The sequence below is a fragment of the Corynebacterium breve genome (assembly GCF_030252165.1).
GTDB classification, from domain to species: domain Bacteria; phylum Actinomycetota; class Actinomycetes; order Mycobacteriales; family Mycobacteriaceae; genus Corynebacterium; species Corynebacterium breve.
In genome coordinates this window covers 2,410,601-2,468,271 of the sequence record NZ_CP126969.1, presented here as the reverse complement: position 1 = coordinate 2,468,271, position 57,671 = coordinate 2,410,601, and the positions used below count along the sequence as shown (strand labels likewise).

51 protein-coding genes, 4 tRNA genes, 1 pseudogene and 1 CRISPR repeat array (2 of these 57 running past the window's edge) are annotated in these 57,671 nt (G+C 57.9%); of the genes and pseudogenes, 22 read left to right on the top strand and 34 right to left on the bottom strand.

The features are described from left to right. The 5 genes and pseudogenes from QP027_RS11795 to QP027_RS12380 form a co-directional block, all read left to right on the top strand. A protein-coding gene (locus QP027_RS11795) for an NAD(P)-dependent oxidoreductase (RefSeq protein ID WP_284825058.1) crosses the window boundary here: on the top strand, positions 1–429 show its 3' portion. The gene continues 240 nt to the left of window position 1, outside the view; only the last 429 of its 669 coding nucleotides appear in the window; its start codon lies beyond the left edge, outside the window; its stop codon occupies positions 427–429. Then, the gene (locus QP027_RS11790; RefSeq protein WP_284825056.1) at positions 426–578 is read left to right on the top strand and encodes a hypothetical protein; all 153 of its coding nucleotides are present in this window, start codon (positions 426–428) and stop codon (positions 576–578) included. Before QP027_RS11795 ends, QP027_RS11790 begins: the two co-directional genes overlap by 4 nt. Before the next feature lie 12 nt (positions 579–590). Beyond that, positions 591–1,817, top strand: a pseudogene (locus QP027_RS11785) (MFS transporter); the annotation flags it as partial. A gap of 18 nt (positions 1,818–1,835) precedes the next feature. Continuing rightward, positions 1,836–2,021, top strand: a complete 186-nt coding sequence (locus QP027_RS11780) for a hypothetical protein (RefSeq protein ID WP_284825054.1) — start codon at positions 1,836–1,838, stop codon at positions 2,019–2,021. Next, positions 1,991–2,428, top strand: coding sequence for a helix-turn-helix domain-containing protein (locus QP027_RS12380; RefSeq protein WP_432418635.1), 438 nt, complete (start codon positions 1,991–1,993; stop codon positions 2,426–2,428). Before QP027_RS11780 ends, QP027_RS12380 begins: the two co-directional genes overlap by 31 nt. 206 nt (positions 2,429–2,634) lie before the next feature. Here QP027_RS12380 and QP027_RS11775 read toward each other — a convergent pair whose 3' ends face one another. Beyond that, positions 2,635–3,243, bottom strand: a complete 609-nt coding sequence (locus tag QP027_RS11775) for a TetR/AcrR family transcriptional regulator (RefSeq protein WP_284825052.1) — start codon at positions 3,241–3,243, stop codon at positions 2,635–2,637. 104 nt (positions 3,244–3,347) lie between these two features. Between QP027_RS11775 and QP027_RS11770 the strand changes: the two genes are divergently transcribed. Next, positions 3,348–3,887: a GNAT family N-acetyltransferase gene (locus QP027_RS11770; RefSeq protein ID WP_284825051.1), complete on the top strand. Its 540-nt coding sequence runs from the start codon at positions 3,348–3,350 to the stop codon at positions 3,885–3,887. A 108-nt stretch (positions 3,888–3,995) separates the two neighbouring features. Beyond that, on the top strand, positions 3,996–5,414 hold the full coding sequence (locus QP027_RS11765; RefSeq protein ID WP_284825050.1) for an MFS transporter: 1,419 nt from the start codon (positions 3,996–3,998) through the stop codon (positions 5,412–5,414). A gap of 610 nt (positions 5,415–6,024) precedes the next feature. Here QP027_RS11765 and QP027_RS11760 read toward each other — a convergent pair. Further along, a tRNA-Leu gene (locus tag QP027_RS11760) sits at positions 6,025–6,111 on the bottom strand. Positions 6,112–6,342: 231 nt separating this feature from the next. Here QP027_RS11760 and QP027_RS11755 point away from each other — a divergent pair. The 8 genes from QP027_RS11755 to crgA all read left to right on the top strand — a co-directional run bounded on the left by QP027_RS11755 (position 6,343) and on the right by crgA (position 15,782). Beyond that, positions 6,343–7,152: an FHA domain-containing protein gene (locus QP027_RS11755; protein WP_284825049.1), complete on the top strand. Its 810-nt coding sequence runs from the start codon at positions 6,343–6,345 to the stop codon at positions 7,150–7,152. 19 nt (positions 7,153–7,171) lie between these two features. Beyond that, on the top strand, positions 7,172–7,618 hold the full coding sequence (locus QP027_RS11750) for an FHA domain-containing protein FhaB/FipA (protein WP_284825048.1): 447 nt from the start codon (positions 7,172–7,174) through the stop codon (positions 7,616–7,618). Continuing rightward, the gene (locus tag QP027_RS11745; protein ID WP_284825046.1) at positions 7,615–8,997 is read left to right on the top strand and encodes a PP2C family protein-serine/threonine phosphatase; all 1,383 of its coding nucleotides are present in this window, start codon (positions 7,615–7,617) and stop codon (positions 8,995–8,997) included. The genes QP027_RS11750 and QP027_RS11745 overlap by 4 nt, the downstream gene beginning before the upstream one ends. After that, positions 8,998–10,356: an FtsW/RodA/SpoVE family cell cycle protein gene (locus QP027_RS11740; RefSeq protein WP_284825044.1), complete on the top strand. Its 1,359-nt coding sequence runs from the start codon at positions 8,998–9,000 to the stop codon at positions 10,354–10,356. After that, complete coding sequence (locus QP027_RS11735; RefSeq protein WP_284825042.1) at positions 10,356–11,792, top strand: penicillin-binding transpeptidase domain-containing protein; 1,437 nt, start codon at positions 10,356–10,358, stop codon at positions 11,790–11,792. Before QP027_RS11740 ends, QP027_RS11735 begins: the two co-directional genes overlap by 1 nt. Further along, entirely contained in the window at positions 11,792–13,336 is a 1,545-nt protein-coding gene (locus QP027_RS11730) for a serine/threonine-protein kinase (RefSeq protein WP_284825040.1), read from the top strand. The genes QP027_RS11735 and QP027_RS11730 overlap by 1 nt, the downstream gene beginning before the upstream one ends. Beyond that, entirely contained in the window at positions 13,336–15,411 is a 2,076-nt protein-coding gene (gene pknB / locus QP027_RS11725) for a Stk1 family PASTA domain-containing Ser/Thr kinase (protein WP_284825038.1), read from the top strand. Before QP027_RS11730 ends, pknB begins: the two co-directional genes overlap by 1 nt. A 101-nt stretch (positions 15,412–15,512) precedes the next feature. Then, the gene (crgA, locus tag QP027_RS11720) at positions 15,513–15,782 is read left to right on the top strand and encodes a cell division protein CrgA (RefSeq protein ID WP_284825037.1); all 270 of its coding nucleotides are present in this window, start codon (positions 15,513–15,515) and stop codon (positions 15,780–15,782) included. Between the two features lie 471 nt (positions 15,783–16,253). On the opposite strand, the gene QP027_RS11715 is transcribed toward crgA, so the two are convergent. The 5 genes from QP027_RS11715 to QP027_RS11695 form a co-directional block, all read right to left on the bottom strand. Then, the gene (locus QP027_RS11715; protein ID WP_284825035.1) at positions 16,254–16,916 is read right to left on the bottom strand and encodes a rhomboid family intramembrane serine protease; all 663 of its coding nucleotides are present in this window, start codon (positions 16,914–16,916) and stop codon (positions 16,254–16,256) included. Positions 16,917–16,971: 55 nt separating this feature from the next. Further along, complete coding sequence (locus QP027_RS11710) at positions 16,972–17,496, bottom strand: peptidylprolyl isomerase (RefSeq protein WP_284825034.1); 525 nt, start codon at positions 17,494–17,496, stop codon at positions 16,972–16,974. A 166-nt stretch (positions 17,497–17,662) separates the two neighbouring features. Then, entirely contained in the window at positions 17,663–18,598 is a 936-nt protein-coding gene (locus QP027_RS11705) for a DUF559 domain-containing protein (RefSeq protein ID WP_284825032.1), read from the bottom strand. A 205-nt stretch (positions 18,599–18,803) separates the two neighbouring features. Continuing rightward, complete coding sequence (gene metE / locus QP027_RS11700; RefSeq protein WP_284825030.1) at positions 18,804–21,038, bottom strand: 5-methyltetrahydropteroyltriglutamate--homocysteine S-methyltransferase; 2,235 nt, start codon at positions 21,036–21,038, stop codon at positions 18,804–18,806. 65 nt (positions 21,039–21,103) lie between these two features. Further along, positions 21,104–22,060, bottom strand: a complete 957-nt coding sequence (locus QP027_RS11695; RefSeq protein WP_284825028.1) for a methylenetetrahydrofolate reductase — start codon at positions 22,058–22,060, stop codon at positions 21,104–21,106. Positions 22,061–22,352: 292 nt separating this feature from the next. Between QP027_RS11695 and QP027_RS11690 the strand changes: the two genes are divergently transcribed. Together QP027_RS11690 and QP027_RS11685 are read left to right on the top strand one after the other, a co-directional pair. Beyond that, the gene (locus QP027_RS11690; protein ID WP_284825027.1) at positions 22,353–23,096 is read left to right on the top strand and encodes a prolipoprotein diacylglyceryl transferase; all 744 of its coding nucleotides are present in this window, start codon (positions 22,353–22,355) and stop codon (positions 23,094–23,096) included. Between the two features lie 200 nt (positions 23,097–23,296). Continuing rightward, the gene (locus tag QP027_RS11685) at positions 23,297–24,283 is read left to right on the top strand and encodes a C39 family peptidase (RefSeq protein ID WP_284825025.1); all 987 of its coding nucleotides are present in this window, start codon (positions 23,297–23,299) and stop codon (positions 24,281–24,283) included. A gap of 79 nt (positions 24,284–24,362) precedes the next feature. Continuing rightward, a CRISPR array of direct repeats spans positions 24,363–28,845; the repeat unit is 28 nt; unit sequence GGATCATCCCCGCTCGCGCGGGGAACAC. Positions 28,846–28,889: 44 nt separating this feature from the next. On the opposite strand, the gene cas2e is transcribed toward QP027_RS11685, so the two are convergent. From cas2e to QP027_RS11645, 9 genes are all read right to left on the bottom strand, one after another. Beyond that, positions 28,890–29,234, bottom strand: coding sequence for a type I-E CRISPR-associated endoribonuclease Cas2e (gene cas2e / locus QP027_RS11680; protein WP_284825024.1), 345 nt, complete (start codon positions 29,232–29,234; stop codon positions 28,890–28,892). A gap of 21 nt (positions 29,235–29,255) precedes the next feature. After that, a complete protein-coding gene (gene cas1e, locus QP027_RS11675) occupies positions 29,256–30,194 on the bottom strand; it encodes a type I-E CRISPR-associated endonuclease Cas1e (RefSeq protein ID WP_349293194.1) in 939 nt (312 codons plus the stop codon). A 13-nt stretch (positions 30,195–30,207) separates the two neighbouring features. Continuing rightward, positions 30,208–30,861, bottom strand: a complete 654-nt coding sequence (gene cas6e / locus QP027_RS11670) for a type I-E CRISPR-associated protein Cas6/Cse3/CasE (RefSeq protein WP_284825019.1) — start codon at positions 30,859–30,861, stop codon at positions 30,208–30,210. Beyond that, the gene (gene cas5e / locus QP027_RS11665; protein WP_284825017.1) at positions 30,861–31,565 is read right to left on the bottom strand and encodes a type I-E CRISPR-associated protein Cas5/CasD; all 705 of its coding nucleotides are present in this window, start codon (positions 31,563–31,565) and stop codon (positions 30,861–30,863) included. Before cas5e ends, cas6e begins: the two co-directional genes overlap by 1 nt. After that, positions 31,565–32,695 (bottom strand): type I-E CRISPR-associated protein Cas7/Cse4/CasC, encoded by a 1,131-nt coding sequence (gene cas7e / locus QP027_RS11660; RefSeq protein WP_284825014.1) that lies wholly within the window; start codon positions 32,693–32,695, stop codon positions 31,565–31,567. The genes cas5e and cas7e overlap by 1 nt, the downstream gene beginning before the upstream one ends. Before the next feature lie 14 nt (positions 32,696–32,709). Next, complete coding sequence (gene casB / locus QP027_RS12375) at positions 32,710–33,324, bottom strand: type I-E CRISPR-associated protein Cse2/CasB (RefSeq protein ID WP_432418595.1); 615 nt, start codon at positions 33,322–33,324, stop codon at positions 32,710–32,712. Next, on the bottom strand, positions 33,317–35,008 hold the full coding sequence (casA, locus tag QP027_RS11655) for a type I-E CRISPR-associated protein Cse1/CasA (RefSeq protein ID WP_284825012.1): 1,692 nt from the start codon (positions 35,006–35,008) through the stop codon (positions 33,317–33,319). Before casA ends, casB begins: the two co-directional genes overlap by 8 nt. A 42-nt stretch (positions 35,009–35,050) precedes the next feature. Next, on the bottom strand, positions 35,051–37,837 hold the full coding sequence (cas3, locus tag QP027_RS11650) for a CRISPR-associated helicase Cas3' (protein ID WP_284825010.1): 2,787 nt from the start codon (positions 37,835–37,837) through the stop codon (positions 35,051–35,053). A gap of 466 nt (positions 37,838–38,303) precedes the next feature. Beyond that, the gene (locus QP027_RS11645) at positions 38,304–39,239 is read right to left on the bottom strand and encodes an ABC transporter substrate-binding protein (protein ID WP_284825008.1); all 936 of its coding nucleotides are present in this window, start codon (positions 39,237–39,239) and stop codon (positions 38,304–38,306) included. A gap of 436 nt (positions 39,240–39,675) precedes the next feature. Here QP027_RS11645 and QP027_RS11640 point away from each other — a divergent pair, with 436 nt between their 5' ends. Next, entirely contained in the window at positions 39,676–39,987 is a 312-nt protein-coding gene (locus tag QP027_RS11640; RefSeq protein ID WP_284825006.1) for an ArsR/SmtB family transcription factor, read from the top strand. Here QP027_RS11640 and QP027_RS11635 read toward each other — a convergent pair. The 12 genes from QP027_RS11635 to QP027_RS11580 form a co-directional block, all read right to left on the bottom strand. Beyond that, a complete protein-coding gene (locus tag QP027_RS11635) occupies positions 39,984–40,862 on the bottom strand; it encodes an urease accessory protein UreD (protein ID WP_284825004.1) in 879 nt (292 codons plus the stop codon). The two genes, QP027_RS11640 and QP027_RS11635, sit on opposite strands and share 4 nt — an antisense overlap. Then, positions 40,862–41,476, bottom strand: a complete 615-nt coding sequence (ureG, locus tag QP027_RS11630) for an urease accessory protein UreG (protein ID WP_284825002.1) — start codon at positions 41,474–41,476, stop codon at positions 40,862–40,864. Before ureG ends, QP027_RS11635 begins: the two co-directional genes overlap by 1 nt. A gap of 28 nt (positions 41,477–41,504) precedes the next feature. Further along, positions 41,505–42,224, bottom strand: a complete 720-nt coding sequence (locus tag QP027_RS11625) for an urease accessory protein UreF (protein WP_284825001.1) — start codon at positions 42,222–42,224, stop codon at positions 41,505–41,507. Beyond that, on the bottom strand, positions 42,205–42,681 hold the full coding sequence (ureE, locus tag QP027_RS11620; RefSeq protein WP_284824999.1) for an urease accessory protein UreE: 477 nt from the start codon (positions 42,679–42,681) through the stop codon (positions 42,205–42,207). The genes QP027_RS11625 and ureE overlap by 20 nt, the downstream gene beginning before the upstream one ends. Positions 42,682–42,853: 172 nt before the next feature. Next, positions 42,854–44,566, bottom strand: a complete 1,713-nt coding sequence (gene ureC, locus QP027_RS11615; protein ID WP_284824998.1) for an urease subunit alpha — start codon at positions 44,564–44,566, stop codon at positions 42,854–42,856. 84 nt (positions 44,567–44,650) lie between these two features. Beyond that, positions 44,651–44,962, bottom strand: coding sequence for an urease subunit beta (locus QP027_RS11610; protein WP_284824996.1), 312 nt, complete (start codon positions 44,960–44,962; stop codon positions 44,651–44,653). 27 nt (positions 44,963–44,989) lie between these two features. Further along, positions 44,990–45,292 carry an urease subunit gamma gene (locus QP027_RS11605; RefSeq protein ID WP_284824994.1) on the bottom strand — a complete coding sequence of 101 codons (303 nt, stop codon included), beginning with the start codon at positions 45,290–45,292 and terminating at the stop codon, positions 44,990–44,992. Positions 45,293–45,429: 137 nt separating this feature from the next. Continuing rightward, positions 45,430–46,524, bottom strand: coding sequence for a DMT family transporter (locus QP027_RS11600; RefSeq protein ID WP_284824992.1), 1,095 nt, complete (start codon positions 46,522–46,524; stop codon positions 45,430–45,432). A 280-nt stretch (positions 46,525–46,804) separates the two neighbouring features. After that, a tRNA-Ala gene (locus QP027_RS11595) sits at positions 46,805–46,877 on the bottom strand. Positions 46,878–47,048: 171 nt separating this feature from the next. Beyond that, positions 47,049–47,121 (bottom strand) — tRNA-Ala (locus tag QP027_RS11590). A 10-nt stretch (positions 47,122–47,131) separates the two neighbouring features. Next, positions 47,132–47,208, bottom strand: a tRNA-Ile gene (locus QP027_RS11585). Between the two features lie 227 nt (positions 47,209–47,435). Next, positions 47,436–47,579: a hypothetical protein gene (locus QP027_RS11580; protein ID WP_284824990.1), complete on the bottom strand. Its 144-nt coding sequence runs from the start codon at positions 47,577–47,579 to the stop codon at positions 47,436–47,438. Between QP027_RS11580 and QP027_RS11575 the strand changes: the two genes are divergently transcribed. Continuing rightward, positions 47,580–48,470, top strand: coding sequence for a zinc-dependent alcohol dehydrogenase (locus tag QP027_RS11575; RefSeq protein ID WP_284824988.1), 891 nt, complete (start codon positions 47,580–47,582; stop codon positions 48,468–48,470). It abuts the gene before it with no gap. Positions 48,471–48,540: 70 nt separating this feature from the next. On the opposite strand, the gene QP027_RS11570 is transcribed toward QP027_RS11575, so the two are convergent. Together QP027_RS11570 and gyrA are read right to left on the bottom strand one after the other, a co-directional pair. Then, a complete protein-coding gene (locus tag QP027_RS11570) occupies positions 48,541–48,903 on the bottom strand; it encodes a DUF3566 domain-containing protein (RefSeq protein WP_284824986.1) in 363 nt (120 codons plus the stop codon). Between the two features lie 2 nt (positions 48,904–48,905). Then, complete coding sequence (gyrA, locus tag QP027_RS11565; RefSeq protein ID WP_284824985.1) at positions 48,906–51,497, bottom strand: DNA gyrase subunit A; 2,592 nt, start codon at positions 51,495–51,497, stop codon at positions 48,906–48,908. A 98-nt stretch (positions 51,498–51,595) separates the two neighbouring features. Between gyrA and QP027_RS11560 the strand changes: the two genes are divergently transcribed. From QP027_RS11560 to QP027_RS11550, 3 genes are all read left to right on the top strand, one after another. Further along, positions 51,596–51,826 carry a CopG family transcriptional regulator gene (locus QP027_RS11560; RefSeq protein ID WP_284824983.1) on the top strand — a complete coding sequence of 77 codons (231 nt, stop codon included), beginning with the start codon at positions 51,596–51,598 and terminating at the stop codon, positions 51,824–51,826. Beyond that, positions 51,807–52,079, top strand: coding sequence for a TetR family transcriptional regulator (locus QP027_RS11555; protein ID WP_284824981.1), 273 nt, complete (start codon positions 51,807–51,809; stop codon positions 52,077–52,079). The genes QP027_RS11560 and QP027_RS11555 overlap by 20 nt, the downstream gene beginning before the upstream one ends. Positions 52,080–52,479: 400 nt before the next feature. Then, complete coding sequence (locus tag QP027_RS11550) at positions 52,480–52,917, top strand: DUF6918 family protein (RefSeq protein ID WP_284824980.1); 438 nt, start codon at positions 52,480–52,482, stop codon at positions 52,915–52,917. On the opposite strand, the gene QP027_RS11545 is transcribed toward QP027_RS11550, so the two are convergent. The 4 genes from QP027_RS11545 to recF all read right to left on the bottom strand — a co-directional run. After that, positions 52,914–53,528 (bottom strand): metallophosphoesterase family protein, encoded by a 615-nt coding sequence (locus QP027_RS11545; protein ID WP_284824978.1) that lies wholly within the window; start codon positions 53,526–53,528, stop codon positions 52,914–52,916. The two genes, QP027_RS11550 and QP027_RS11545, sit on opposite strands and share 4 nt — an antisense overlap. Positions 53,529–53,658: 130 nt before the next feature. Further along, on the bottom strand, positions 53,659–55,734 hold the full coding sequence (gene gyrB, locus QP027_RS11540; protein ID WP_284824976.1) for a DNA topoisomerase (ATP-hydrolyzing) subunit B: 2,076 nt from the start codon (positions 55,732–55,734) through the stop codon (positions 53,659–53,661). 138 nt (positions 55,735–55,872) lie between these two features. Then, a complete protein-coding gene (locus QP027_RS11535; RefSeq protein ID WP_284824975.1) occupies positions 55,873–56,484 on the bottom strand; it encodes a DciA family protein in 612 nt (203 codons plus the stop codon). Further along, on the bottom strand, positions 56,481–57,671 hold the 3' portion of the coding sequence (gene recF, locus QP027_RS11530) for a DNA replication/repair protein RecF (protein WP_284824972.1). Its footprint extends 12 nt past the window's final position; the window shows 1,191 of its 1,203 coding nt (coding positions 13–1,203); its start codon lies beyond the right edge, outside the window; its stop codon occupies positions 56,481–56,483. The genes QP027_RS11535 and recF overlap by 4 nt, the downstream gene beginning before the upstream one ends.

The window sequence follows — 57,671 nt, the reverse complement described above, 5'->3', positions numbered from 1 at the left end:
GCCCTCACCCGGAACGTGCTCGACGCCGCCCGGATCCATGATGTTCGCGTGGTCGTGGTGGGCGGATCGGCACCCCTGTGGTCCCCCACCATGCCGGGCCATCGAGTCTTCGACGACCCCGCCTACATTCCGGCAGCGTGGCGCACCATCGCGCAGGCGAGCCTAGAGCAGTTCAACGCGTGTCAGCAGCATCCGCATGAGCGGTGGACGTACGTCAGCCCACCAGCACTCTTCGAACCGGGACCGCGAACCGGACACTACGAACGAGGCACAGACACACTCCTGGTGGACGAGCACGGAACCTCTCGCATCAGTGCGGCGGACTTCGCGATCGCCATCGTCGACGAACTGGAGGACCCCGGCGAGGACAACCACTTCACCGTGGCGACGTTGAGTTCCGACAACAAGACGATGGAGAACCGCGCATGACGGCTACTGCTGAAGGTGTGTTTTCGCCCGGGCTGCGCTTTGTCACCATTGGCCTGCTGGTCTCGGTGGGCATCGTCGCGTTCGACGGGCTGGGCGTGACCACGGCCCTGCCTGCCATCGCCTCAGACCTGGGAGGAATGACCACCTAAGGGTGGGCGGTCTCGGCACTGATGCTGGCCAGTGTCGCGGACACCGTGATCGCCGGCTTCCTCGCAGACCGGCACAACCCGCGCGGACCGTACCTGGCGGGCTTCGGGATCTTTGCCGCAGGACTCGTGGTGTCCGGCCTCGCGACGGGCTGGGCGCTGTTTCTGCTCGGCCGTGTCATCCAAGGCTTCGGGGCGGGAGCGATCCTCAGCATGGCCTACGTGTTCATCGGCAGGGTGTACCCGTCGGAGCTGCAGTCACGTGCCCTTGCCCTGCTGTCGGGGGCGTGGACTGTGCCCGCGCTGGTCGGACCGCTTGCGGCCAGCGTGCTCATGGAAGCGGCCAGCTGGCGGGCCTTGTTCCTCGCATTGATCCCGATCGTGGGAGTCACCATGATCATGACCACGCGAGGACTGCCTGAGCTGGGCTCATCCTTGGACGCGCCTCCAACCGGTATGCGTCAGCGTCTCGCCTACAGCGTGTTGCTAGCTGCCTCTGCTGCCGTGCTGTTGCTCGGGCTGGAACAGCGCGGAGGGGTCACGGGCACAGGGCTCACGGTCGTCGGGCTGGCGGGCATGTTCCTCGGACTACGTCACGTGCTGCCAGCAGGAACACTTCGATTGGCCCCAGGCGTGCCGTCGGGGATCGCGACCCGCGCCGTGTTGTCGTTGGCGTTCTTTGGCATCGAGGTGTTCCTCCCGTTGGCCATGACCCAGATGCGAGGCGCGAGCCTTTTCTCGGCGGGTCTTACCCTGGCAGCAGGAGCCCTGGTGTGGGTCGCAGGCTCAATGGCCCAGAGTCGTCACGAACAGCGGACTGGCAGCCACACCCGACGAGGCGACAGCATTATCGGCTTGGTCACGTTGAGCCTGGGCATCGGGATCATTGCCGCGACGCTGTTTGTCACTGCCCTTCCCATCGGTGTCGCGACCTTGGGGTGGGCGATCGGTGGTTTCGGCATGGGCATGGCGTACAACGCCACCACTGCCGAGACCTTCGCGCAGACCGAACCGGCGGCTATCGGAGCGATGAGCGGAACCATCCAGATGGCACAGACCCTTGCCACGGCCCTGATTGCAGGGATCGGCACAGCGATTCTTGCCGCAACACGCAGCGTCGACGGCAGTCCCGATGTTGGAGTTGCGGCCATTCTCAGCCTCACCGGCGTGCTCGCCCTTGCCGCGATTCCGATCGCGCTTCGCATCAGTGCGCGCCGCACTCGCCCGGCCAAGGCGGCATGACTCCTACAAGGAGTTTCGGTGAGGGACTTTGGTGATTCCCGAACAGCACCCGGCGACACGGTCATCGCCGTGGAGGCTGCCGTCTGTGCAGACATCTCCCACCGCTGGACCCTGTCCGAGCTGGCCGCGATCGCACACCTCTCCCCCCAGGACTCGGGCAACTATTCACCAAGATCCACGGCATCAGCCCCTTCACATGGATAACCCACCAACGGGTCCGAGAGATGGCCCGCATCCTGCGCGAGACCCGTCAACCCGTGCGTGACATCGCCCGAGCCGTCGGCTGGACCAAACAAGCCCACGCCGCACAGCAGTTCCGTAAGCTCACCAGACGGTGCCCGACGAAGTACCGAACCGAAGTCCGTGGGGCGACAGTGGTGGCATGCCTGTGGTGCGGGCAGAGAGTCAAAAACAACTCGCAACTTCTGTCCGGGAGGCTTTGCCGGGCAACGAGGGGACGATCCTTCGACTGCCCCTCTGCAGCATTGAATCGCAAACCTCCCGAATCTAGGTCTCGCTCTAGGAGGTTAGGCCGCCCTTCGAGGACGCCGCCCTGTCGCCGGGATGAGATGCGACGTACAGGAATACCGTGCTTCTCGTTTCTTAGGTAGACAGCCGTGAGATCATCCACGGACTTACGCCACCTCCACGAGCGTCTTATGACTCCCTCCTGCCGCGGGAGTCGTCCAGCAGAAAAAGCGTCGGACGCCGACCACTCCCCTATCGCTACGGCCGAAACGCGACTATTCCGCGAGCATACCCAAGGCCCTGGGTACATAGCTGCCTGGCTGCAGCACTGAGCACATCGTGGGTGCGCTTACGTCGCCGTCTGATCCAATAGCGTGTTGAGTCCGGTTGTGAAGATCTGTTCGGCGTTAACGGCGTGGTGCTGGTGTAGTTGGGCGTAGGTGGGTGCATGGTCAGCGTCGACCGGGGCCGCTCGTTCGTCGTCGGACATGGGTGCGGTCATCGCACTGCCGATTACGTAGTTGGACAGCATGTAGGCGGCTCCGAGGGGGTCCGGGGCGCCGAGTTCGCCAAGGAGCACGACCATCTTTTCTGAGAGTTGAAGGTAGTGCGGTCCTCTCGGGGCGCGCATTCCGATGACGTGGCAGGCCCATCTGTGGCGTAACAAATGTTGGAAGAAGGCATGCATGAGGCCAGGGAGCTCCGCATCGCGAACGGCGTGCTGCATAGAGGGGTCCTCTCCGAGTGCGGTGTCGAGTGCGAGGTCGAACAGGTCATCGCCTGACTCGATGCGCGAGTACAGACTCGCGGGGGCGACGTCGAGCTGACCCGCGACAGCCCGCACGGTCAGCGCCCTTAGCCCACCGACATCGAGGAGCGCCACTGCTGTGCGGGCCACCTCGCGAACATCCACAGCGCGGGTTCGCTGCACGGGCTTTCGGTGTTCCCAGTAGCTCATAGGAGAAGTCTATCTGAACACCGTTTGCAGCCTTATGCGAACTATGTTAGGTTATGGCCATGGTTACTCCCGCGCCCGATACACCCCCGTTCACAACTTCACGCTTGCAGCTGCGCACCCATCACGAGACTGATGCTGGGTGGCTCCATGACATCTACTCCAACCCGGACGTGGCCCGCTTCCTATTGGATGAGCCCTGGTCTGCAGACGATGCCACTCGACATGCGACCGAACGCGCGACCAAGACCCGCTTGGACGGCGAGCCAGGAGCTCTTGCCCTCGTGATCGAGCATGAGGGGACGCCGATCGGGGACGTCCTGCTGTGGCTGACCGACAAGGAGCGCTGCGTCGCGGAGATCGGCTGGGTACTCCATCCAGCCCATGGCGGCCATGGTTTCGCGCGCGAGGCGGTCGCCGAGGTCCTCCGCATTGCTTTCGAGCACCACCGACTGCACCGCGTGGTCGCTCAGATGGATGCCCGCAACAAGGCCTCAGCGAGGCTCGCCTCTGCCGTGGGCATGCAGCAGGAGGCCCACCTGCGGCAGGACTGGTGGAACAAGGGCGAATGGACCGACACGCTCGTCTTTGCCTCTCTATTGGACGACCCTCGGCCGCCGGTTTTCGACGTGAATCGACCCACGTAACGAGACAAGCGCTGCACAGAACGATGCTGCGGAGGGGGCTGCTTCTTGGCCGTCTCGGCAGTCATGACATGCCGACTTCCTCCACGCGGAGAAGGGACCCACGATCGGATGACCTCACGAAACACCGCCGCGGCAGATGCTGCGGTTCGTCCCGACGGGCGCTGGCTGGTGCTGACAGCGGTCTCACTTGGGCTGCTGCTAGCAACGCTCGACACTTCGATCCTATACATCGCAGTCCCACCGTTGACTGTGGATCTGGGTGCGTCCACGAGTGAGTCGCTATGGATCATCAACACGTACCCGTTGGTGATGACTGGGCTGCTCTTGGGAACCGGGACTCTCGGCGATCGATATAGCCATAAGCGAGTCTTCCAGTATGGAATCGCCTTGTTTGGGTTGGCGTCGCTGGTTGCGGCCTTCTCACCCAGCCCCGGTGTGTTGATCTTCGCGCGAGGGCTTTTGGCAGTGGGAGCGGCGCTCATGCTTCCCGCGACCCTGGCGATCATCAGAGTCACGTTCGGTGATGAGAAGGAGCGGAACTTCGCCATCGCCGTGTGGTCAAGCGTGTCCATCGGCGGGATCGCGTTCGGGCCGCTTGTGGGCGGACTGCTCTTGGAGTGGTTCTGGTGGGGCTCTGTGTTTCTGATCAATGTGCCCATCGTGATCGCCACCTTTATCCTGACAGGGCTCTATGCCCCAAAGGCTCAGGAGTCGGGGGCGGTGCCCTGGGACCTGCTCTCGTCGCTGCTCGCGCTCGCTGGTCTGACCGGGATGGTTGCTGCGATCAAGGAGGTCACGCTGCCGGATCCGTCCGCGGTCCTGCTTGTTGCCGCGATCCTGGTCTCCGCGGCGAGCTTTACTCTGTTCGCCCGGCGACAAGCACGACTGAAGACACCGCTCCTGGACTTCCGCATCTTCAGTAACCGCAGCGTGTCGGCGGGAGTGGTGGCGGCCGGGCTGAGCACCTTCGTTTTCGCCGGGGTCGGAGCCGTGACCGCTCAGCACTTCCAAACAGCCGAGGGATACTCACCGCTACACAGTGGGCTCTTGGTGGGGTGTATCGCTGTCGGAGCGACAGTCACATCGCTCCTGAGTGGTTCGCTGCACTCCCGCATCGGCCCACGCCCGATGTTGCTTGGCGGGGCAGGTCTTGCTGGCGTTGGCTACGCGGCCGGGGCGCTCCTCCTCCCGGTGAGCCTCGGGGCATTCGCAATCAGCCTTGTCGCAGGAGGGGCTGGCATCGGTGTCCTGATCACGGTGGCTTCTTCCACCATCATCACCAACGTTTCCCCGGAACGTGCCGGCATGGCATCCGGAGTCGAAGAGGTTGCCTACGAATTCGGCAGCTTGCTGTCAGTCACCATCCTCGGAAGCGCCTACGCTTCTATGGCCCTCACTCCCCTCGGCACTGAGTCAAGCTACCGAACCATTCTGCTGGTGGGGGTCACCGCTGCGGTACTCGGATTCATCAACATCGCTTGGTTACTACCTTCCCGCGCCTCAGCGACCAATGGGAACGGGCATTGAACGAGCCGCATCTTGCTCAGGCACCGCGACCATTCCCTCAAGAGCGTTCCATCGCGAACCAGCGGATCTCCGCTACTCCCGCTTTACGAGTAGAGGTCATCGTGGCGATGAACGCTATGGAGCATGACCTGTCTCGACCGTGGTCGCTGCGTGATCTCGCAACCGCTGCCAGACTGTCGCCGGCACGCCATCCCGTCCCCGGGACTTACACGAGACACTCCCGCATGTGCCAATATTGACTACACTCGGACCCATACACGAAAAAACCGGAGGTCACATACCCTTTCGAGTTTGTGACCTCCGGCCGTTGCAGTTCGAGAACCGCTCCGACAGGCGAGAGCGGGAGTTAGGATGTAAATCCCCACACTTGCAATCCTCGACCGCTCAAGTTCAGAAAAACAAAGAAACCGAAGGTCACAAACCCTTTCGAGTTTGTGACCTCCGGTGTAGCAGTTTGTTGAACTGCTCTTTCCGCTCTTTGTGGGACTTGCACCCGCAATCCCCACACCGTCAATCCACGACCCTCGTGAACACAAAAACAAAAGAAACCGGAGGTCACAAACCCTTTCGAGTTTGTGATCTCCGGTGCTTGCAGTTCGAGAACCGCACATGGTGCCCGAGGGGGGACTTGAACCCCCACGTTCTTGCGAACACTGGCACCTGAAGCCAGCGCGTCTGCCAATTCCGCCACCCGGGCTTGGGTAGTTGCGGCCAAAAAGCCGTGCGACTCGATAAACATAGCATGCGCAGCGGTTCGAATACCAAATCGCGCAGGCCAAACCCAGTAACTCGATCTTCTTTCACTCTTCTTGCAGCAAATCCCTATCGCCGTGGGTAGGTAACAAGTGGGTTCAGTGCCTATACTGACACGGAATACCTATGTCGAAATTTTCGTCACATCATCTGAGAATGGAAGGAGGTGCGGAAGATGGGGCTTCTGGATAAACTCGCCAAGTTTGATAGTTCGTTGCAGCGCGGCCTGGATAACGGATTCGCTGCGGTTCTCGGCGGGCGCATTGTGCCAGCGGAGATCGAAGAGCTTCTGAAACAGGAGGCGCAGGACAATATCTCTGTCACGGAAGATGACAAGCTGATTGCTCCCAATGTGTTTGCGGTGGGAGTGTCGTCGAAAGACTTGGAGAATTTGTCGCGGGACAAGAATCTTCCGTTCAGCCTTGCAGAGCAGTTGATGCGTTTTATCCGAAACCAAGGGTGGGTCCTCGCTGGGCCTGCCGTGGTGCGGATTGCGGAGGAGTCTGGTCTGCGGACCGGCCAGTTGCGTGTTTCTTCCTATATAGATACACAACCGGATGTCGATAATGGTTTTGATGCCATTGTCAGCGATGCTCCACGCCCAGAGCGGCCCGCGGTCGCACCGTCTAAGGAGGATGAAGTGTCCGAACCGAATAGTATGACTCCAGTATCCGGTAGCCCCAATCCTGCGGTGAGCCTGTTGTTGCAAGATGGCTCGTCGCGCACCTACTTGGTCCATGAGGGATCGAATATCTTGGGTCGCTCAAATGATGCAGACTTCCGTTTGCCGGATACCGGCGTTTCTCGTCAGCATGCTGAGATCACCTGGGATGGCAAGGATGCGGTTTTGGTCGATTTGCAGTCGACGAATGGCACGACGGTCAATGACACTCCCGTGGAAAATTGGCTGCTTGCTGATGGTGACGTGATCACCATCGGCCATTCCAATATCGAGGTCCGCATCGTCGGGCCTTCTTCCCACTAAGCGAAAGGGCCCTATTTCCGTGGACTCAGTCATCATGCTCACAGTCCGGTTCGGCCTTTTGGCCCTGCTGTGGCTGTTGATCATCATTGTCGTGTGGGCGCTGCGCAAGGACACGAACAAGGCGGCCGGCGCTCGCCCAAAGACGGCGACATCGAACCCGATTCGTCGCGAGAAGGCTCGCTCGATCCAAGTGGTGGAAGGCCCGCTTAAGGGAAGCCACATGGATATCTCAGCGATTGAGGCGTTTACTCTCGGGCGCGCGGACGATAATGACTTTGTGCTTGGCGACGACTTCTCGTCGTCACGCCACGCTCGCCTGTTTAGGCGCGGCAGCGACTGGTTTGTGGAAGACCTGGACTCCCGCAATGGCACGTTTGTGCAGGGTATGCGCATCGATCAGCCGGAGCACGTGTCCGTAGGAACTGATATCAAGATGGGACGAACGATTGTGAGGTTGGTTCCATGACGCTCAAACTAAATTATGTGGCCACGTCGGATCGTGGCCTTGTGCGCGGCAACAATGAGGACTCGGCCTATGCCGGTCCGCATTTGCTTTTGCTTGCCGACGGCATGGGCGGCCACGCAGCAGGCGAAGTCGCCTCCCAGCTCATGGTCGAGCACATGGAACACCTGGACCAAGACCCAGGCGACGCCGACATGCTTGCCCTTCTCGGTGCCGCGGCAGACGATGCTAACGCGTCGATCGCTGACTCAATCCGCGAGCACCCCGAGCAGGACGGCATGGGCACCACGCTCACAGCTTTGATGTTCAATGGCACAGACTTCGGGATGATCCATGCTGGTGATTCCCGCGGCTACCTCCTGCGTGGCGACACCCTGGTGCAAATCACCGTCGATGACACGTTCGTGCAGTCGCTGGTCGAGCAAGGCAAGCTCGATCCCGAGGATGTGTCCTCGCACCCGCAGAAGTCGCTGATCCTCAAGGCCTACACGGGCCGTCCCGTCCAGCCTTACCTGGAGCAGTTCGCTGCTGAGCCCGGCGATCGCTACCTGCTGTGCTCCGACGGTCTTTCCGATCCGGTCACCTCGACCACCATCCAGTCCGCGTTGGCCGAGGGCAGTCCCGAGGAAGCTGCACAACGCCTCACCGAGCTTGCGCTGCGCTCCGGCGGCCCGGACAACATCACGATCGTGATCGCTGATGTCGTCGACACTGCTGCTGATGACGCACCGCGCTTGCCGACGACACCTGCCATCGCCGGTGCCCTCGCCTTGGAGCAAAAGGATGAGACCCACCCCAACACTGCGGCAGGACGCGCTGCCGCGCTCAATCGTAAGCCACAGGTGATTCCTCCAAACCAGAACTCCTCCGACGACACAGGAGCCCCGGAATCCGGCGACGACGATGAGGAGTCTCACACTCGTAAGCCCCGCATCAAGGGCCGCGCTTTCTGGATCACGCTGGTCACGTTGCTCTTGATCATCATCTTGGCGCTCCTGGCTATTTGGTTCGCCATGTCCAAGATTGATGATCGTTTCTATGTCACGCTCAATGACAACGATGAGTTCGTCGTCGAGCATGGCGTTGACTTTGAAGTCTTTGGCAAACCGCTGCATGAACCGATCCAACAGACCTGCATCAACAGCAAGAATGAGTTGAAGTTTGTCGACGTAGGCGAGCTGCCGAAGGACTGCCAAGTCTTCTCGCTAAGCGACCTGCCGAAGTCCGCCCACAGCGCCGCCATGGATCTGCCCGGCGGCTCGTTTGAGGAGGTCTCACAGCAGATGCACAGGCTTGCCGACGAAGCCCTGCCCGTCTGCGTATCTGACAAGCCGGAAGACGAAAAGCGTTCCACACCAAATGACTGCCGGGAGGTGAAGTAGATGTCTCGCCTATTTGGAAGAAAAGTAGAGCTTGGCCTACTCATCCTTGTCGCTGCCCTCCTGGCCTTGATGCTGGTGAGCTTGGAGCTGTCGCAGGGAAACGCGCTCGACATCGATATGGTCTGGCTGATCGGTGGCTTCATCGGCGTGTTTGCTCTGGCACACATAGTGATCAGCTTTGCGGCTCCCTACTCTGACCAGATCATGCTGCCGGTCGCCGCAGCGCTCAATGCCATCGGACTGGTGATGATCTACCGCATTGACATCGCACGAGAAACCGCGTTGGCATCTCGCCAAGTGATGTGGACCCTGGTGGGTATCGTGCTACTCGTGCTTACGCTGCTCATCATCCGAGACCATAAGGCACTGTCTAGGTTCTCTTACCTGCTCGGTGTGCTCGGCTTGGTCTTGCTGGCGCTTCCTTTAGTGTGGCCCCAGCCCGAAGGTGCCGAGGCCAAGATCTGGCTTTCGCTCGGGCCTCTATCGGTCCAGCCCGGTGAGTTTTCCAAGATTCTGCTTCTGATGTTCTTCGCGCAGCTGCTCACGCAAAAGCGCGCCCTGTTCACCGTGGCGGGCTACCGCTTCTTGGGCATGGAGTTTCCTCGCCTGCGCGACCTCGCACCGATCATGGTGGTCTGGGCGATCGCGATCTTGATCATGGCGATCTCCAATGACTTTGGCCCGGCGCTGCTGCTGTTCGCAACGGTGCTAGGCATGATGTACTTTGCTACTGGTCGAGCAAGCTGGCTGGTCATCGGACTCGGCTTGGTAACGGTCGGCGCCGTTGCTGTGTACCAGGTGTCGTCGAAGATTCAGTCCCGTGTGCAGAACTTCCTCGACCCGCTCGGCACCTACCACGGTGATGGCGGTGGGTTCCAGCTCTCCCAGGCACTCTTCGGAATGAGCTGGGGTGGCCTCACCGGCACTGGCCTAGGCATGGGCTACCCACAGAGCGTTCCCGTTGCATGGACCGACTTCATCCTCGCCGGTGTTGGCGAGGAACTTGGCCTTGTTGGCCTAGCAGGCGTGCTGGTGCTCTTCGCGATCTTCGTCAGCCGCGGCTTCAACGCCGCCTTGGCGGTGCGCGATTCATACGGCAAGCTCTTGGCCTCCGGCTTGGCTTTGACCATTGCGATCCAGGTGTTCGTCGTCACTGCGGGTATTTCTGCGCTGATGCCAATGACCGGCCTGACTACCCCGTTTATGTCCGCGGGTGGATCGGCGTTGATGGCTAACTACATTCTGCTGGGCCTGCTGCTGCGCATTTCCGATAGTGCGCGCAGGCCGGTCGAGGTTGATGCCGTTGCGCTCGAGGCACCGGGCACTAATATGTTTCCATCGCAGGCGGTGAGTCGATAATGAATCGCAGTATTCGTTTCGGTGCTATTTTCGCACTCCTGCTCACCCTCGTGCTCTTGGTCAATTTGACCATCGTGCAGGTGTTCAGCGAGGAGAAGTACGCGCAGAACCCGCTGAACTCGCGTGGCTACATCACGATGAAGCAGACTCAGCGCGGGCAGATCAATGCTGGCGGCCAGATTTTGGCTGAGTCCAACGCGGACGCCGATGGCTTCTACCAGCGCTCCTACCCCACCTCGGCGATCGCGTTCGCGCCAGTGGTGGGCTACCTCTCCGACCAGTACGGTGCGGCCGGGCTCGAGTCGGGCTACAACGGCACCTTGTCGGGTGACACGACCAGCCTGATGAATTCCCGCTTCCTTGCCACAGGCTATGAGACCCGTGTGGGCAACTCCATCGAGCTCACCATGGATCCGACCACCCAGGACACGGCATACAACCAGCTCACGCAAAATGGTTTCGATGGTGCCGTCGTCGCCATGCGCCCATCGACGGGCGCTATCCTCGCGATGGCCAGCACACCGAGCTACAACCCTAACGAGATCATCAATCCGGAGACTTCCGAGGCCGCATGGTCTGCCGTAAACAACGATCCGGGCCAGCCGCTGATTAACCACGCGACCCAGGACCAGCTGCCACCTGGATCGATTTTCAAGATCATCACCACGGCTGCTGGCCTTGAGCACGGCTACACCCCGGATTCCCAGCTCACGGGCGCAGCCTCCATTACCCTGCCTGACACTGTTACCGAACTGACCAACTACGGTGGCACGTCCTGTGGTGGCTCCGACTCGACCACACTGCAGAAGGCGTTCGAGTTGTCGTGTAACACTGCGTTCGTCGAGATGGCCACCGATATTGGTCCCGACGCACTTCGCGATGCTGCCACTGCGTTCGGTGTCGGCGAGAACTACGATTTGGGCATCCCGACCGCCACCGGCACTCTGGGTGACCTGCCCGACCTCGCTGCAACTGGCCAGTCTTCAATCGGCCAGCGCGACGTCACCATGACCGCCCTGCAGGCTGCCGTCATGGCGGCCACCGTGGCCAACGAAGGTCGCCGCATGGAGCCGTACCTGATCAACCGCGTTCTCGGGCCAGAACTCCAGGTCAAGGACGAGACCAAGCCGAAGGAAATCACCCAGGCAATCAGCCCGGAGCAAGCGTCGACGCTAACCGATCTGATGCTCGCCGCTGAGCGCAGCGCCTACGGTTCCTCCGGCGAGGGCTTTGCTTCCAAGACCGGCACCGCTGAACATGCCGACGACCAGCCACCACATGTCTGGTACGTCGCCTTCGACCCGGACAAGGACGTGGCCGTGGCTGTCGTCGTTAAGAACGGTGGTGGCTACGGAGAGAGCGCAACCGGCGGTCGCGTCGCTGGCCCAGTAGGTCGCGCCGTGTTAAACGCCGCCCCTGCCGGAGGTGGCGAGTAATGCACACCAATAGCCGCAACGAGCTGCAAGCCCTCATCGGTGACGACTACCAACTGCAGTGGATCATCGGGCACGGAGGCATGTCCACAGTTTGGCTTGCCGACGACCGCGCGAACGATCGCGAAGTAGCCATCAAGGTACTCAAGCCTGAGTTCTCTTCCCACGAAGAGTTCCTCGCTCGCTTCCGTAACGAGGCCATCGCCGCGGAAGGCATCGTCTCCGACCACGTGGTTGCCACATACGACTACCGCGAGGTCACCGCCGAAGCTGGCTATACCGTGTGTTTTATCGTCATGGAATACGTCCGTGGCGAATCCCTCGCCGACCTTTTGGCGCGCGAGCACCAACTGGACGAGCCCCTCGCCCTCGACGTTTTGGAACAAGCCGCGCACGGCCTGTCCATTATTCACCGCATGGGGCTGGTCCACCGCGACATCAAACCCGGCAACATCATGATCACCCAGAATGGGCAGGTCAAGATCACTGACTTTGGTATTGCCAAGGCTGCGGCCGCCGTGCCCCTGACGCGCACCGGAATGGTCGTCGGTACCGCGCAATACGTGTCACCTGAGCAAGCCCAAGGCAAGGAAGTCACCGCCGCCAGCGACATCTACTCCCTCGGTGTGATGGGCTACGAAATGCTCGCCGGGCGCCGGCCGTTCACGGGGGATTCGTCGGTAAGCGTGGCGTTGGCACATGTGAACAACATGCCGCCAGCATTGTCGACGAACGTGTCCGCCCCCACCCGTGAGCTCATCGAAATCGCGCTGCGCAAAGATCCGACGACGCGTTTTGCCGATGGCAACGAACTCGCGTTGGCGGTGGCAGCTGTACGCCAGGGCCAGCGCCCGCCGCAGCCCGCGTCGGCCGCGATGAACCAGATCGCGGAAGAGCCTTCGCCCACTGCTTCGACACGCCAGCTAGCTGCGGTTGCTCAGCCGACGACGATCCGTCCGCAGGCCGAGGTGCCTACGCATGTTCCTTCCGGATTGGTGGAACGCCCGGCTGTCGCGGGCTCGAAGACCGTGACCTCGAACGACCGCGGCAACGGGGCTTGGATTGCGATCGCTACGCTTCTTGGTTTGGCAGCACTTGGGGCTGGTGCCTGGGCGTTTATCGCGGGTCCGTTTTCTACTAACGACGACCCAGCGCCGCCGAGTCCCGAAATCGTCACCAGTTTCATCACGCCTTCCGCTGAGGAGACTACAGAAGAAAGCTCGTCGGTCCAGCAGGAACCAACGTCGCGCAGACCAACTCTGACGGAGCCTCGCCAGCGGGGCTCGTCAGTGCGGCTCACGACAGATGAGGTTCCGACCCGCGAACAGACTACTCAGGAGCAACCACCCGAGGAGACCTCGCAGCCAGAAGTTACCTCGGAGCCGACGGCCGAACAGCCAGCTCCCACCGGCGATAGTGCCCCGACGGCTTCAACATTGCCCGGGCCGATTGACGAGGTAACTGAGTACAGCGGCAATACTGATAACAACGAAGGTTTTCTAGAATTCTCGGCACCTGAAGCACCAGCCGAAGAGGGAGGTATCTAATGCCACTCATAGGAGATCGCTACGATCTCGGCGTCAGCATTGGCACCGGCGGCATGTCAGATGTCTACGCTGCGACGGACACCCTCCTTGGACGCGAGATCGCCATCAAGATGCTCAAGGTGGATTTGGCGCGCGACGAGAACTTCCGCGAACGCTTTCGTCGAGAAGCTCAAAATTCCGCTCGGCTAAACCACCCGAATATTGTGGCCGTTTACGACACCGGCTCTTGCGTTATCGATGGGGTGGACGTGCCGTACATCGTGATGGAGCGCGTCATTGGCCGTAACCTGCGCGACATTATGCGCGAAGATGGCGTTCTCCCGCCAGAACGGGCCGCGGCACTACTCACCCCGGTCACCGCTGCGCTGCAGGCCAGCCACGATGCAGGCATTATCCACCGCGACGTAAAACCGGCGAACATCATGGTGACCAACACCGGAGAAGTCAAAGTCATGGACTTTGGAATCGCCCGCGCCATGGACGATTCGACTTCCGCGATGACCCAGACCTCCGCCGTCATCGGCACGGCCCAGTATCTGTCACCCGAACAGGCCCGTGGCAAAACCGCTGACTTCCGCAGCGACGTCTACGCACTCGGTTGCGTGCTTTACGAATCAGTCACCGGCAAGCCTCCTTTCGAAGGCGAGACTCCGTTTGCGGTGGCCTACCAGCATGTGCAAGAAGATCCCGAAGAGCCAAGCTCTTATATCTCCGGACTGTCTCCCCAGGAAGCCGTAAACATCGACGCCGTCACACTCACTGCGATGGCGAAGCACCCAGCGGATCGCTACCAAACTGCCGCCGAGATGGGCGAAGATTTGAAGCGCCTGTCGCGCGGTGCGGTGACGCAGGCTGCGCGTTCCCACGTTGCCACCCCGAGCCAGGAACAAACGGTTGTTTCTGGGCGGGCAGTACCGGCGCCCGCCCCGGTTGCGACGACTGCGATTCCGGCCGCCGCAGGTGCTGGTGCCGGTGCTATGGCTGGTGCTGGTGCTGGTGCTGATCCGGCGCCGCGGGAGTCTCGCTACGCTCAGCACCGCGAGAACACGAAGCCACAAAACGGGTGGTTGAAGTGGCTCGCTGGGCTTCTAGCGCTGGTTGCCCTGGGGTTCGTCGGCGCTTTCATGTTCGACTATTTCCGCACCGAGGACTCGCCCGAGACCATCACTGAAACCATGATCACGCTGCCCGACGTTGCAGGTCAAGAGCGTAACGCTGCGCAACAACAACTGGAGGATCTTGGCCTTCAGGTGGAAATCGTCGAGGAGCCAAGCCCAGACGTGCCACGCAACAACGTGATCCGTATGAACCCAGAGGCAGGCTCCCACCTGCGCGAAGGCACAACCGTGAACCTGACCGTTTCGTCCGGCCCTGAGATGACGGATGTTCCTGACGTGTCAGGCAAGTCACCACAGGAAGCCGTGCAGATTCTGTCCGGCGCGGGTCTTGAGCTCAACTCCGAGTTTGACGAAGAAGAAAGCGACACCGTCGAGTCCGGCCTGATCATCAGGCAAAACCCACCGGCCGGCACCCAGCTGTCCAAGGGGTCGAAGATCTCCATCGTCGTCTCGGCTGGCAAGGAAAAGGTGCGCATTCCTTCATTGATCGGGATGGACGCTGACGCTGCGAGCGAGACCTTGAGCTCGCTCGGCCTAGAGGCACAGTTCGAACAGGTCGATTCGTCCAAGCCGGAGGGAGAGGTCATCGCCGTCGCCGGTTCCGGGACAGAGGTAGACAAGGGCTCTACAGTCGCAATCCAGATCTCCAACGGCATGATCATTGAAATGATCGACATCACGCGCAAGACTCCAGAAGAAGCACGCACGGCTCTGGAGGAATCCGGCTGGTCAGGCACCCTCACCGAGGGCCCTGCCGCAGCAACCGGTGCGCTTATCGACGAAGGCCTCATCGCCGCGACCCAGCCGAAGGAAGGTGACGAAATCCGCAAGGACGCCGACATCACCATCAACGTGTGGAAGTTCGATGCGACGAAACTGCTCCCTACCGGCCAACCTGGTCCGCCGGAGCGGCCTGATAGGATTGATAACCAAGCTCCGGGGATCCCCGACATTTGAAGCTTGCTGTAGTGGCATGAAGTCCCAGCGCTTTATGCCTCAAGCAGAGTTCGTCTCTCCCCCACGCACGCCAGCACAGATCATCAAAAGGAACCGTAAGAATGCCAAAGGCAAAGGTCACCAAGACTTCCACCGCACCAGTCTCCAGCTCCAGCACCACTCGTACCCCGGTCAAGATCAACACCGGTGGCACCCCGATGTGGTACAAGGTGCTGATGTTCGGCTTCATGCTCGTCGGCTTGGCTTGGATCATCGTGAACTACCTTGCGGGCCCTCAGATTCCACTGATGGCCGAACTAGGCCCGTGGAACTACTTGATCGGCTTCGGCGGTTTGGTCATCGGACTCCTCATGACCATGGGCTGGCGCTAACTTTTCTGATCTAATCCGCTGGCTTCGGCCTAAACCCGCATTGACGTGCTCAATGCGGGTTTTTTCATGCATGTACTCACCTGACAGTTTTCTAATTGTACTTACCCCCCTCTCAGGGTAGAAATGAGTTATCCACAGGCTGTGGAAAGATCTGTGGAAAGAGGGGATATTTGGTTTATCCACAGTCTGTGGATAAACCTGTGCACTACTTTTCTAATTTTCCCATTTGTGCGGAAATCTCACGAATATCGCTGGCAATGAGCATGGATTTCGCCTCCACGTTCGGCTAATTACAACGATGTAGTTATCCACATTGTGGATAGAAACTGTGGAATAGTGGCCTTTTGGGGATAGCCAGTGGATAACATTGTCCACATCTCACAGCCCCCTCGCGGGGTTAGTTTATCCACAAGAAAGCCCACACCGATCAAACATCTCGATGTGGGCTTAAGGGGAAAGAACGGGGGTACTTTAAGTCAGGGCTAATATGATAAGCACACCTGATATTAAGGCTACGAGCCCAGCGCTGAGCCACCGTGTCCTGACCTGCGCTGATGTCAACGGCCACGCCATCACCGCGCCAGCTAAGACTCCGCCTAAGTGGCCCCACACGCTGACATTTCCCGCCAAGAACGTGTAGCCCACTGCAATCGCTAGGAAGACGATGGGGGCACGGAGGTCGACGGATCGTCGATAAGCAATTGCCACCATAACCGGCATCAATGCATAGATTGCTCCCGACGCGCCGGCAGTTGGCGTATTGAAATTGAACATTGAGATCGCCGCCGAGCCACCCAAGCCGCCCGCAACGAACGCCAGCGCATAGGGTCCGCTGCCCACAAAGCGTTCGATCTCCGGGCCGATAAGCAGCAGCATCACCATGTTCACGATGAGGTGTCCAACACCTAGATGCAGAAAGATCGAGGTCACCGCGCGCGCCATCCCCCACGGCTCCACCTGCGCCGCAGGACCCCACAACACCATTGCTGATCCCAGCGACGAACCCCATACCGAATCATTCAGCGCCTGCGCCTGCACAGCGGTGACCAGCCACACCACTGAGCACAATGCAATAATCCACAACGTCGCCGGCGCATGGCGCGTGTGCTCCCGAAACCACGATTGAAAAGTCATCAGCAGTCCATACAGAAAACCCCCGCACAAAGGCGGGGGTTATGCATGCTGTTTCTTACTCAGCGATATCGATCGACTGGATGACAACGTCCTCAACAGGGCGGTCCATGCGACCAGTCTGCACTGCAGCCAGCTTATCGACGACAGCCTTGGAAGCCTCATCGGTAACCTCACCGAAGATGGTGTGCTTGTTGGTCAGCCAAGGGGTCTCAACGACGGTGATGAAGAACTGGGAGCCGTTGGTGCCAGGACCAGCGTTGGCCATAGCAAGCAGGTATGGACGGTCGAACTGAAGCTCTGGGTGGAACTCGTCAGCAAACTGGTAGCCAGGGCCGCCGGTGCCGGTGCCGGTTGGGTCGCCACCCTGGATCATGAAGTCAGCGATGATGCGGTGGAAGATCGCGCCATCGTAGAAAGGGCCCTCGTTGGTACCCTGTGCGTTCTTGGTGGAGTAATCCTTGGAGCCGTTAGCCAAGCCAACGAAGTTCTCCACGGTCTGAGGAGCATGGTTGCCGAACAGATCAATGACGATGTCACCCAGGTTGGTGTGCATCGTTGCAGTTGCAGTCTTCTGAGTCATGCTAGCCAGTCTAAAGAATTTTCAGGGAGAGTGTGAGTGGCAGGGCGGGTGTTCGCTACTGGCGAGCGCTTCCAGACCGCGCACTTTCTTGCAAATTGACCTCTACAGACTGGCCTTTACCACGTAGGGGTTTCATCGTCACCCGGTAAAGGTCAATCTATAAAGGTCAGTTTGACGAATGGGGCGGGAGGTCAGGGCGCCGGGCGGACAACTCGCGCATGACGTCGTCGATAAGCTTCTGTGGCGCGCGATGCAGGTCAGCCGGCGAGTATCTCAGCACAGCGAACCCGAGATTGGTCAGGGCCTTTTCGCGTTTGCGCTCCGCGATGAGCACCGCTTCGGTCGGGACGTTGAATGTGGTGCCGTCGTATTTCACATCGCCATCGATCTCCACAACGACCACGTCCGCGATGAGGAAATCGACGCGCTTTCCGTCAATGGGCACCTGGAGTTTCACTTCTGGCACCTTCGCTTCGATCAGTAGCGCGCGGGCGACACTCTCGTAGGGCGACTCTGACCATGCACTTGCTTCCTTTACGCAGGAGCGGGCAATTGCAATGCCTTTACGACGACCCATCCGGCGAATTTCCCTGGTCAACTGGTCCTGAGTGAAGCCCTGCGCCAAGAGCCAATCGCAGGCTACTAAACCTTCGACGAACCCATGCAGGCGGGCGATATCCAATGCTGTTCGGAGTCGCGATGTCAGACGGACCCCGTGGCGCAACTCAATGTCTTCCGGACCTAAAACCGAAAAGCGGTAGGTGACATCGGGGGTTCGATTGCGGTGAGCTGGTATTTTGCCGTGTGGGACGATCACTTCGGTGGTTTCGTGCGTTAGAGGAACAACCCACATGCCCCACATTCTCGCGGCCGAGCGCGATGCGAGAACGGCGGTGCGTGCGTTCTTGCCGATTGCATAGGCGGTGAGCCATCGCCGCTGGTACCAGGTAAGTGTCGCGAACACGCTCTCGGGGATGAACCACGACGGCGCGAGTTGGACAAAGCGCCCGTCTGCAATGGCAGCCCAGGTGGAGTCGGCGTGCGAAAGAGTGCGGAGATTGACTAAGGAACAAAGTACTGACTGAAAAGAAGAGGCCTTCATACCCTTCTTAGACTGATTCGGCGCTCAAATGGTTGCATCAGGGGCCAAATCTCTTGGCTTTGCGCCTGTAAAAGGCCAAACTGACCTCTGCAGAATAGCCTTTACCGAGTAGCCGACGATCCGTCACTCGGTAAAGGCCGTTCTATAAAGGTCAGTTTGGCGGGAAAGGGCGCGAAAAGGCGCGAAAGGGCAGCACCCACTCCCCTTACAGCGCGGCCACCACCTCATCGCGCGCGAGGACCAGGTTGCGCAGGGCGGGCTCGACCTCGGCGTAGCTGCGGGTCTTCAAGCCGCAGTCAGGGTTGACCCACAGGCGCTCGACCGGCACGTTGACCAGGGCGGCGCGGATGAGCTCGGCCATCTCGGCAACAGATGGCACACGCGGCGAGTGGATGTCCCAGATACCCGGACCAATCTCGGAGTGGAAGGTCTCGTCGATGTCTTCCAGTAGCTCCATGCGCGAGCGCGCGGCCTCGATGGAGGTGACATCTGCATCCAAACCTGCGACGGCGTCAATGATCTGGCCGAACTCGGAGTAGCACAAGTGGGTGTGAATCTGAGTGGTCGGCGCAGCGTTCAACGCGACGAGGCGGAAGGAGCGCACGGCCCAGTCGAGGTACTCGGGGCGGGCATCGGCGCGCAGTGGCAGCAGTTCGCGCAGGGCGGGCTCGTCGATCTGAATGACGTTGATGCCGGCGGCTTCGAGGTCGGCGACCTCGTCGGCAAGCGCGAGGGCGATCTGGTCGGCGGACTCGGCCAAGGTGACGTCGTCGCGAGTGAAAGACCAGGCCAGGATGGTGACGGGGCCTGTGAGCATGCCCTTGACTGGCTTGTCGGAAAGTGACTGGGCGTACTTTGCCCACTCGACGGTCATGGCCTCAGGGCGGGAGACGTCGCCGACGACGATTGGTGGACGGGTGCAGCGGGAGCCGTACGACTGGACCCAGCCGTTGTCGGTGGTCACGAAGCCTTCGAGCAGTTCTGCAAAGTACTGGACCATGTCGTTGCGCTCGGGTTCGCCGTGGACCAAGACGTCGAGCCCAAGGCGTTCCTGCAGCTCAATGACGTCGCGGACTTCCTCGCGCAAGCGTGCATCGTAGTCCACGTCGTTGAGCTCACCGTTGCGATGCAGAGTGCGGGCGCGGCGGATCTCGGCGGTCTGCGGGAAGGAGCCGATGGTGGTCGTCGGCAGCTTCGGCAGGCCGAGGGACCTTTGCGCCTCGACGCGCTGGGCAAACGCAGGTTCGCGCTGGACTTGTCCTTCTGGCAGGTCAGCGACTCGCTTAGCGACGACCGCGTTGTGCAACTTCGTCGACTCGGCACGGGTGCGAACGGCGCGATCAGATCGCGCGAAAGCCTCTGCGGCATCGAAGCGTCCAGCAACCAGGGCCTGGACCTCGGCGATCTTCTCGTCGGCGAAGGAAAGCCAACCTGCCACGTCGACCGGGAGGGACTTTTCGTCGTTCAGCGTGTGCGGAACGTGCTGGAGGGAGACGGAGGTGGAGACGTGCTTGGTGCCAAGTTCGCTGAGTACCTGTTCCTTTGCGCGCAGGTCGCCGGCCCAGATGTTGCGGCCGTCAATGAGACCTGCGACCAAGGTGGTCTGCTCCCCTACTGCGGCGCGGACGCGAGCTGGATAGTCCGGGTCAGCTTGCAGGGTGGCTGGTGCGAGGTCGACGTGCAGCGCCTCGGGAGCGGCCTTGGCCAGGGCGTCGAGCCCGGCGCGCAGTGAACCATACGGCGAGGTCAGGTACACATTGGGACGGTCGGTCGCGCTGAGTAGGTCGGTCCAGGCTTCCCCGGCGATCGCTGCCAGCTCGGGGTCAGGCACGGAGAGATCGGCGGTCAGGGCTGGTTCGGCGATCTGGACCCATTCGGCCCCGGCGTCGGACAAGGCGGCGAGTACGGTCTTGTATGCAGCGACGAGCTCGTCGACACGCGAGAAGTCGACAGGCTTGGACAGCGCGAGCAGGGTCACTGGGCCGACTAGGTACGGGCGGACTTTGTGGCCAGCGGCAAGAGCTTCCTCGAAGATGCGGACGATGCGCTCGGGTGCTGGGTCGAAGGCATCGCCGGAGAGTTCAGGGACAAGGTAGTGGTAGTTGGTGTCGAACCACTTGGTCATTTCCAGGGGGGTGTCGGTGTCGTTGCCGCGGCACAGGGTGAACTCTGCGTCGAGGTCGGCAGCGTGCAAAACTCCGACGGTGAGCGCGGTTTCTAGGACCTGGTCGTAGTAGGCAACGTCGGCTGGAATGGCGTAGTCCTCGGAAAGACCGAGGTCGCGTAGGTGGTTATAGGTATCGATGCGCAGTGCGTGGGTCGTCGACAAGAAAGTCTCTTGGTCGATGCGGCCTGCCCAGTAGGATTCGAGGGCGCGCTTGAGTTCGCGGTTACGGCCGATGCGAGGGTAGCCCTCGATGGTGGAGTGTGGGAAAGACATGTGGGAAGAACCTTCTTCTTGTTGTTCTGCAACATAGGCGGAGGCTTCCGGTTAGTGCAGCGTGTTTAGGGTTTCGGTACTCCGACACGATTGAGAAAATCTATCGTGACGTCGGTGTTGTTGTGGGTGTACACGTGGAGGCCACCGGCTCCTGCATCCAAGATGGTGCGGGCTAACTCGGCAGACATTTCCATGCCCGCCTCGTATTCGTCGGTGGCGCTGCGCATTCGCTTGATCACCCGTTCAGGAACGCTGATTCCTGAAAGCACGCCCATGCGTTCAGCCTTGTTTAGGCTGGTCATAGGCATGATTCCAGGGATCAACGGGATCCTGACTCCGGCGAGGCGCGCCTTTTCGACGAAGCGCAAGTAGTCCTCGGCATCAAAAAAGAGCTGCGTGATGGCGAAATCTGCACCTAGGCGCTGTTTGGCCAAGAGCACGTCGAGGTCCTCGTCGGGCCCAGAAGATTCGGCGTGGCCCGAGGGGTAGCACGCGACGGAGATCGCAAGGTTTCCCGCGGCGAGGCGGTACGCTTCCTGCTCCTCGATCCGGTTGATCAGGTTGACTAGGTCGGTGGCGTGCTGGAGGTGGGTATCCGGCAACTTGTCTAGGCCTTCGGGCAGGTCGCCGCGCAAGGCAAGGAAACCGCGGACGCCGGAGTCGAGAAGCGTGTGGATCCAATCGGTGAGCTCGTCGGGGGTTCCGGCAGTGCAGGCGAGGTGCGCGATGGTGCGGGCCTCGGTCTCGCGGGAGATGCGGCCAATGAATTCAGCGGTGCCACTGAGCCATTGGGAGCGTGCGGAGCTGGTCACTGAAATATAGTCCGGTTGGTACGCATTAAGCGTAGTGAGCAGTCTATCGATCTTTGCTGCGTCAGCGTCGTGGCGCGGAGGGATCACCTCAAAGCTCAAGGCCGGGCGGCGGCGCTTCGGCGCTTCCGGAGCGGGTTCGTCGAGACTGTCCAACGGGGCAGATGCAGAAAGCCGAGCTGACGGTCGCGACGACGAAGTGTTGGCAGACACGTAGGTGTCCTTTCAGAAAGGGGTTCGTCGTGTAGTTGTCGCGGCCGGGCTCGGCGTTTGCGTTAGAAGAAAAACTAGACCAAGCGGTTTGTTAGGCACAAGAGATGAGTTTTCAGACGCAGCCGTTCCTATGCCTGACCTGTGCGTTCTGCCGTGAATATAATTCAGGTGGCAAGCGCGGCTATCAGCGGAATCATAAATTCGCGTCACCCCGACAGGCGTTCATCGGTACGCTGTAATTAGCGACTCCAACCCAATCGAAGTCAGATGAAAGTTCAAAGAAAGTAGGTCCATGATGAACACTGCGCTTTTGAAGCAAGGCTTTTCCCTGGCCCGCGACATTTTCGACCGCGTTAACGAGTACCGCGAGGAAAAGCAGCGCGAAGCTTACGAAGTGCTGCGCGAGGCAGCGGAACAGGTCAATGTCGATGAGCTGAAGGGCCGTGGCACTGAGCTTTTCGACGACACCCGCCGCGAGGCAGGTGCCCTGACCCAGGCAGCACACCGTCGCCTGGACCAGGCGCGTGCCGAACTTACCGATCGTGCCCAGCAGACCGGCAAGCAGGTCGATTCCGCGAAGACCCGCATGGTAGACCGCGTCACCGGCAAAGAGGCGAAGCGCCAGGCACGCAAGAAGCGCACCCGCCGTGCACTGACCACCACCGGCATCATCGCACTGCTCGCAGCCATCGCCGGTGCCGTGTACTACTTCTTCTTCGGTCCAGGCAAGAAGGCTGAGCCTGACACCGCTCCCCCACGCGTTGAGGAGCACTCCGGTGAGAAGGAAGCCAACCTTGTCTACTCCACCTCCACCGACGGCGGTTCCGCTGCCGGCCCGCTGAGCGAAGAGCCGGCAGAGCGCGACGAGGAACTTCTGACCTCCATCGATGAGCAGCTTGCAACGCTTGCCGACGACGGTGGCGAGCAGGAACAGCCTGAGGACCAAGACGAGCTGGATGCTTTGAAGTCTGATGCTGAGAAGACCGCCGAGGAGCTTGAAGCAGAGATCGACAAGGAGCTTGGTAAGGAGAAGTAATTCCTCTCCCCCGCCCCCTTCACTAATCCGGTGAAGGGGGTTTCTTTCTGCGCGCGACAAACTTGCTCCGTCAGGCTAATTTTGTTGTCACACGGTAGTCAGGGCACCCGCACGATTTTGGTGGCCTGGAACATTTCAGCGGTCACCGTTCTTCAATAGGTAGTCCAACTAACTAATCTCGCAGAAAGACGCATGCCACCATGATCGATCCAGACGATTTCCAGCTCCCATCTACTTCCGACTCCACCGGTGACATCAGCTTCGAATTTGCCGATGACGTCATCGCACCCGAGGAGCCTGCCGACATTCCTGCGCCAGACATCGACGTGGATATCGACGATTCCTTCGAGGACACAGTCGAACCGCTGGACCCCGTAGACCCCGTAGACCCAGTGGACCCAATGGATCCAGTGGACCCTGCCGATGATCCGGAGCTACTGCCTGAGGAAGAGGCCGAGCACCCAGAGCTTGCTCCCGAGGAAGAGCCTGAACTGGAGGAAGACCCAGTTGTCATCGACCCAGCTACTGGCGAAGACGAGGTTGTCGTGGAAGACGGTGTCCATGGCGACTCCCACGAGTGGACCGCCGACTGGTTCTTCCAGGGCGAATGGGGCTACTGCGGCCCGACCTCTGTGGCGTTCATCGTCAACGAGTTCATGGATGCCGGCATCACCGATCCAGAGACCATGGTGGACCGTGCTATCGAGCTCGGCCTTGTCGACGACATCTCCCAGGGCATGTACATGGTTGACCTCAATACCCTGCTTAACGACGCAGGCGTGCCAGCAGAATATGGCCAGGGTTCCATGGACGAGCTCAATGAGCTTCTCGACGACGGCTACGGCGTCATCGTCGCTGTCGACTCCGGCGAAATCTGGGGCGACCCAGCAGATGCCGCCGGTGAGGACAACATGTCCGACCACGCGCTCGTTGTCACTGAAATCGACACCAACACCGGCATGGTCACCCTCGCCGACCCAGGCCATCCAGACGGCAACGGCCTCCAGGTATCCATCGAAGACTTCGAGGACGCATGGCAGGATTCCAGCTACGAGTGGATCACGACCACCGCACCGGACCAGGACCTAGCACCGACCGAGGACGCGGTTGCAGCTGGCGCACCTGGTACCACCGGCTGGGAGAAGCTGGCCTTCCTGAACCTGACCGGCGACGAGCGCATCAATTAGTTGTGGGTTACGGGCAAACGCAGGTTGTGCAGCGAAAGCCAGCGTTAGCGCTCAAAAACGGATCTCAAATCAGAGCCAAGAATCATCCCCGCTCGCGCGGGGAACACTCACTGAGTACTCAAACAGGGGAATGATCGTCGGGATCATCCCCGCTCGCGCGGGGAACACACGGGTTTGTGTTCCGTAGCGTTCTACCAGCCAGGATCATCCCCGCTCGCGCGGGGAACACACTCGTCAGGAGCTTATTGCCCTGCTGGGTTAGGGATCATCCCCGCTCGCGCGGGGAACACAGTACGGAACCATCCCTTAGCAGTATCGAGTTGGGATCATCCCCGCTCGCGCGGGGAACACTCTTTTCCGACTGCGCCGATGCTCCTCATGACGGGATCATCCCCGCTCGCGCGGGGAACACGCCTTGCAGGGCCTGTGGTGTTTGTGGGCGTGAGGATCATCCCCGCTCGCGCGGGGAACACTCATGACGTTTGCGAATTCCTTCGACTATTCGGGGATCATCCCCGCTCGCGCGGGGAACACTGCGGACAAAGGCCCGGCCAATTCGGCGGCCGTTGGATCATCCCCGCTCGCGCGGGGAACACTTAAGGGTCTTGCGGGGATTATTAGTGACGTTCGGATCATCCCCGCTCGCGCGGGGAACACCAATCTTCTTATCCCGCCCATTGACAGGAATGAGGATCATCCCCGCTCGCGCGGGGAACACAGTACCGTTCGTGGGTTCACACCTCCTGGATCGGGATCATCCCCGCTCGCGCGGGGAACACTCCGTAGCGTGCTCGAATGACTGCATGGACTTGGGATCATCCCCGCTCGCGCGGGGAACACTTAAGGGTCTTGCGGGGATTATTAGTGACGTTCGGATCATCCCCGCTCGCGCGGGGAACACCAATCTTCTTATCCCGCCCATTGACAGGAATGAGGATCATCCCCGCTCGCGCGGGGAACACAGTACCGTTCGTGGGTTCACACCTCCTGGATCGGGATCATCCCCGCTCGCGCGGGGAACACCTTTGGGAGAACGCTATCAGCCCCGCTATCGAGGGATCATCCCCGCTCGCGCGGGGAACACTGGGTAAAACGCCACGGGGTGAAACTTATCGTCGGGATCATCCCCGCTCGCGCGGGGAACACAGAATGTAGTCCACGACCACCTGCGCTTCCTCGGGATCATCCCCGCTCGCGCGGGGAACACTGATCTTGCCGGTAAGTTTGGTGAGTTCGTCCGGGATCATCCCCGCTCGCGCGGGGAACACATGTGCTCACCCCGCTTAAAGACGGCCTGGGTGGGATCATCCCCGCTCGCGCGGGGAACACGCTGGGCAGACTGCCTCCGACCTTGCTGATAACGGATCATCCCCGCTCGCGCGGGGAACACTTGAGAAGACGGGCATGACCGAAGCGGAGGTACGGATCATCCCCGCTCGCGCGGGGAACACGCTTTCGGCTTGGCTGCTACTGAGCTTGGTAAGGGATCATCCCCGCTCGCGCGGGGAACACGTGTTTGTGATGTGGCCCATCTTGCAGATGTTGGGATCATCCCCGCTCGCGCGGGGAACACGCAAGATCGACCTTGACGTGCATATGGAAATCGGGATCATCCCCGCTCGCGCGGGGAACACGAAACCGTACTCGCTAAGCTCCAACCCCAAGACGGATCATCCCCGCTCGCGCGGGGAACACATGGTTTACGACGAGGCCACCGGCGTCACCACGGGATCATCCCCGCTCGCGCGGGGAACACTGCGTTGCGTACTGCCCATCAGAAGCCTGCCAGGGATCATCCCCGCTCGCGCGGGGAACACTTCACCGCAGACACACCATAGTGAACAGCAATGGGATCATCCCCGCTCGCGCGGGGAACACAATGAGTGGCAGTTTGTCGCGAGCAGACTGTCGGGATCATCCCCGCTCGCGCGGGGAACACAATGAGTGGCAGTTTGTCGCGAGCAGACTGTCGGGATCATCCCCGCTCGCGCGGGGAACACACCGCTATGATCTTCCACCTTCGCAGTCACTCGGGATCATCCCCGCTCGCGCGGGGAACACCTTTAGCTCAGTACCAATCTCAACAACATCATCGGATCATCCCCGCTCGCGCGGGGAACACGTCAGCTGCAGGCCCGCAGCATCCAACGTTGGCGGATCATCCCCGCTCGCGCGGGGAACACCCCAAGCGTGAACATGGGCCGACGGGGTAAATGGGATCATCCCCGCTCGCGCGGGGAACACCATGACATGATCGTTTCAAGGTCTAGGCACTCGGGATCATCCCCGCTCGCGCGGGGAACACACCCTGGCCCTATTCGCGTTGAGTTGCATGGTGGGATCATCCCCGCTCGCGCGGGGAACACTTAATGGCAGATAAGAAGGCTAGTGATGCGGTGGGATCATCCCCGCTCGCGCGGGGAACACCACCAGGCCAGAAGGCGATTGTTGGCACGGGGGGATCATCCCCGCTCGCGCGGGGAACACGGTGAGTACTTTGTGGGTGAGGTAGCCCGTCGGGGATCATCCCCGCTCGCGCGGGGAACACGTTGCCAGCGCCTTAGGCGACCGCCTAGAGCGCGGATCATCCCCGCTCGCGCGGGGAACACCGATACTTATGCGTGCTGTAGTAGTACGGGGACGGATCATCCCCGCTCGCGCGGGGAACACTCGTAGACTGCTCGGCAGAAGTCCTCTGCGTTCGGATCATCCCCGCTCGCGCGGGGAACACACCTTCGTTGACACTAACAACTGCTGCGCATGGGGATCATCCCCGCTCGCGCGGGGAACACCTAGCAGCTGATGCCCGTCGCGCCCCGGGCTTGGGATCATCCCCGCTCGCGCGGGGAACACGCTCCGCGATCGGCCATATCCGTACCGCCGCTGGGATCATCCCCGCTCGCGCGGGGAACACCACAATAGAAGCGGGACACAATGCCTAGTTTTAGGATCATCCCCGCTCGCGCGGGGAACACCGAATGTGCAGCAGGCGTTTGAGCTCGCGGGTGGGATCATCCCCGCTCGCGCGGGGAACACACACGCATTGGCCCCTGGGATCATTCCCCCGTGGGATCATCCCCGCTCGCGCGGGGAACACGTGATCGGCGGGGCTTGGGAGTCTATTCAGCCGGGATCATCCCCGCTCGCGCGGGGAACACTCGAATCTACAAATACGAACGAGGATGATTTCGGGATCATCCCCGCTCGCGCGGGGAACACTGGTGGGGGAATGATGCTTACCCCACACTCGACGGATCATCCCCGCTCGCGCGGGGAACACTATACGGTGCACCGTCGCCCACGGTGAACCCAGGGATCATCCCCGCTCGCGCGGGGAACACCACCAGGTAACGTTTCATTACCTGGGAGCGTCTGGGATCATCCCCGCTCGCGCGGGGAACACCCGTACTCTTCGGACACTGTTACAGTGCCACCGGGATCATCCCCGCTCGCGCGGGGAACACAGTTAGGGCCAACAACAACCCAACGGTTCACGGGGATCATCCCCGCTCGCGCGGGGAACACTTGGACGATCCGCCAACGTTTGAGCAGGTTCAGGGATCATCCCCGCTCGCGCGGGGAACACTGCCTCGAGGGTTCGGAGCTGGGATGCGAATGGGGATCATCCCCGCTCGCGCGGGGAACACGACCTCCTATCCCAAGGCATTGGCGTTGATGAGGGATCATCCCCGCTCGCGCGGGGAACACGCTCCTCCCTGACCGCCCGGATCGGGCTATCAGGGATCATCCCCGCTCGCGCGGGGAACACAGATTCATAAACGACTCACCAAGAGCCTGAACCGGATCATCCCCGCTCGCGCGGGGAACACGGCAGGTTCTTCTCTGCTTGAATCTTCCAAAACGGATCATCCCCGCTCGCGCGGGGAACACCAAACTACGCGACCGAGCTTGCACTACTAGGTGGGATCATCCCCGCTCGCGCGGGGAACACTCTACTGGTGTCTCGGCGAGCGCAGCGAGGTAGGGATCATCCCCGCTCGCGCGGGGAACACCGAGTTAGGTGCCTTAGCGTACTTTTCCACGAGGGATCATCCCCGCTCGCGCGGGGAACACCTGGTTTTGATTTGCGCTCAACTGAGGAAGTTAGGATCATCCCCGCTCGCGCGGGGAACACGCCTCGTCGTAAACCATCTCGTCCTCGGCCACGGGATCATCCCCGCTCGCGCGGGGAACACTGGATCTTTGTGATCGCGTCGCTCGTCTCAGCCGGATCATCCCCGCTCGCGCGGGGAACACTTGTACACCGGGCCTCCCTGAGCCACGATGGAGGGATCATCCCCGCTCGCGCGGGGAACACATTTACCCAGTCCCAGCCAGCCTTTAGCAGGTCGGATCATCCCCGCTCGCGCGGGGAACACCAGTACCCCCTGTACTTGTGGATGCGCTGCGCCGGATCATCCCCGCTCGCGCGGGGAACACGCGCACACGTTGGCGCGGAACGTTCGACACTACGGATCATCCCCGCTCGCGCGGGGAACACCTGTATAAGCCTGCTGCGGAAGAATACGTCACGGGATCATCCCCGCTCGCGCGGGGAACACACTGTCTGACCTGCAAAAATCAGATCCCGAATGCTAATTCTACTTTAACTTCTTTTGCGACGATAATTCGCACGGCGTCGCGATGCTTGTGACCAACCAGCTTTGGTCTTGGATGCCGATGAATTCGCTGGCTTTAAGGCAAGAGAGATGCCGTCAAAGTCTGTCATTTCCCACTGTGAATTGTGAGTCAGGACAATGAAGCCTTGCTCATTTTTGTTTGAGGGATAAGTCATCACAGCACGTCCACCAGCAAGGTTGGTCTGAACTGTTTCCCAAAGTTTGTCCCTCACGCGCGCAGAAGGACGACCGACAAAAACGTTCGGATGCACTTCAAATAGCCACCGAGAAACATATCCACGAAGCTTTTCAGGCACAACAGACAGAATCAAAGTAACCAATTATCATCACAACTATTCATCTGCATAATTCGTACCACTTGCAAGTTGTTCCCCTGTTTCGTCCCACAACTGCAAAACATCTGCGAGCATTGCATCGTCAGGTAGGTCGTCGTCGACAAGCAAATCTTTGACGTCCACAGCAATTCGCGCGATCAGTTTTTCATTCTTGAAAACATCCCGCATTCGCCGACGAATGACTGCTGAAAGATCTTTAATCGCTTTCCCCGAAGCTTGAAACTCGGCCACTGTTTCAAAAGCTACCGGAACCGCAAGCTCTGCTTTGTACAAATCAGCTATATCGTAAACGAAGCTGCGGTCATTCCCTGTGTGTATGAAGCCAAGACCAGGGGAACAACCAAGCGCTACGATGACAGAATGCGTGAGCCCGTACACACAAGTGTTAGCGGCTGTAAGCGCCTGATTGATTGGATCTGAGCTTTCAAAATCATCAGGTCGATAGTCACGTCGATACCATTCAACGCCATGTTCTTTGGCCATGGATGAGTAGATTCTTCTGACACGAGCTCCTTCTTTTCCACGCAACTGCTGCATGGTTAGCGCGCTAGTATCTTCGCCGGGGAAGCGCATCGAGTACATTTGCCTAGCAACAGCGAGACGTTTTCTCTGATTCGAAACCTTTTCCGCTTGCGCGGCTAGCAGGCGATCTGTTCGCGCTAACGGTCTTCCGTGCGCGTAATAGCGAACTCCCTGTTCTCCAACCCAGACCAAGCAACACCCTGACTCACCCGCTAGAGTCACTGCCTGATGAGTTACACGTGTGCCAGGTCCGAGCAACAACACGCTCAATGAAGCGACAGGGATGTGTACGATGCCTCGCTCATCCGTGGCGGTAATTGCACCGCCGTCGCGCCCAAGAGTGCAGTGTTCAAGATATAGAAAAGAAAGTCGATCCTCTGCCCTACTCAAATCCTGAGGCGAAGGTGGTGGCATTCCAATCATTTGACTACTGTGCTCCTGTAATCGGAGCGAGTGTCAACAATCCACAACCGTAAGCCCGCGCTTTACCGATTCCAGTGGTCAGAGTTTTCCTGAGTTGTTCGGGATCCGTCACTTCTAGAACACCCTGGTAGGTGACAGCTACAACTGTGACTTTGCGACCTTTTTTGGGGAAAACAAGATTTCTGCTTTCGACCACGTTAACTGCGGCTTCACCGTCCACCTCGGGAAAAATAGCTCCTAATTGTTCTTGCCGCTGCAACAACCACCGGCGCTGGTTGTTAACTCCAACTTCCGCTTTCCGCCGCTTCTTTCCATTCGCGTCTGTAACAGTTCTTGTTGGATTCGCGGTTAACCGAAAGGAATAGCGTTGTCCTGCCATAAGTCGATCTAGCAAAATCGAGTAGTCACGACATTGCCAGGTAACCTGCTGTGACCAACCAGCCTGTTCCTGAATTAGCTCAAAAGACGGTACCTCGGGTGAGGCGACGTATAGGTGTAATTCATCCGAAACCTTGTCCACTCGCCAAAGCGTGCGACGTTCGGTGCCTACGGGTGTGTGATAAGTAGACTCAACGGCAGCGTGGAGCATCTCTGGGTTTGCGAGAAATGCTTTCGTCTTTCGACGCCGAGGGTTCAATATCATTCGCGAAAAATACATTAAGCACCTCCAAGAGCTGCCATTGGATCATGTACTGAAGACCTTGGCGTTGTCGCGCTTTTGTTCGTAATTTCCACAAACCCATGAATCACCCCACGCAAGTTATATCGACGATCTGATTGCGAAAAACTTACTGGTTCATCGCGGATCATTTCTTCCGCAGATTCGTCGTCAAGCACGTCGCGAGAATATGGCAGAATCACCTTTGACTCTTGTCTCCGACGATCGTGCTTGGAAGCATTCCAAGAGGTCGTTTCAAGAGCATCGACAAGGTTACCTTCGACAATATCCCCTGCGATAGGCCGAGATGGAGCACATGCTCTTCTTCCCAGGAATAGAGGAAACGCGGGTCGACGAAGAGCTTGTTGGAGGGATTCAAGCATCGAAGTCTCACCCTCTACAACAGCCAAAAACTTCGCATCTTGCAAGTAATAGCGCTGTGTAAGGGCTTTTGACTTTCCAGTTCTCCAGTCGGTTTCTGTTTGGAAATCTCGCAAAACCGTGCCAGGGGCTTCGATTCGAGTGCCAAACCTTAGCTTCACTAAATCAGTGATGTCATCCTCTCGAGCCCGGCCTTCGGCAGCCGCAAGTAGTCCGATGACGCCCGACTTTGTAGGCAAGTTCTCAGTGGCTCGAATTGTAAACCTGGATGAACTTCCCCATGCCTGAAGCGGTCCTTCAAGATGTAGGAGAAGACACGACATTACTTCTTCTCCTCAAGGTTGCGAACAGCGTTTCCCGCAAACGAAACGAGCTCGGTGAAATTCACCGGAGCGGCATACTCGTTGAGAGTAACCAAAGCCTCGTGCTCAACGTCCTTATTCAACAACATGAAACGTGCCTCGTCTGCTGCACTGTCGTACTCCGTATTTATTTGACCAAGGTGGGTAGCCAGAGCGCTGACAGACTCGCCGATAATGTTGCCTTCTGACACTACTGGGTTCTCGAACGCGTTCACCAAGGAGTACGGCTGATCAGAGCGAACCTCAACCAAAACGAATTCTGGACGAGTTCTATTAGCAAACGTATTCTCTTTGCCTGTAGGCATACTCAAAGTAAAGGCCTTCACCAAAGCTTCCACACAACGTGTTGCTGCTTCGACATCGCCGATATTGCTGACCAATCGATCCACGTTCACGCTGGCATAGCGGTACAGAGTTGAAGAAACGAACTCTACGGTTCCAATCATGCCCGCACCAGAGTTGTCTACGGAAGCAAGATCGTCCATCGCCGTGAAATAGTCGAACTCGTCCACCGCTTGGTGAGTTGAGATTGAATGAAGTACTTGGCAGGCTGCATCGATGTTTGCTTCTGGAGCATCAGCGAGCATACGGCCAAAAAGTGCGACATCGAATGCTTGTGGACCAGAGAGCACTTCACGGGCCTTCTTTTTGGTAGTCGATTCACCTTGAGAAAGCTGATAGGCAAGTTCAGCTAACCCACTGATTTCAGATCGAGACAAGAAGAACAAGTAGGACGTCGTCGGTGCCGACGGTTCCTCACCCTCCTTGGCTTTCTTTTCGTTGAGTTTGAACCCAGCTTTAGCCATGACGTCTTTTACGTGCTTGAGGGCATCCTCATCATCGATCTCGGGATGTGTTTCCTGGAGCTTCTCGACGACCTGTGAAACCAATTCCAATGTGCGTACGCCTAGTTCAGATGCATCCAGCATGTCTGCGAACTCGTGACGCATCGCACGCTTCCATGCTTGGCTGGAGACGCGATGGCGTTTCACTCCGCCGAAAATCGCGCTCTTCGGTGATCCCGTGTCATCGCGGTTGATGCATGAAGGTGGAACGGTCTGGAGAGCATGGAGTTGAATGAACATTGTCATGAGAGTGTCCTTTTCTAAGAGGTAGTATGGCTGTCGTTGTTTCGAGTGTTTGTGTGTAGTGTGCGGTACAGGTCTCGGCTCCACCGAAGTCGTACACTGTCACGGGATCTTGGCTGGGAGAAAAACCACAGATCAGTCGCTAGCTGTGCGTAGTCCAAAGGAATCCGCTCGGCTTTAAGCTGTTGGATAAGACCTCTCAGATGGTGCGAAGTCTCTCCAAAGGAGTCGGCTGTCATTAAGGCATGAAAACGCCTTAAGATTGGATGGCCGTCGACAGAGTCTCCGCCTGTGGCGTATGCGAGTCGTCGTACTGCTTCGCCTAGACCGACTCCAGGGACATGAACAGCTTCAGAACTAGATTGCGCGTGGACGGAAAACAGTGCAATAACAGAATGCGCTATTGCTTCAGCACGGGATGGCTCATCAGTTCTGCCCACTAATGCGTCGGGGAGGTCAGAAAGTGTAGAACCATATGCTTCAGGCACCGAACCCGCTGTCTTCGTAACAGCTCGGCGCAAGACTGCCAACTCTCCCCTTGCTGATGGGTCATTGCTTAAGAGTCTTTTCTGTAATCCGCCTACTTTTCGAGCGACATGTTGAGCCAGTTGCTCACTTGGTGAATCATTCATCGTTTCCTCCGTTTGTAGTCTTGGAAGCATCTTTCGGCGCCAAAAGTTTGTACAACGATGCGTTAAGAATTGAATCTGCAATCGCAGCATTCATTACTTTTCCGTCTTTGTCCGTGGCACCTTGCCACACTTGCGGATTCTGAGCCGCTAGGAGTTCACCTGCGAGTCGACGCGCCACGCCTAACAACAATGACTGCCATTTTTCGAGGCCGTCGACTGCGTCCCCATGAGAAGCTAAAGATGTGAGCCACTGTCGGAACTGATTATCAATGGATCCGTAAAAGCGAGTCATTAAGTCACTGATTTCTCCATCAGTGAGGTCACGGTTGCCAGCGGCGAATGAAATGTTTCGGAAATATCCTGAAATCATTCGAGCCACGAGCTCTGTAATTTCGACCGCACGTCTAACCACACCGCGTATTTCTTCGGAGTTTTCATCAAGAAGTCCGGAGGATAAGACCAGATTATCCGCAATGATGTTGGAGTAGGACGAAGACTTTGCCCCGTACTCCATCGTGACCATTCGTAGCCTGACTGTCTGTGAGCGTGGAAGAATCTTTGCACCGCTGAGACTTGAAATCCACTCCACGGTCATAGCTGGTTTCGCCAGCGCGCTTCCCTCGCCAATGCCCTTCTTTACTTGTGGTGCTGTTTGGTTCGGCAATAACCCACCGATTGAGCGCCACATTGCTCTTCCTGGGACCAACTGTTGGGGCAAGTATCGAACTGACTTAAACTTCTTCGTCTGAGGCTCGCTAAAACGCCACGGAGTCATCGTCTCAACTCCGAAGGCGATGGTGTAGCCTACTGGGTCACCGTTACAGACAAGTACGCCGTTCGCATCGCCGGACTCATTCCAGCGGAGACGCATGCGACGTTGTTGCCAAGTTAATAATTCGACCGGGCCAGTTGCAGCATTTTCAGGATCACTCGGCTGGTCAACATGCTTGGACTTCTCTGGTTCCTGGTTAAGTGGAGGTTTTTCCCACACCGGCAAGTCTTCACGCTCTTCATCCATCGTTGAAGGCTTTGTGCCGATGTAGTTCAACATCACCGTTTCATGCAAACTATTGCCCTCGAGAATGGTTGCTCCTAACCAGCCAGCCCAACCGGTCCCAATCGGGTAGCCTTTTCCTCCCTTCACCCTCCGATCACCTACTGCACCGGATTTGATTCCTGAAAAGTCCCAAGCCATGGTGTGAATTAACATCCGTGCGGCCTGAGCGGGCGGGATCGATTGCACATCCCGCGCCATCGTAAAGAGATCGCCCTCTTCTCCCACATCGGGAAGAATCAACGAGATGGGTTTCCACTCATTCTTTGCGGTGTGAAGATCATGGACTTGGAAGAACGGTGCTTCGTCGTCACGCAAATTGAACCGAGGATAGACCTCCTGAATGTAGCTCTCGACGAGCTCATCGAAAAGCGCCTGCTGCTCCCACTTCTCTCGCCAGTGCTCTATTGCTTTGCGACGATTGCGTGAGGATACTTTGCGCCACGCACGGTAGAGAATCGCGAGTATGATTCTTAGAATCGCAAAATCGACAGTTGGCGATTCATTTGCCAATGCTCGATAGTCCCGAGAATTTTGGAACAGATTTGTAAGGCTAACTTCCTCAGTGTTGCCGGCATGATCAAGAACTGTGATCCATGGCTCGTCGAAAAGGTTGAACTCTTGAGACATTCTCGCCTCCTTTCGTTGTTTCTTGACTAAATTACATTTCCGTTAACTCCTTCCTGGCGGATCTGACATGACGAGCCCCCTTCGTTCTTCATAAATCAAGCGAGTTCGCTCGAGATTTACGGAAAGGTTCTCGTCCAAGATCAATGGGAGTTGCCCCTTGAGCCATGGCGAATAATGCCAAGCTCCGAAACGGCCCTCCGATTCCAATTGACACAGGTCATCATCAGTAATCAAATACCCAGGTAGACGAATCGTGCATTGTGCCACGCGACGAGCAATCGCTGGATCAAGTTCTACTTCTCCGTCAATCGCGATCCCTGCAACGTCCTCGCCGGCTTGAATGAGAGGAAAAACACGTCCATTTATTCGACGAACCACAACAACTTCAATCGATTCGTCGATGTCGCGAACCTGTGCTCCAGCACTAACTTCCTCAGCAGCTGTCATCGCCTTAGTCCCCCAACTCATCACGGATCCCTCCTCTGCCGAAGGAAGTACGGTGATTCGCGAACGAGACTTCTGGCTGCGTTTGAAATCTTCCTCGTCGCACTTGGCCTTTTCCCATTCTGCAAGCCAGGAATTAGGAAGATCCAAGTCTTCGTCTGCGCGATCATAAGCTCCATCAATAAGAGTTGGTACATCCTTTGGCGATCGGATCACTCCGCCAGAGCGCTCAACATGACGATCAAGTACAAGCGCCGTTCTCAACAGACGATAACGGCGATAAACAGCCTCGATTCCGCGTGGGAAACGGGGTGGGACCTCTTCATTTCCTCGCTCAATTCCTGTAATCACGAGTCGCGGTTTCGACATGTTGACGGGCCGAAGTTCACTAGGGATCGGATGGCGATGAAGACGCCCGGCTCTCTGCAGGATCAGATCGACTGGCGCAATATCAGTGAACATCAAATCGAAATCGAGATCGAGCCCTTGTTCCACAATTTGAGTGGAAACCACGATCAATCGCTTTGGACGCTGGCTTGTGTCTCGGCCCAGCAGATCGACTAACGCTTGCTCCCTTTCGGCGCGGTGCAACGCAAGAAACCGCGAGTGGAGCAAAACCACTTTGTCAGTTTCTCCACTTGCTAATTGCAAGACTTCGGCATACAGCTCTTGCGCTCGACTGACTGTTGAGCAGATCGAAATAACACAGCCACCGAGAACTGACTCTTCGATGATCTGATTCGCCACCGTGGCAGCATCCCCAGGGCAGTACTCAATCGTTATTGTCGAAGACCTATCATCCGCAGAAACTGGATGTACAAATGCCTGTTCACTATTGACTGAACTCAAACGGGGATAAACCCCAGGTGCCCCGATTGCTTCTTTTTCTTGTGAACTGAGCGAATCCATCTCAAACCTCGATGCCCCACGTTTGTAAGCACTGAGCAACATAGTTCGAAGGTCCCTAGACACAGTGGCTGATAACGCGATAACGGGTACCCCATAGAATCCAAGCCATTCAAGTGTCGCGACTAAGTAAGTTTGCATAAACGTGTCTGACGCGTGGATCTCATCGATGATGACGACTTTGTTCAACAAACCAAGATGCCTCAACACGACATGTTTTGAATTCAATGATGCGAAAAGCAACTGATCAATCGTCCCCACGACAGCGCTTCCGAGCAATCCCCGTTTAGGCCCGGCAAACCAAGTGGTCGCCTGCACTTGTCCAGATTTCTTGTCATGTTCATCATCGAAAACACCGTAAAAAGAAGGCCGCTTCAACGCATCAAATTCTTCGTTGAAAGCGGCCTTTCCGTGAACGAGGACGGCTGAAACTGGGTGTTCAGTTTCCACAACGGAGCTTTTCAGCCAGCGAACGATTTGGCTGAACATCGCGTTCGAGTTCATCATTGTCGGTTGCGCGAAATACAACCCACTAAGTCCAAACTTTTCGGCGATGATATCCGCTGCCACCAACGCGGCAGCGGTCTTTCCACCGCCGGTTTCATTTTCTAGTAGTAGAAAAGTTGGTTCGTCCATCGCTTGTGCGACCTCAACGACCGCCTTCTGAACGGTACGTAATTGTGCACCACTAGGAACATTGAAGCGGTCCGCAAAATTTTCTACTGGATCCGGATCAGGAGCCCATTTCCCACCCAAGTCGATACGTTCGAGAGCCCGTTCAAGACGCCCTTCCCTGCTACGTTCCTCGTCCAGGTCATATGGAAAATAATAAGCATTTGAACCGAGCCAGTCGGCCACGATAAGAATCGCTGAGACAATTACTAAATCGTCAACTTCCCAGCATGATCGGCAGATTCTAGTGATTTCCTGATCAGTAATTCCGACTTGCACCATCAACCAGTCGAGAAGCTGGTGTCGCGCCTGTCGCCATTCCGCTGGTTCATTTATAAGTACATCGGATTCGTTAAGGTCACCATGGAATCTCCCATGGTGACCCGTCATAATGAAGAACCAGGCTTCACGATTAGAAAAATCACGGGGAGAATCACATTTGCTATCGAGCCACTCCGTCAGGGCGAATCCGCTGATGTCTGAATGATGCGTTTCAGAAGCGTGATATCCATACCTTGGTACAGTGAAGCCAAAGGAATTTAGCGGGCTAAATAGATCAGGTTGCTTTAGCTGGAAAAACGGGGACATCTTGCCACAATCGTGCGCGATACCTGCGAGTTTGAGAATGGACTCCGCCGAGGCACCTTGTCTTTCAGAAAGACCGTCCAAGTATTCCTGCCCTAGGAAATGCAGGGCTGCAGGAACAATGATCTCCGCTACATCAAGACTGTGTGAGACAAGAGGAAAGCCACGATCGGAGTTATCAATGGTCTTTGCCCACGGAACGAACAACCATTTTGGTTCCATATTTACCCAATTTCTTAACTGAGCTCTGTGTGTGCGATTGTGTTGCGGTTATCCCCAACACTACAGATTTATTTGTCATGAGCAAGTAATTCGCACTAATTCCTTGCACCTTCATGTTTATCGTGTGTCCCCGACATCAACGGCCCGAATTAGCATGTCTGTTCCAAAACAAAACCTCCGACCGATTGCTCCGGTCGGAGGTAATCCCCGCTCACGCGGGGAAAATTGATTCACAAGCAATCTGACGCACAGTGCTCACGGATCATCCCCAGTAATGGGGATTGCTGTCCAATGTACACAGACAGCCTGACTGCGAACGGCTCCTAAACCACTGGGTCACATTCCACTGCAAGCAGAATGGAAACTGCGCTTAAGCTTCGATACACGTTGAGAGCCGCGTAGCAGCACCCCATCGAACCGCCCTTAAGGTCGACAGCGGGTCGTCGATAAGCAAAAGCGCAACTGGCTACTTGCCTTCGAGGAAGCCCTCAAGCTGCTTGGCGCCCTGTACGGCCAGTGGTGTCGGCGCTTCGGCGAAGGCTAGATGCATGTCAAAGATTTCGTTTTTGTTCACGGCGGTGATTGCGTCGGCACCTGGGAGGGCCTTGACTGCTTCCTTTGCTCCGGGCTCGTCGGAGTGTAGGACCACGATGACGTCGGGGTTCTTCTCCACGAGTTGCTCAGGGGTAATCTCGGCGACGCGGTCTTGCTGATCGTCAAAAACGTTGGTGAGTCCGACGGATTCCACGATCGGATGGGCCATTGAGTCTTTGCCGTAGGCGTACATTGGTGCGCCATTCAGACCTGGGTAGACGACGGCGACAGACTTGCCCGCGCCTGCCTGCTCGTTCAAACGCGAAATGTAATGTGCGATGTCTGACTTCATGTTAACCGCTGCTTCGCGTTCGTTGAATAACGATGCATAGAGATCGATGTGCGCGTTGATGTCCTCAAACGATGCGTTCCTGACTTCTCCGCAGAAGGTCGGTTCAGTAACAATCGGGATGTCGGTGACGGTATCTGTATTGACCTCGTCGCTATAACCGATGATCAAATCGGGTTCTTCTGCCATGACATCTTCATAGGAGACTTCCACGTGGCCGGTCTCATCGAGTTTGTCGGATAGCGTGGGGACTTTAGAAAGCGTTTCGTTGGTGTCTCTGGCAAAGTAGTCTTCTGGGAAATAGCCCGCCTTAGCGACGACGTGGTCAAGCACTCCAAGCTGGGCGAGTGTTTCCACTGATGCCGGGTTTTGCAAGACAACTCTTTGTGGCACCATCTCCATGTTCACGGTGTTTCCGCAGTTCTTTACGCTGATTCTGACCTTGCTGTTGGAAGCTGGCTGAGTGCAGCCGACGAGGATGAGTGGAACAACAGCGAGCAGTAATACGCGCTTTTTCATTGTGAGCACCTCTCAAGGAACTTCTGGTGTTTCGTACGGGGTGAAGCAAAAAGATCTTGCTCGGAGCACGTTTGCCTCTTTGATTTTCTTTATCTTTAGGACAATAGGATTGTAGCTTTCCTTATCATCTTCATATAAATGCGCTGACCGCACGTGATATGAACAGCTTTTGATGACTTCAGAAACTATTGTTGCGCGTGGAATTGCTTTCTCCATCACTTCCGTCGGTGACTAAAAACGCTGGTGAAGACGGATTCTTTGTTAAGTATTTGCGCAATTGTATGAACCTTTTTATCTTCTTGGAAGATCTCACTTGCTACCCCCGTTTGGTAGGGAAACTTCCTAAATGGTTCAAGCGATCCAGGTGCTTAGCAAGCACTGCAGAGAGACTAAGCTTGAAAATACGGCGCTCATCAACATCGCAAGGAGGCAACCCATGACAAACCTTGAGAGAAATCTCAACCTTGCCGAGGAATGGTCAGGAACGTTCAAGATCATGGGCGACCCTACCCGACTCAAGCTCCTCAACGCGATTCACTTCGCCGGGCAGTTCAAGCTCTCAGTCAGCGAACTTGCGGATGCCACCGGAGTGCGCGTCGCCACCACCTCAGCGGCACTGCGCGCAATGGAACTCAACGGTACGGTGACATCCACCCGCGATGGCCGGAGTATTCTCTACGGCATCGCGGACGACCACGTGCATCAACTGCTGCACTGGATTGGCTCTAGCCACCTGCACCAGCACTAATACTGCCGCAAGTGAATTGGCCCCTGGCCGCGCATCTCACCGCGGACATAATTGGCCACAGCCTGCACCAACGCCATGAGTTCCTCAGTGCGGCTTCCCAGCGCACGCAATACGAAACCCGGCCTATCGCAGGTTGTCACGGCAGCTATCAGGTCATCGTCGTCAGCAGCTCGCTTCGCGACGATTCCCTTCACCTCGTCAAGCCGCTCCGGCGTAAGGCCTGGGTCGAAACAAATAGCAGTAGCCACGTGGGTTTTTCCACCCATGATGAAGTCGTGATCTTGGCCGAACTCACTCTCCAACGGATTGATCCGCAGGTTGTCCACCAGGACTACTTCGCCTTCCATGGTTACTTCGGTGCGAATGCGGGCCTGCTTGTACAGGAAGTGCCCGCCGTCAGGCGACCATCCGGGCGTAATGATGTCCGAGATAAACAGCGAGCCGTTCGGGTGAACATCGGCCTTAATCTGCTGTCGGAAATCCGCGTCTCGGTACAGAATCAGCTGGTCAGGAACGTACTCGAGCACTGCCCCATCGCCAACTGACATTTCGATGTTCTGCACGACGAAGTCGTCCGGGGTGCGGTACACCTTTGCTGCAGACTGGTCGGTCAGCAGCATCGAAGCGTTGTCCGCGACATCGAGCTTCATCCGGTACGCATCGCCGCCAACGAAGCCGCCGCCGGGATTGACCACGATGTAGTACACCTGGCCGGAATCGTCCAAGTAGTGCGGGCGGATGATCTTGAGCGCGCGGGTATGAAACTGCGAGGTCGCGATGGACTTGCCGCCACTAATTTCAACGCCCAGTTCGAGGACGCCCATCTCCTCCCGCGGTGGGTCATGAAGGAAAACGCCTTCTGGTAAATCCCACATCACTCGGCCAGATCCTGCATCAGGACATCGTGCTTGATCCAGTTGATAACCTCATCGAGGCCTTCGTCCGTCTTCAGGTTAGTCAGCACGAATGGCTTGTCACCGCGGAAAACCTTGGAGTCATCCGCCATGACCTGCAGATCTGCTCCCACGTGTGGTGCCAGGTCAGTCTTGTTGATCACGAACAAGTCAGATTTGATCATGCCCTGTCCAGCCTTGCGAGGGATCTTCTCGCCTTGAGCAACGTCAATGATGTAGATGGAGAAGTCCACCAGCTCTGGGCTGAAGGTCGCACTGAGGTTGTCGCCACCGGATTCAACGAATACTAACTCGAGCTCTGGGTGGCGCTGCATCAGCTCGTCGAAAGCTGCGTCGTTCATCGAGGTATCTTCGCGGATCGCGGTGTGAGGGCAGCCACCTGTTTCCACACCAATGATGCGGTCTTCAGGAAGAATGCCGTCGCGGGCGAGAATCTTCGCATCCTCGGTGGTGTAGATGTCATTGGTGATTGCCGCCATCGATACCTGGCCATCGAGAGCGCGAGTAATACGCTCAATCAATGCGGTCTTACCAGATCCAACTGGTCCGCCAACTCCAACTTTAATAACGCTCATCGTAAATTTTCCTTTCGATCTTTCGTACTTAAGACATAAACATGCGGCTGCGCAGGGACTCATGCTCCATCTGTGCCACCTCCAGCCGTGGCGCCACGGCACCGAGATCGCTGACATCGTGACCCATGGTCATCTCGCCCGCTTGTAAAATCACATCATAGGCGCTGACGAGGACACGCTGCCCGGCGTCTTGGCCCAAAGGGATAGCGCGGATCGCATTCTGCGTCATCGAGTTGGCCATCTGCATCAGGTAAGCATTCACGGCATCCGCTGCCGAGACACCGTTGGCGCCCAGCACGAGGCCCGCGGCGAGTCCCGGATTGCCCCGCATCTCACCAGCAGTGATGGCCTCTGCGTACCTCGACACCAAGACATCCTCCGGAGAAATGATCGCCGCTACGCGAGACATGCGCTTACCCATTGAGTTCATTGATGTGCGCACCTGCTTCGGGGTCTGGCAGGCATGGACCAACTGATCCAGCTTCTTCAGCTGCGCGGCTTTGTGGTCGTCGTCAAGCGCTGCTTCTTGGAGCTCAACGGCAAAGCGCACAGCAAGGGCCTCGCTAAACGACGCCTGGCGCAGATACCCGTGCAGCCAGCGGGAATACGACTCGGGGTCGGTGATCTCATTGGCTAGCACAAAAGTTTCTAGGCCGGCGGAATGCGCGAACCCACCCGTGGGGAGAGCCGAGTCGGTCAGGTGCCAAATGACCAGCTCTCCGCGACGATTAGTGAGAGTGCTCGGCATGGCGGAAAGCTCCCGGCATTACGTGCTCGCCACGGGTGTATGGCACTGCCACGTGGTCGAGGTGGTGCTCAACGGTGTGGTCATAGCGTACGACCATGACCTCCTTGCCAAACTCACTCGAAGCGTCGAAGAACTGGGCCTGCAGATGGCGATTGCCCAGGGTGTGAGCGACAGCGAGTGCCTCGCGGATCGAGCGGGGTGCGATGACCAAGACGTCGGTCGGTGCGATTTTCACGGCAAAGACCTTATCGCCATCGCGGGAGAGGATGTCACCGTCGGCGAGCTCGCGGAAGTCAGTGGGGAGCCGCAGGGCCACCTCATCGCCGGACTCGGCAGTTGCCCGCTGGACACGCTTGAGCCTGGACTCGTTGTCAAAGGTGACGTAGTCAATGGTCAACGCTTCGCGCTCTTCTGGAGGAAGGTCATTGAGGTTGCCGGATAACTCGGTAATGATCATTGTTTCTTTCTTTCTCAGGCAAGCCTGTGGCGGGTCGGTGCAGAACCTAGGTGCATGACCTAGACAGGAAAAGCGGAGACCGTGTGCGTACACACCGCCTCCGCCTAACCTACTTACTCACGGAGGGCTCGTCACTGAGCCCTACTGATCAACTCGATGCTGCACCTGAAAATTAGAACAGGAAGTAGCGCTGTGCCATTGGCAGTTCGTCTGCTGGCTCAGAGGTAATCTTCTCGCCATCCACAGTCAGATCGTAGGTCTCAGGGTCGATGGCAATCTCTGGGGTTGCGTCATTGAACTTGAGATCCTTCTTGGAAATGTTGCGCATGTTCTTCGCCTCGACGAACGTGCGGTTGATTCCCAGCTCTTCGGGCAGGCCAGCTTCCAGCGCCGCGGTAGGCAGGAAGGTTACAGAGGTCTGGCCCGCTGCTGCGCCGAGTGCGCCGAATGCGTAGCGCATGGTACGTGGCTGTGGGGTTGGGATCGAAGCGTTGGAGTCACCCATGATGGAGCGTGCGATGAAGCCGCTCTTCAGGATGATGTTTGGCTTCACACCGAAGTATGCAGGGTCCCACACCACGAGGTCAGCGATCTTGCCCTCTTCCACGGAACCAACCGCGTGGGAAATACCTGCGGCGATTGCTGGGTTGATGGTGTACTTCGCAACGTAGCGCTTGATGCGGTTGTTGTCATTGGTATCGGTGTCACCCTCGAGCGGACCGCGCTGGGTCTTCATGCGGTGTGCAACCTGCCAGGTGCGCAGAACAACCTCGCCAACGCGACCCATCGCCTGGGAGTCAGAAGAAGTGATGGACAGGATGCCCATGTCGTGCAGCACGTCCTCAGCCGCAATGGTTTCCTTACGGATGCGGGAGTCAGCGAATGCAACGTCTTCAGGCAGGTCAGGGTTCAAGTGGTGGCACACCATGATCATGTCAAGGTGCTCATCCATGGTGTTCTTGGTGTAAGGCAAGGTCGGGTTGGTCGATGCCGGAAGAACGTTTGGAAGGCCTGCAACCTTGAGGATGTCCGGAGCGTGTCCGCCGCCGGCGCCCTCGGTGTGGAAGGTGTGGATGACCCGGTCCTTGAATGCTGCGATGGTGTTGTCCGCGAAGCCACCCTCGTTCAGAGTATCGGTGTGGATCGCAATCTGGACATCCATCTCGTCGGCAACGCTCAGTGCCTGGTCAATTGCATTGGCGGTAGAGCCCCAGTCCTCGTGGATCTTCAGGCCAACCGCGCCTGCGCGGATCTGCTCGCGCAGTGGCTCTGCCTCAGATGCGTGACCCTTACCCAGGAAACCGACGTTGATTGGGAAGTTCGCCGAAGCCTTGATCATCGTCTTGATGTTGTTCGGGCCTGCAGTAACGGTGGTTGCATTGGTGGAGTCAACTGGGCCGGAGCCGCCACCAACGAGCGTGGTCGTGCCGTTGTCCAGAGCAGCCTCAACCTGATCTGGGGAGATGAAGTGGATGTGAGTGTCCACCGCACCAGCGGTGACAATCTTGCCCTCGCCAGCGATAACCTCGGTAGCAACGCCGACGGTGATGTCTACGTTATCCTGAGTATCCGGGTTACCCGCCTTACCGATCTTCAAGATCTTGCCGTCTTTGACAGCAATGTCTGCCTTGATGATGCCGGTGTAGTCAATGATGGTCGCGTTAACGATAACCAGATCCGGGATATTCTGATCCGCGGTGCTGCGGCCGTCCTGTCCCATGCCGTCGCGGATAACCTTGCCGCCGCCGAAGGAAACCTCTTCGCCGTAGGTGGTGTGGTCGCGCTCGATGCGTGCGATCAGATCGGTATCTGCCAAACGAATGCCGTCACCAGTGGTTGGGCCGTGCAGTTCAGCGTATTGGCGCCGTTCCATTTCAAAAGACATAGTGTGTTCTTTCTCCTGTAGCCTTGCTTGTTCGCTTTGTGTTGTTTTGATGGGTGCGACTGCGTGGGCCGTAGCCCAGCTTGCTTAGTCGACCTTGCCGTTGACCTTGCCGTTGAAGCCGTAGATTTCGCGCTTGCCGCCAAAATCGACCAGATTCACGGTGCGGGAATCGCCTGGCTCAAGACGAACTGCGGTGCCAGCAGGAATGTCGAGGCGCTTGCCCTGTGCTGCTTCACGGTCAAACTCCAACTCGCTGTTTGCTTCTGCGAAGTGGAAGTGGGAACCAACCTGAACTGGACGGTCGCCCTTGTTGGTTACCTCGATGGTGATAGATTCCGAACCCTCATTGATGATGATTGGGCCGTCTTCTGCAATGAAAATCTCACCTGGGATCATGTGGATCTCTCCTTCAATTAAGGGTGTTTAGCGGATTGGGTTATGAACGGTGACTAGCTTGGTGCCATCTGGGAAGGTGGCTTCAACCTGTACATCAGGGATCATTTCCGGGACACCCTCCATGACATCATCGCGGGTGAGGTAGGTAACGCCCTCGCTCATCAGCTCTGCAACAGACTTGCCATCGCGAGCGCCTTCGATGAGCTCTGCGGTGATCAGTGCCTTTGCCTCTGGGTGGTTGAGCTTAAGGCCACGCTCTTTGCGACGACGCGCAAGGTCAGCAGCCACGACGATCATGAGCTTTTCTTGTTCACGCTGAGTAAGGTGCATGAGACTTCTCCTATAGACGTAGTTATTCGGTCTTCAACAAGATGCCGGTTAACTTGGACAGTTCCATCATCCGTGAAGGCATTTGGGTTTTCAACAGCCGGTGTAAAGGGAGTCTCCCTTGGCACCGGCTGGTCGGACTAACTATTTAATGTTTGATCACTTGGTGTGTCTGCTGGTGGGCCTGCATCGGGTTTCTTCTTTTTCCCGAAGAGGCTATCGAATATGCCGTTTTGGTACATCACCGTTCCCAGAATCATGGCGATACCGATCCACTGCAGCACAGATGGAATCTCACCGAACAGTGGCCATGCGATGACAACCGAGGAAACTGGGGAGAGCAGCAGGATACCTGCGGACAGGGTCGGATCAAGCCAGACCGAACCCCACTGAACGAATGTCCAAGCGATTGCCTGGCCAAGGATTGCCAAGCAGATGAGGTGGAACCAGTTCATCGCGGTCAGTGGATCACCGACAGTGGTCTCAGGATCAACCATTGGCAGCTGGCCGTCGATCAGAACGCCGTTCTTGAAATCGAAGCCACCACGGGAGGAGCCGGTGTAAGCCCAGATGAGTGGCGCAACCATCTGTGCGGCCATGGTGTACATCATTGGCTGGACGTAGAGGTCCTTACGAGGCGCGGTGGTGCCTGCCTTGCGTGAGAAGTACAGGTAGAACGAGTAGCAGATGCCAGAGGTCAGACCGAGCAGGGTGCCCAAGGTCGAGGTCTTGATGCCGTAAATGGTCTCAGGACCGGTTGCTTCAGCTGCTTCGAAAACGCCACCGGTAAGCAACACACCAACGATCATGATTGGAACCAGGATCAGGAAGACTGGTGGAATCTTGTACTTGTCAAAGATCGCGGTCAGCATTGGCACGACGATAACCTGCAAGTTCAGCAGAATTGCTGCGATGCCGGCACCAACGTAAAAGATTGAGTAGTTCCAGCAGGTGAAGTCAATGCCGAGGAAGAGACCAGCGATGACAGAAAGGATGATGCCCTTCTTTGGCAGGCTTTGCTTGTTCTTCATCTCCCAGATGCCGAATGGGAGGAGGGCCAAGAAACCAATGGAAACACGCAGGAAGGCCTGTGTCGCAGGGTCCATGTTCGATGCCTTCACCCAAATTGGGGTGAAAGCCAAGAACGCAGTACCGAGAGCGAGAATCAGGACAGCCTTGCCGTGGCCCACAGGCTTCACGGGTAATGGGGTCTTGGTTTTAATTGTCGCATTCACGATATTGATCATATCAAGGTGACTACCTGCACACCTGCCGATGATAGACAGGACTACCCGGATCAATCTTTCAAATGAACGCTTGAATTTACTGCCATTGTTGATAGCGATTACCTATAGTAACAAGAACTATTAGGCAACCTATTTCAGGGGTATAAACCACTTAAACAGTACATTAGTTCTGTAAGAATTCTGCAATTTCAACCGAAAGTTGTAGGGAATGTACAGACAATTGAAAAGGTGGTTACTTCCTCTCTAGGAAGTAACCACCTTATTACTGTGGAGCATAGGAGAATCGAACTCCTGACATCCTGCTTGCAAAGCAGGTGCTCTACCAACTGAGCTAATGCCCCGTGCAGGAATCTAGGTTACTCGCAACAGGCCAAGATCAAAAATCGCTGATGTCAACGCAGGTTGCGGCGCCTGGATGCGGAAGGGACAACCCAACCCCCTCTATCCAAGCTGCCGGTGCCCGAACCTGAAAAAAGGCCGCCTCCCGAATGCGGAAGACGGCCTTATTACTGTGGAGCATAGGAGAATCGAACTCCTGACATCCTGCTTGCAAAGCAGGTGCTCTACCAACTGAGCTAATGCCCCTTTTTGTTCCTGGTGGGCCTAGCAAGAATCGAACTTGCGACCTCATCGTTATCAGCGATGCGCTCTAACCGACTGAGCTATAGGCCCTGGGAACGAAATAGAACATTACCCACGATTTAACAACTAACCAAATCGCCAGTTCAAGCGGTATTTTTCGCTTCTGAAGAAGCGTCACAGATGGGACGTTTGGGCCACTTCTATCAACCGCTACAGGCAGTCGGAATCCAGTGGCTTCCCTCATTTTAGGGGTGACCGATACTCATTTAGTTTTCGTTAGACTCGCTAGTAGACCCGCGATTAGAAAGGAAAAGCAATTACGTCACGTCTACGTCATCGGTCAGGGAACTTACGAACTCCAAGAAGCCCCGGACCCAGTCATCCAAACTCCGACCGATGTCATTATCGACATCACCGGTACCACCGTCTGAGGTTCTGATATCCACCTCATCGAGGGCCATATGGGTCCAGGCAAGGACTTCGCGCTTGGCCACGAGTTTGTGGGTGTCATCGCCGAAGTCGGAGAAGCAGTAGAAAATTTCAAGGTCGGTGACCGCGTCGCCGCTCCAGCAGCTCTGCACTCCGGTTTTGATCACAACTCGCGTATTGGCCAGCCACAGGCTAGCGAGAACGGCGGCATCTTTGGCTCCGGCGATCGTGGGCTCGGCGGTGCCATGGCAGAGAAGATTCTTGTGAAGTACGCCGACATGAACCTCTCCCATATTCCTGATGAAGTCACTGATAAGCAGGCGCTTGCCGTCGGCGACATTCGTTCCACCGGATGGACCGCAGTGAAGGAAGCAATCACAGGCCCGGGTCAAACCATCGTCATCCAAGGCTGCGGCCCCATCGGACTCGCGGCAGTCATGACGGCAAAGCTCTCGGGCGCAACTACCATCATCGCCTCCGACACCATCGACGAGCGCATCGCCGCCGCAAAGGAACTCGGCGCCACCGTCGTTGTGAACTCCATGAAGGAAAACCTCGTCGACGTCGTGATGGAGCACACCGACGGATACGGCGCAGATGCAACCGTAGAGGCGGCGGGCGTCGCGCCTACCATCAACGCATGGCCAGAGATCCTGCGCCACGGAGGGAAGGTTGGCATGGTCGCTATTCCCAGGGGCGAAGTTAGTCTCCCTGTAGCGCAGATGGTGCACAAGAATATTTCGTTGTGGACCGGTCTCGGTGATCTGACCAAGATGGATCAGTTGATGAGCTTCATCCGCAAGGGGGTCATCGACCCAACCCCAGTGTTTACCCACGATTACGCATTCGATGACATCGAAAAAGCAATCGCCGACGTCATGGATCGCAAGGAAGGCCTAATCAAGCCGTTCATCGCCGTCTAAGAAGCACCGCTTAACGACGAAGCGCCCACTCCCTCGACAGCATTCCGGGGGTGGGCGCAGGGGAGCGTCGTTAAGCGGTTTCTTCTACTTGCTTAACCTCGTCAGCCACCGAGATGGACAGGCCGCCGAGAAGTTCGGCGATCGCGTTGTAGATGACCACGCTCAATGGCGCGAGCACAGCCATCATCACAGTGCCGATGATGCCCATGAGGCCGGCTGCGCTGAAGACCAGACCAAAGCCAACAAGCTGCTCTCCGCCGACGCCACCGATGAGCGAGTTAACCTGCTCGATGATGCCGGCTGCGTCCATGCCGACGTACAAGATGGTCACGGCGATCAACCAGATAACCAGGCTGATCAGCCCCATGACTACACCCACCTTGAAAGCTGAGAAGGGCGTGACCTTATTGATCGTCACGTCGCGAGTAGCCATGTTTACTCCTTGTCACCATCGGCGTCGTCGGGATTATTCTTGCCTGACTTTACGCCTGTTGGCGCGCCCGTGGAGTCCATTGCGTCCTCAGGTGCCTTTTCACCCTTCGCAACTGCGGTTGCTTCCTCTTCACCTTCGTCCTCGACGTTCTTATCAATAGCCAAAAGCTCGACGTCATCCGCCAAATCGACAAGTCGAACGCCCATAGTCGCGCGCGACGAAGGACGGATCTGGTCCACCTCGGTGCGGATGACACCACCAGCGGAAGTGATCGCGAAGATCTGATCATCTTCCTCGACAGCAAGAGCACCGATGAGCTTGCCACGCTTCGGGGTGTACTTGTAGGTCATCACACCCATGCCGCCGCGACCCTGAGCGTTGTACTCCTCGATCGCAGTGCGCTTTCCATAACCCAGCGAGGTAGCCACCAGGAGGTACTGGCCGTCCTGCGCCACGGTCATGGCCAACAGCTGGTCGTCGTCCTTGAAGCGCATACCCTTCACGCCTGCGGTCGCGCGACCCATTGGACGCAGCTGGTCGTCGTCAGCAGTGAAGCGGATCGCCTGGCCCTGCTCCGAGACAAGCAGGATGTCATCTTCATCGCCACACAGTGCCGCGCCGATGAGACTATCGCTCTCATTGAGGTTGATCGCGATCAAGCCTGCAGAACGTGCGGACTCGTAATCGGTGAGGCGGGACTTCTTCACCCGACCGCCCTTAGTCGCTAGGACTAGGTAAGGCGCATCTTCGTAGGACTGAATCTGAATGACCTGCGCGATACGCTCCTCCGGCTGGAACTCCAGCAGGTTAGCCACGTGCTGGCCACGCGCGGTGCGACCTGCCTCAGGGAGTTCGTAGGCCTTGAGACGGTATACACGGCCAAAGTTGGTAAAGAACAAGATCCAGTCATGCGTAGAACAGATGAAGAAGTTCTTCACGATGTCGTCTTGCTTCAGCTCGGCGCCACGTACGCCCTTGCCGCCGCGCTTCTGGGACTTGTATGCATCGACCTTGGTGCGCTTCGCGTAGCCGGTGGAGGTGATGGTGACCACGACGTTTTCGCGCGCGATCAGGTCTTCCTCGGTGACATCGCCGGTTGCGGCAACAATGCGGGTCAAGCGATCATCGCCATACTTGTCGACGATCTCCTGCAACTCGTCCCGGACAATTTCGCGCTGGCGTTCCGGCTTGGCCAGAATATCCTTGTAGTCTGCGATTTCGTTTTCGATTTCGGCCAGTTCGTCGATAATCTTCTGGCGTTCCAGGGCGGCCAGGCGACGCAGCTGCATCGCAAGGATGGCGTCTGCCTGGATCTCGTCAACGTCGAGCAGATCCATCAGGCCGGTGCGCGCCTCGTCGACAGTTGGGCTGCGTCGGATCAGGGCGATGACCTCGTCGAGCATATCGAGCGCCTTGACCAGACCGCGCAAGATGTGAGCGCGCTTTTCCGCTTCGTCCAAGCGGTACTGGGTGCGACGAACAATGACGTCGATCTGGTGCTTCACGTAGTAGCGCAACATCTGGTCCAGGCGCAGGGTGCGCGGCACGCCATCGACGATGGAGAGCATGTTGGCCGAGAAGTTCGCCTCAAGCTGGGAGTGCTTGTACAGGTTGTTCAGCACCACGCGCGGCACGGCGTCGCGCTTCAGCGTGACGACGATACGCATGCCAGCGCGGTCCGAGGACTCGTCCTCGATCTTCGAAATACCCACCAGCTTGCCGTTGGTCACCTGGTCTGCGATGTTTGCGATGAACGTATCCGGGTTGACCATGTACGGCAGCTCGGTGATGACGATGACCTGGCGGTTGCCGATCTCTTCCATCTCCGCGACACCGCGCATGCGGATCGAACCGCGACCGGTGGTGTAGGCGTCTTTGATGCCCTGATCGCCGACGATCATCGCGCGCGTTGGGAAATCTGGGCCCTTGACGCGTTCCATCACAGCATCAAGAGTCGTCTTGTCGTCCGCGTCGTGGTTGGCCAGGATCCAGAAAATTGCCTCTGCCAGCTCGTTCAAGTTGTGCGGCGGGATGTTCGTCGCCATGCCGACTGCAATGCCCGAGGAGCCATTCATCAGCAGGTTTGGAACGCGCGACGGCAAAACGTCTGGTTCCTTGGTCTTACCGTCGTAGTTCGGGGAGAATTCGACTGCGTTTTCGCGAATATCGCGAACCATTTCCATGGCTAGCGGGGTGAGCTTGCACTCCGTGTAACGCATCGCAGCCGGGCCGTCGTGGCCACGCGAGCCGAAGTTACCTTGCCCGTCGATCAGCGGATAGCGCATCACCCACGGCTGCGCGAGGCGAACCAACGTGTCGTAGATCGCGGTATCGCCATGCGGGTGGAAGTGACCCATGGTGTCCGCGACCGGACGCGCCGACTTCACGTAGCCGCGCTCTGGTCGGTAGCCATTGTCATACATCGCGTAGATGATGCGGCGGTGGACCGGCTTCATACCGTCGCGCACCTCAGGCAGTGCACGGCCCACAATAACGCTCATGGCGTAGTCGATGTAGGAAGTCTGCATTTCCTCATTGATGTCAATGGGGATGATCTGGTCGAAGCCGTCACCGCTCAAGGTGTCGTCGCTCATGGTGACCTTTCTTTTAGGAAGTCGTTGCAGGCCATTCTAGCGGCCTTTACGGCTGGCCATGCTCTGGCATGCGGTATCAATGTGGTATCACTGGGAGCATGGCAATGACGCTCAGACTCACCACCGACGAGGATCGCGCGCTCACCCTTCTCGCCTCGGCTTGGGGTTGCAGCAAACAGGTCGCGGCCAAGCGTGCGGTTGTTGCTACCGCTACCCGCCTTCTTGACGACGCCTCCCTCGCCTCCCTCGCCCGCGAGATGATCCCCGGCCACGCCGCACTAGAGGCTCGCATGAGACAGGCCCGAGGCCATGAAGCTGCTGAGTTCTGAGCAACTTCTTTTGCTTGCCGACGAGTTCTGCGCCGTTCACCACGTCTCCGTCCGCAGCTTCGCCGCTTTGGCCGCCGCTGCCGCGATCCCCGGCGCACGTTTTGATGGTGTGTTTGTCTTTGACTCCAGTGAGCAGGCCTCCGCAGCATTAGCAGATGGAATCCGCAGGTTAGAGCCGCTAACCTCGCACAACCGAGAATTCGGTGCAGTGGTCGCGCAGGTGTATGCACGGTGGGCGGGTTACCCCCGTTGAGCTGTTGTTGAGGCCAAAAGTGGAAACACACCTGAGACCTCTGTTAGGTTTGAGGCTGTTGTGGTTGCAGTGACTGATGTGGCGAGTGCGATTAGTCGGGTAACTGTGGCGGAAGAACTGCAACGGCCTTGTGAAAAGAAGCGATTCCCGTTGGCGGATGTGCCCTGTAGCGGTACTGCCCCCCCATGGCAATCGCTTTTTTCATGCGCGGCGGGGCCTATTCTGGGTCCAACCTGCTACTTCTCGAACGGCAGATCCCGAACACCCGAGATACAGTTGCCGCGTCCATCACCGCATCTAGGGCGTTCGAGCTTTTCCGTTCGGGATCTGGCGAAATCGCGCCAACCCGCCCCCGACGTATTAGAGTAGGCATCCTAATCACAACCTGAAAGGTATGGTCATGCCAGAACTCTCCACCCTGCTCAACGAAGAGAAGCGTCCACAGGTCGTCGCTGAACTTGCAAAACTCGCAGAAGACACCGTGTCCAACGCTTCCGGTCTCACCGGCATCGCATTGAAAGGCGGTGTAGGCGCTGCAAAGAAGATGGACGCAAACATCGTCACCACCGGCCTTGACCGCATCCTCCCCGACGCACTCGGCGAGCTGCAGCCCTACTGGACTGAGTACATCGCCGGCGAGAAGAGCGGATTCGGCCCATTTCTCGCACAGCGCGACACCGAGGTAGCAGACGCACTCCTGGCAGTCGGCGACCGCGCCGCTGAGAACGCGCCAGCCGCAGCCACCAAGATCTACAGCGGGCTACGTGGCAAAGCTCAGGGCATCATTGCGCCGGTGGTCCCCCAGCTTGGCGAGCTGCTAGAAAAGCACATGGCCTAAACCTCGAGGTCAACCATCCGCCCCACCCCAGGCCAGCCAATATACGGTTCTTCCCGCAGAGTCTTTGGCGCATGAATGTGGCCGAGGACCCAAGCGTCGTAACCTTTCGCTGACAAGTCGTCCAATGATGCAGGCAGACAGTTGTTCTTGGTGTATTCACCGGTCAGCCCGGTATGGAAGACTCCGACGTGGCCTGGTTCGTGGGCGGCAGGGAAATCGTCGATAAGCTCGCGCTTGTCGCGTTTCTTCTGCACATTCACAGCGTGGAATACCACTGGCACACCGGGAACTTCGATGGATTCGACCTCGAACGACTCGGGCCGGTACACGCCGTCGATCGCAGGAAAGCGATTGTGAAAGGCGAATCCTTTGGCGACGTCGTGGTTGCCCCAGATCATCACCACCGGAAGTTGACGCTCCTGAGTAATCCAGCGAAACAGGGCGGCGCCTTCTTGTTCGTGCTCGGCGAGGGCGGTGTGGCGGTCGAAAAGGTCGCCGGCGAAGACAACCACATCAGGGTTGCGCTGCGACAACTCGGCTTTCACCCAATCGCTCCCGGGGGCGTAGTGGGCTCCGAGATGAAGATCGGCGAACGCAGCTATTTTGGTCATGCGATCATCTTACGAAAAGGTGCAACAATGGCTGCCGTTTGTGGAGGCTTAGGTCGAACCTAAGTACCACAAACGGCAGCCATTGTACGCTTTTGCTTGTCGACGACCGGGCTGGTCGTCGACAAGCAAATTAGACGTCGAGGAAGCGGACGTCCTTTGCCTTGCGGGTGATAAAGGAGCGGCGGGCGGCGACGTCGTCACCCATGAGGATGGAGAAGAGCTCGTCGGCGCGCTGGGCGTCTTCCAGTTCCACCCGGCGCAGGATGCGGTGCTCGGGATCGAGGGTGGTTTCCCACAGCTCGTTCGGGTTCATCTCGCCGAGACCCTTGTAGCGCTGGATGCCGTCGTCGGTGTTGATCTTGCGGCCGGCGGCCAAGCCTTCTTCGAGTTCCTTGTCGCGCTCGGCATCGGAGTAGGCGTAGCCAGGCTCGCCCTTCTGCCATTTCAGCTTGTACAGCGGAGGGTTAGCCAGGAAAACGTGGCCCTCTTCGATGAGCTCCGGCATGAAGCGGAACAACAGCGTGAGCAGCAGTGTCGCGATGTGCTGGCCGTCGACGTCGGCGTCGGCCATCAGCACGATCTTGTGGTAACGCAGCTTCTTCAGATCGAATTCTTCATTGATACCGGTGCCCAGCGCGGTGATGATGGCCTGGACCTCGTTGTTCTTCAAGATGCGATCCATGCGCGCCTTTTCCACGTTCAGGATCTTGCCTCGCAGCGGAAGAATCGCCTGGTACATGGAGTCACGACCCTGCTTTGCGGAACCGCCTGCAGAGTCACCCTCCACGATGAACAGCTCGGCTGCAATCGGATCCTTGGTGCGGCAATCGGCGAGCTTGCCTGGCAGGCCACCCATGTCGGTTGCGGACTTGCGACGCACCAGGTCACGCGCCTTGCGTGCAGCGACGCGGGCGTGCGAGGACGCCACAGCCTTGTTCACAATCGCCTTTGCTTCGGCAGGGTTGGCGTCAAACCAAAACGCGAGGTGCTCGTTGACGGAGCGCTGGACAAAGCCCTTGATCTCGGTGTTGCCCAGCTTAGTCTTGGTCTGACCCTCAAACTGTGGATCGGCAACGCGGACGGATACGACGGCGGCGAGGCCTTCGCGGCAGTCGTCGCCAGTGAGGTTCGGATCCTTTTCCTTGAGCAGCTTGTGATCGCGCGCGTAGCGGTTCATCAAAGTAGTCAGCGCGGAACGGAAGCCCTCTTCGTGGGTGCCGCCCTCGTGGGTATTGATCGTGTTGGCGAAGGTGTGGACGGATTCCTTGTAGCCGGAGTTCCACTGCATCGCCACCTCAACCTCGTGGCCGTCGCCCTTGTTCTCAAAGCCGACGATGGTTGGGTGGATCTCGTTCTTGGATCGGTTGAGGTGGTTGACGTAGTCTTTCAGGCCGTCTGGGTAGTGGTAGACAACCTTCTTCTCGCGCTTGATGGTCTTCTTTGGCGCGATCTCGGCACCGGCTTCGGACTGGTCAGCGGGTGCTTCTTCCAGTGCCTCGTCGTCGAAGGAATCGCCATCGAGGATTTCGGCGGTGTCGCCACTTTCGGCGAGAGCCTCTAGTTCAAGTTCTTCCTCGGTGACGCGCTCGTCTTTCAGCGTGATGGTTAGGCCCTTGTTCAGAAAGGCCATCTCCTGCAGGCGACGGGCGATAGTGTCGTAGTCAAAGTCGACGGTTTCGAAGATTTCTGCGTCGGGCCAGAAGCGAATGGTGGTACCGGTGCCGCGCGCGTTGCCACCCTCGACGAGTGGTTCAGGCACGGCCATCTCGAAGTTCTGGATCCAATGCTTGCCGTCGCGCTTAATATCAGCCTCAACGCGCGTAGACAGCGCATTGACTACGGAAATGCCCACGCCGTGCAGACCACCGGAAACAGCGTAGGACTCCGAGTCGAATTTGCCACCAGCATGCAGCTGGGTCATGACAACCTGGACTGTCGGTGCGCCGGTCGGGTGCATCTCAACTGGGATGCCACGGCCGTTGTCGATGACCTCGACGCTGCCGTCTTCTTTCAGGGTGACGTCAACGCGATCTGCGTAACCCGCCATGGCCTCATCGACCGAGTTGTCCACGACCTCCCAGATGAGGTGGTGGAGTCCGCGCGGTCCGGTAGAACCGATGTACATGCCGGGGCGCTTACGCACGGCTTCAAGACCCTCAAGGATCGTGATTGATGAAGCATCATAATGTGATTCAGTGGTAGCCACGTAAAACAAGCACTCCTGTCGCGCTACGGATATCTAACCTGTTCAAGCTTACACGTATGGGGAGACCTATGTGGCGAGGGGTCTCGCGCGTCGGAGGGCCTTTTTCGCGCGCTCTACGCCGTTTCCCCAGGACAGGTTTTAGCCGTACGTGTCGCGCGGACCGCGACCCTTTACGTGTAACGGACCATAGCGCCAACTCTTCGTGCGTGGCGGATTGACCTTCACGTCGGTGATGATCCCCTCACCGATCGTGTCCGTCAGTTTCTGCAGAATGATCGGCTTCATGTTCCGCAACTGCGCCGCCCACGCTGTCGTATCTGTAGAGATAAACACGATGCCATCTTTGACCATATCTACTTGCGTGTGCTGCGCGATCTTCTCGCCGACGAGCTCTTCCCAGCTGCCCATCACCCATCCGTGCGCCAGCGGTTTGGCCCAATCGCGGTTGCGGATTTCCTTCTTCAACAGGTCATTCATACTGCTGACCTGGAATGACTTTCGCGGCGCACGCCCGTCTGGGCCGCTCATACGTCCAGGACCTCGGTAGCGTTGCTTCTCGTCGACGTTGAGATCGAGCCCGGGCACCCGTGCATCCGGGCCATCGCTTGACGACGACAACGCCCGCCCTGCCCGACGTGGGACAACATTTTTGCCCTGATGGCTTAGATCTGGGACGCGTCCTCGTTTACGCGCCTGCTTGCGTACTTCCTGGAATGCATTGGCGACGAGATCATCGGCTTCGTGCGTCATGTCGTCTCCCCAACCTTTTCGATGGTGGACATCCTGCCTTCTTCCGTCTCGTTCATCGTGACGACATAACGAGCTGCTACAGCATCATCGAGGTTGCCGGGGAGATCGTCGCCCACCGCTGCGGTGATCAGCACTTGCTCGGCTTGTTCCGCAACATGCACTAGGCGTTGGCGGCGCTTGGCGTCGAGCTCGGCGAAGACGTCGTCGAGAATGAGCACGGGGTCAGAACCCTCTAAGGCCAGCAGCTGGAACTCTGCAAGGTGGAGCGAGAGAGCGAACGACCAGGATTCGCCGTGGCTGGCAAATCCTTTTGCAGGCTGGTCACCCAAGATCAACTGCAAGTCATCGCGATGCGGGCCAACGAGGGTGACACCGCGCTCAATCTCGTTTTTGCGACGTCGGCCAAGTTCGGAGAGCATCGCAGCCTCGATCACCGCGGGATCTCTGGTTGATGCCCCAGTGAGTTCTTCCACGGCCTGGTCCACGGTAGAAACGTAGACGACTGCAGCAGGTCGGGATTCCGGCGCAATCGCTGCGTACGAATCGTGGATGAGGGGCGCGAGCTCGTCGATAAGCGAAAGGCGTGCGGCGATGACGAGAGCACCGGTGCGGGCCAACTGTGCATCCCAGACATCCAAGGTGGTCAAGGCAGTAGCACCTTCAGGATCGTCGTAACCGCGACGCAGCGTGAGACCGGAAGACTTGAGAAGTGCGTTGCGTTGGCGCAGGACTTTGTCAAAGTCGGCCTTTGCGCCTGCGATGCGTGGTGTGCGGATGGCGATGAGATCGTCGAGAAATTTGCGACGCTCCGACGGATCGCCCTTAACTAACGCCAAATCCTCCGGCGCAAAAAGCACGGTGCGCAAAACACCAAGAATTTCGCGGGTTGATTTGAGCTTCGTCCGGTTGATCTGCGCTTGGTTTGCGCCGCGAGCCTTGATCAAAAGGTGCGTTGTGAGCTCGCGGCCGTCATTCACCGTGGTTGCGGAAACGCGTGAATCTTCGGCACCGTGACGTATTAACGGCTGATCCGTGGGGACTCGGTGACTGGAAAGGTGCGCGCAGTAGCCGATCGCCTCCACGATATTGGTCTTGCCAAAGCCGTTGCGGCCGGAAAAGACGGTGACCCCTGGCTCAAGATCGAGGTGGAGTTCAGGCCACGAGCGGAAGTCACGCAGATCTAGCTG

Coding starts and splice junctions, on each gene's coding strand:
- QP027_RS11790 (WP_284825056.1), top strand. CDS start 426: ATGACGGCTACTGCTGAAGGTGTGTTTTCGCCCGGGCTGCGCTTTGTC.
- QP027_RS11775 (WP_284825052.1), bottom strand. CDS start 3,243: ATGAGCTACTGGGAACACCGAAAGCCCGTGCAGCGAACCCGCGCTGTG.
- QP027_RS11765 (WP_284825050.1), top strand. CDS start 3,996: ATGACCTCACGAAACACCGCCGCGGCAGATGCTGCGGTTCGTCCCGAC.
- QP027_RS11755 (WP_284825049.1), top strand. CDS start 6,343: ATGGGGCTTCTGGATAAACTCGCCAAGTTTGATAGTTCGTTGCAGCGC.
- QP027_RS11745 (WP_284825046.1), top strand. CDS start 7,615: ATGACGCTCAAACTAAATTATGTGGCCACGTCGGATCGTGGCCTTGTG.
- QP027_RS11740 (WP_284825044.1), top strand. CDS start 8,998: ATGTCTCGCCTATTTGGAAGAAAAGTAGAGCTTGGCCTACTCATCCTT.
- QP027_RS11735 (WP_284825042.1), top strand. CDS start 10,356: ATGAATCGCAGTATTCGTTTCGGTGCTATTTTCGCACTCCTGCTCACC.
- QP027_RS11730 (WP_284825040.1), top strand. CDS start 11,792: ATGCACACCAATAGCCGCAACGAGCTGCAAGCCCTCATCGGTGACGAC.
- pknB (WP_284825038.1), top strand. CDS start 13,336: ATGCCACTCATAGGAGATCGCTACGATCTCGGCGTCAGCATTGGCACC.
- crgA (WP_284825037.1), top strand. CDS start 15,513: ATGCCAAAGGCAAAGGTCACCAAGACTTCCACCGCACCAGTCTCCAGC.
- QP027_RS11715 (WP_284825035.1), bottom strand. CDS start 16,916: ATGACTTTTCAATCGTGGTTTCGGGAGCACACGCGCCATGCGCCGGCG.
- QP027_RS11710 (WP_284825034.1), bottom strand. CDS start 17,496: ATGACTCAGAAGACTGCAACTGCAACGATGCACACCAACCTGGGTGAC.
- QP027_RS11705 (WP_284825032.1), bottom strand. CDS start 18,598: ATGAAGGCCTCTTCTTTTCAGTCAGTACTTTGTTCCTTAGTCAATCTC.
- metE (WP_284825030.1), bottom strand. CDS start 21,038: ATGTCTTTCCCACACTCCACCATCGAGGGCTACCCTCGCATCGGCCGT.
- QP027_RS11690 (WP_284825027.1), top strand. CDS start 22,353: ATGATGAACACTGCGCTTTTGAAGCAAGGCTTTTCCCTGGCCCGCGAC.
- QP027_RS11685 (WP_284825025.1), top strand. CDS start 23,297: ATGATCGATCCAGACGATTTCCAGCTCCCATCTACTTCCGACTCCACC.
- cas1e (WP_349293194.1), bottom strand. CDS start 30,194: ATGCCACCACCTTCGCCTCAGGATTTGAGTAGGGCAGAGGATCGACTT.
- cas6e (WP_284825019.1), bottom strand. CDS start 30,861: ATGTATTTTTCGCGAATGATATTGAACCCTCGGCGTCGAAAGACGAAA.
- cas5e (WP_284825017.1), bottom strand. CDS start 31,565: ATGTCGTGTCTTCTCCTACATCTTGAAGGACCGCTTCAGGCATGGGGA.
- cas7e (WP_284825014.1), bottom strand. CDS start 32,695: ATGACAATGTTCATTCAACTCCATGCTCTCCAGACCGTTCCACCTTCA.
- casB (WP_432418595.1), bottom strand. CDS start 33,324: ATGAATGATTCACCAAGTGAGCAACTGGCTCAACATGTCGCTCGAAAA.
- casA (WP_284825012.1), bottom strand. CDS start 35,008: ATGTCTCAAGAGTTCAACCTTTTCGACGAGCCATGGATCACAGTTCTT.
- cas3 (WP_284825010.1), bottom strand. CDS start 37,837: ATGGAACCAAAATGGTTGTTCGTTCCGTGGGCAAAGACCATTGATAAC.
- QP027_RS11645 (WP_284825008.1), bottom strand. CDS start 39,239: ATGAAAAAGCGCGTATTACTGCTCGCTGTTGTTCCACTCATCCTCGTC.
- QP027_RS11640 (WP_284825006.1), top strand. CDS start 39,676: ATGACAAACCTTGAGAGAAATCTCAACCTTGCCGAGGAATGGTCAGGA.
- QP027_RS11635 (WP_284825004.1), bottom strand. CDS start 40,862: ATGTGGGATTTACCAGAAGGCGTTTTCCTTCATGACCCACCGCGGGAG.
- ureG (WP_284825002.1), bottom strand. CDS start 41,476: ATGAGCGTTATTAAAGTTGGAGTTGGCGGACCAGTTGGATCTGGTAAG.
- QP027_RS11625 (WP_284825001.1), bottom strand. CDS start 42,224: ATGCCGAGCACTCTCACTAATCGTCGCGGAGAGCTGGTCATTTGGCAC.
- ureE (WP_284824999.1), bottom strand. CDS start 42,681: ATGATCATTACCGAGTTATCCGGCAACCTCAATGACCTTCCTCCAGAA.
- ureC (WP_284824998.1), bottom strand. CDS start 44,566: ATGTCTTTTGAAATGGAACGGCGCCAATACGCTGAACTGCACGGCCCA.
- QP027_RS11610 (WP_284824996.1), bottom strand. CDS start 44,962: ATGATCCCAGGTGAGATTTTCATTGCAGAAGACGGCCCAATCATCATC.
- QP027_RS11605 (WP_284824994.1), bottom strand. CDS start 45,292: ATGCACCTTACTCAGCGTGAACAAGAAAAGCTCATGATCGTCGTGGCT.
- QP027_RS11580 (WP_284824990.1), bottom strand. CDS start 47,579: ATGGCCCTCGATGAGGTGGATATCAGAACCTCAGACGGTGGTACCGGT.
- QP027_RS11575 (WP_284824988.1), top strand. CDS start 47,580: ATGGGTCCAGGCAAGGACTTCGCGCTTGGCCACGAGTTTGTGGGTGTC.
- QP027_RS11570 (WP_284824986.1), bottom strand. CDS start 48,903: ATGGCTACTCGCGACGTGACGATCAATAAGGTCACGCCCTTCTCAGCT.
- gyrA (WP_284824985.1), bottom strand. CDS start 51,497: ATGAGCGACGACACCTTGAGCGGTGACGGCTTCGACCAGATCATCCCC.
- QP027_RS11560 (WP_284824983.1), top strand. CDS start 51,596: ATGGCAATGACGCTCAGACTCACCACCGACGAGGATCGCGCGCTCACC.
- QP027_RS11555 (WP_284824981.1), top strand. CDS start 51,807: ATGAAGCTGCTGAGTTCTGAGCAACTTCTTTTGCTTGCCGACGAGTTC.
- QP027_RS11550 (WP_284824980.1), top strand. CDS start 52,480: ATGCCAGAACTCTCCACCCTGCTCAACGAAGAGAAGCGTCCACAGGTC.
- QP027_RS11545 (WP_284824978.1), bottom strand. CDS start 53,528: ATGACCAAAATAGCTGCGTTCGCCGATCTTCATCTCGGAGCCCACTAC.
- QP027_RS11535 (WP_284824975.1), bottom strand. CDS start 56,484: ATGACGCACGAAGCCGATGATCTCGTCGCCAATGCATTCCAGGAAGTA.